Source organism: Pseudomonas sp. ACN5 (assembly GCF_002303975.1).
GTDB classification, from domain to species: domain Bacteria; phylum Pseudomonadota; class Gammaproteobacteria; order Pseudomonadales; family Pseudomonadaceae; genus Aquipseudomonas; species Aquipseudomonas laurylsulfatiphila.
On record NZ_MRCP01000004.1, the window covers coordinates 57,672 to 115,342 of the forward strand.

44 protein-coding genes (1 of these 44 only partly in view) are annotated in these 57,671 nt (G+C 59.5%); 23 read left to right on the forward strand and 21 right to left on the reverse strand.

Features of this window, described 5'->3' with window-relative positions; genetic code table 11:
• Positions 1–112 precede the first annotated feature (112 nt).
• The 5 genes from BSF40_RS08945 to BSF40_RS08965 all read right to left on the reverse strand — a co-directional run bounded on the left by BSF40_RS08945 (position 113) and on the right by BSF40_RS08965 (position 4,449).
• Entirely contained in the window at positions 113–1,135 is a 1,023-nt protein-coding gene (locus tag BSF40_RS08945; RefSeq protein WP_095964842.1) for an SIS domain-containing protein, read from the reverse strand.
• Positions 1,116–2,222, reverse strand: coding sequence for an N-acetylglucosamine-6-phosphate deacetylase (nagA, locus tag BSF40_RS08950; RefSeq protein ID WP_095964843.1), 1,107 nt, complete (start codon positions 2,220–2,222; stop codon positions 1,116–1,118). The genes BSF40_RS08945 and nagA overlap by 20 nt, the downstream gene beginning before the upstream one ends.
• Positions 2,223–2,256: 34 nt before the next feature.
• Positions 2,257–2,988 carry a GntR family transcriptional regulator gene (locus tag BSF40_RS08955; RefSeq protein WP_095964844.1) on the reverse strand — a complete coding sequence of 244 codons (732 nt, stop codon included), beginning with the start codon at positions 2,986–2,988 and terminating at the stop codon, positions 2,257–2,259.
• Between the two features lie 284 nt (positions 2,989–3,272).
• Complete coding sequence (locus BSF40_RS08960; RefSeq protein WP_095964845.1) at positions 3,273–3,776, reverse strand: murein L,D-transpeptidase family protein; 504 nt, start codon at positions 3,774–3,776, stop codon at positions 3,273–3,275.
• Positions 3,777–3,897: 121 nt separating this feature from the next.
• Positions 3,898–4,449, reverse strand: a complete 552-nt coding sequence (locus BSF40_RS08965) for an NUDIX hydrolase (RefSeq protein ID WP_007973944.1) — start codon at positions 4,447–4,449, stop codon at positions 3,898–3,900.
• A 147-nt stretch (positions 4,450–4,596) separates the two neighbouring features.
• Between BSF40_RS08965 and BSF40_RS08970 the strand changes: the two genes are divergently transcribed.
• From BSF40_RS08970 to guaA, 8 genes are all read left to right on the forward strand, one after another.
• On the forward strand, positions 4,597–5,196 hold the full coding sequence (locus BSF40_RS08970; protein WP_095964846.1) for a CoA pyrophosphatase: 600 nt from the start codon (positions 4,597–4,599) through the stop codon (positions 5,194–5,196).
• A 45-nt stretch (positions 5,197–5,241) separates the two neighbouring features.
• Positions 5,242–5,766: a gamma carbonic anhydrase family protein gene (locus tag BSF40_RS08975; protein WP_095964847.1), complete on the forward strand. Its 525-nt coding sequence runs from the start codon at positions 5,242–5,244 to the stop codon at positions 5,764–5,766.
• Entirely contained in the window at positions 5,763–5,978 is a 216-nt protein-coding gene (locus BSF40_RS08980) for a DUF1289 domain-containing protein (RefSeq protein WP_015093657.1), read from the forward strand. The genes BSF40_RS08975 and BSF40_RS08980 overlap by 4 nt, the downstream gene beginning before the upstream one ends.
• A 135-nt stretch (positions 5,979–6,113) precedes the next feature.
• Entirely contained in the window at positions 6,114–6,581 is a 468-nt protein-coding gene (locus BSF40_RS08985; RefSeq protein ID WP_095964848.1) for a VUT family protein, read from the forward strand.
• A 77-nt stretch (positions 6,582–6,658) separates the two neighbouring features.
• Positions 6,659–7,840, forward strand: coding sequence for a formate-dependent phosphoribosylglycinamide formyltransferase (purT, locus tag BSF40_RS08990; RefSeq protein WP_095964849.1), 1,182 nt, complete (start codon positions 6,659–6,661; stop codon positions 7,838–7,840).
• 171 nt (positions 7,841–8,011) lie between these two features.
• Positions 8,012–8,560, forward strand: coding sequence for a sugar ABC transporter ATPase (locus BSF40_RS08995; protein ID WP_095964850.1), 549 nt, complete (start codon positions 8,012–8,014; stop codon positions 8,558–8,560).
• Between the two features lie 218 nt (positions 8,561–8,778).
• Complete coding sequence (gene guaB, locus BSF40_RS09000; RefSeq protein WP_095964851.1) at positions 8,779–10,248, forward strand: IMP dehydrogenase; 1,470 nt, start codon at positions 8,779–8,781, stop codon at positions 10,246–10,248.
• A gap of 125 nt (positions 10,249–10,373) precedes the next feature.
• Positions 10,374–11,951 (forward strand): glutamine-hydrolyzing GMP synthase, encoded by a 1,578-nt coding sequence (guaA, locus tag BSF40_RS09005; RefSeq protein ID WP_008053207.1) that lies wholly within the window; start codon positions 10,374–10,376, stop codon positions 11,949–11,951.
• A gap of 108 nt (positions 11,952–12,059) precedes the next feature.
• Here guaA and BSF40_RS09010 read toward each other — a convergent pair whose 3' ends face one another.
• Positions 12,060–16,742, reverse strand: coding sequence for a membrane-targeted effector domain-containing toxin (locus BSF40_RS09010; protein WP_095964852.1), 4,683 nt, complete (start codon positions 16,740–16,742; stop codon positions 12,060–12,062).
• Positions 16,743–16,934: 192 nt separating this feature from the next.
• Here BSF40_RS09010 and BSF40_RS09015 point away from each other — a divergent pair, with 192 nt between their 5' ends.
• Positions 16,935–18,311, forward strand: coding sequence for a multicopper oxidase family protein (locus BSF40_RS09015; RefSeq protein ID WP_095964853.1), 1,377 nt, complete (start codon positions 16,935–16,937; stop codon positions 18,309–18,311).
• Positions 18,311–18,808, forward strand: a complete 498-nt coding sequence (tadA, locus tag BSF40_RS09020; RefSeq protein WP_007973921.1) for a tRNA adenosine(34) deaminase TadA — start codon at positions 18,311–18,313, stop codon at positions 18,806–18,808. Before BSF40_RS09015 ends, tadA begins: the two co-directional genes overlap by 1 nt.
• 132 nt (positions 18,809–18,940) lie before the next feature.
• Here tadA and cmoB read toward each other — a convergent pair whose 3' ends face one another.
• The 7 genes from cmoB to BSF40_RS09055 form a co-directional block, all read right to left on the reverse strand.
• Positions 18,941–19,897: a tRNA 5-methoxyuridine(34)/uridine 5-oxyacetic acid(34) synthase CmoB gene (cmoB, locus tag BSF40_RS09025; protein WP_095964854.1), complete on the reverse strand. Its 957-nt coding sequence runs from the start codon at positions 19,895–19,897 to the stop codon at positions 18,941–18,943.
• Positions 19,894–20,637 carry a carboxy-S-adenosyl-L-methionine synthase CmoA gene (gene cmoA / locus BSF40_RS09030; protein ID WP_015093665.1) on the reverse strand — a complete coding sequence of 248 codons (744 nt, stop codon included), beginning with the start codon at positions 20,635–20,637 and terminating at the stop codon, positions 19,894–19,896. The genes cmoB and cmoA overlap by 4 nt, the downstream gene beginning before the upstream one ends.
• Before the next feature lie 254 nt (positions 20,638–20,891).
• Positions 20,892–21,527: a lysoplasmalogenase gene (locus BSF40_RS09035; RefSeq protein ID WP_095964855.1), complete on the reverse strand. Its 636-nt coding sequence runs from the start codon at positions 21,525–21,527 to the stop codon at positions 20,892–20,894.
• 2 nt (positions 21,528–21,529) lie between these two features.
• Entirely contained in the window at positions 21,530–21,922 is a 393-nt protein-coding gene (locus BSF40_RS09040) for a protease inhibitor I42 family protein (protein ID WP_095964856.1), read from the reverse strand.
• A 217-nt stretch (positions 21,923–22,139) separates the two neighbouring features.
• Positions 22,140–24,557 (reverse strand): endopeptidase La, encoded by a 2,418-nt coding sequence (gene lon, locus BSF40_RS09045; protein ID WP_095964857.1) that lies wholly within the window; start codon positions 24,555–24,557, stop codon positions 22,140–22,142.
• A gap of 317 nt (positions 24,558–24,874) precedes the next feature.
• The gene (locus BSF40_RS09050) at positions 24,875–27,286 is read right to left on the reverse strand and encodes a glucose/quinate/shikimate family membrane-bound PQQ-dependent dehydrogenase (protein ID WP_095964858.1); all 2,412 of its coding nucleotides are present in this window, start codon (positions 27,284–27,286) and stop codon (positions 24,875–24,877) included.
• A gap of 212 nt (positions 27,287–27,498) precedes the next feature.
• Positions 27,499–28,881 carry a carbohydrate porin gene (locus tag BSF40_RS09055; RefSeq protein WP_095964859.1) on the reverse strand — a complete coding sequence of 461 codons (1,383 nt, stop codon included), beginning with the start codon at positions 28,879–28,881 and terminating at the stop codon, positions 27,499–27,501.
• Between the two features lie 349 nt (positions 28,882–29,230).
• Between BSF40_RS09055 and BSF40_RS09060 the strand changes: the two genes are divergently transcribed.
• On the forward strand, positions 29,231–29,461 hold the full coding sequence (locus BSF40_RS09060; protein ID WP_007975135.1) for a VF530 family DNA-binding protein: 231 nt from the start codon (positions 29,231–29,233) through the stop codon (positions 29,459–29,461).
• A 2-nt stretch (positions 29,462–29,463) separates the two neighbouring features.
• On the forward strand, positions 29,464–30,105 hold the full coding sequence (locus tag BSF40_RS09065; RefSeq protein WP_095964860.1) for a Pr6Pr family membrane protein: 642 nt from the start codon (positions 29,464–29,466) through the stop codon (positions 30,103–30,105).
• A gap of 150 nt (positions 30,106–30,255) precedes the next feature.
• Here BSF40_RS09065 and BSF40_RS09070 read toward each other — a convergent pair whose 3' ends face one another.
• The gene (locus tag BSF40_RS09070; protein ID WP_095964861.1) at positions 30,256–31,041 is read right to left on the reverse strand and encodes a siderophore-interacting protein; all 786 of its coding nucleotides are present in this window, start codon (positions 31,039–31,041) and stop codon (positions 30,256–30,258) included.
• Entirely contained in the window at positions 31,038–31,613 is a 576-nt protein-coding gene (locus BSF40_RS09075) for a PadR family transcriptional regulator (protein WP_015093673.1), read from the reverse strand. The genes BSF40_RS09070 and BSF40_RS09075 overlap by 4 nt, the downstream gene beginning before the upstream one ends.
• A gap of 519 nt (positions 31,614–32,132) precedes the next feature.
• On the opposite strand from BSF40_RS09075, the gene BSF40_RS09080 reads away from it, so the two are divergent.
• From BSF40_RS09080 to BSF40_RS33480, 6 genes are all read left to right on the forward strand, one after another.
• Positions 32,133–32,621, forward strand: a complete 489-nt coding sequence (locus tag BSF40_RS09080; RefSeq protein WP_095964862.1) for a CS1 type fimbrial major subunit — start codon at positions 32,133–32,135, stop codon at positions 32,619–32,621.
• Positions 32,622–32,730: 109 nt separating this feature from the next.
• Positions 32,731–35,253, forward strand: coding sequence for a TcfC E-set like domain-containing protein (locus tag BSF40_RS09085; protein ID WP_095964863.1), 2,523 nt, complete (start codon positions 32,731–32,733; stop codon positions 35,251–35,253).
• A gap of 28 nt (positions 35,254–35,281) precedes the next feature.
• Positions 35,282–36,550 carry a hypothetical protein gene (locus BSF40_RS09090; RefSeq protein WP_256589443.1) on the forward strand — a complete coding sequence of 423 codons (1,269 nt, stop codon included), beginning with the start codon at positions 35,282–35,284 and terminating at the stop codon, positions 36,548–36,550.
• A gap of 54 nt (positions 36,551–36,604) precedes the next feature.
• A complete protein-coding gene (locus tag BSF40_RS09095; RefSeq protein WP_095964864.1) occupies positions 36,605–37,345 on the forward strand; it encodes a pilus assembly protein in 741 nt (246 codons plus the stop codon).
• A 98-nt stretch (positions 37,346–37,443) separates the two neighbouring features.
• Entirely contained in the window at positions 37,444–37,932 is a 489-nt protein-coding gene (locus tag BSF40_RS09100; RefSeq protein WP_095964865.1) for a CS1 type fimbrial major subunit, read from the forward strand.
• Positions 37,933–38,719: 787 nt separating this feature from the next.
• A complete protein-coding gene (locus BSF40_RS33480) occupies positions 38,720–39,253 on the forward strand; it encodes a hypothetical protein (RefSeq protein WP_371918069.1) in 534 nt (177 codons plus the stop codon).
• Between the two features lie 60 nt (positions 39,254–39,313).
• Here BSF40_RS33480 and BSF40_RS09110 read toward each other — a convergent pair whose 3' ends face one another.
• The 3 genes from BSF40_RS09110 to BSF40_RS09120 all read right to left on the reverse strand — a co-directional run bounded on the left by BSF40_RS09110 (position 39,314) and on the right by BSF40_RS09120 (position 47,971).
• Entirely contained in the window at positions 39,314–43,948 is a 4,635-nt protein-coding gene (locus BSF40_RS09110; RefSeq protein WP_095964867.1) for a dermonecrotic toxin domain-containing protein, read from the reverse strand.
• A 171-nt stretch (positions 43,949–44,119) separates the two neighbouring features.
• Complete coding sequence (locus BSF40_RS09115; RefSeq protein ID WP_095964868.1) at positions 44,120–47,242, reverse strand: transglycosylase domain-containing protein; 3,123 nt, start codon at positions 47,240–47,242, stop codon at positions 44,120–44,122.
• A 270-nt stretch (positions 47,243–47,512) separates the two neighbouring features.
• Positions 47,513–47,971, reverse strand: a complete 459-nt coding sequence (locus BSF40_RS09120) for a transposase (protein WP_095964869.1) — start codon at positions 47,969–47,971, stop codon at positions 47,513–47,515.
• Between the two features lie 463 nt (positions 47,972–48,434).
• Here BSF40_RS09120 and BSF40_RS09130 point away from each other — a divergent pair, with 463 nt between their 5' ends.
• Positions 48,435–49,856: an amino acid permease gene (locus tag BSF40_RS09130; protein WP_095964871.1), complete on the forward strand. Its 1,422-nt coding sequence runs from the start codon at positions 48,435–48,437 to the stop codon at positions 49,854–49,856.
• A 165-nt stretch (positions 49,857–50,021) separates the two neighbouring features.
• On the opposite strand, the gene BSF40_RS09135 is transcribed toward BSF40_RS09130, so the two are convergent.
• Entirely contained in the window at positions 50,022–51,146 is a 1,125-nt protein-coding gene (locus BSF40_RS09135; RefSeq protein ID WP_095964872.1) for an OpgC family protein, read from the reverse strand.
• A 245-nt stretch (positions 51,147–51,391) separates the two neighbouring features.
• On the opposite strand from BSF40_RS09135, the gene BSF40_RS09140 reads away from it, so the two are divergent.
• Genes BSF40_RS09140 through BSF40_RS09150 form a run of 3 tightly spaced genes read left to right on the forward strand, consistent with a single transcriptional unit; the run spans position 51,392 to position 54,214 of the window.
• The gene (locus BSF40_RS09140; RefSeq protein WP_095964873.1) at positions 51,392–51,766 is read left to right on the forward strand and encodes a GtrA family protein; all 375 of its coding nucleotides are present in this window, start codon (positions 51,392–51,394) and stop codon (positions 51,764–51,766) included.
• Positions 51,763–52,704, forward strand: coding sequence for a glycosyltransferase family 2 protein (locus tag BSF40_RS09145; RefSeq protein WP_095964874.1), 942 nt, complete (start codon positions 51,763–51,765; stop codon positions 52,702–52,704). The genes BSF40_RS09140 and BSF40_RS09145 overlap by 4 nt, the downstream gene beginning before the upstream one ends.
• A gap of 1 nt (position 52,705) precedes the next feature.
• Positions 52,706–54,214 (forward strand): glucosyltransferase domain-containing protein, encoded by a 1,509-nt coding sequence (locus tag BSF40_RS09150; RefSeq protein WP_095964875.1) that lies wholly within the window; start codon positions 52,706–52,708, stop codon positions 54,212–54,214.
• A gap of 39 nt (positions 54,215–54,253) precedes the next feature.
• Here the strand turns inward: BSF40_RS09150 and BSF40_RS09155 are convergent, their stop codons facing one another.
• Together BSF40_RS09155 and BSF40_RS09160 are read right to left on the reverse strand one after the other, a co-directional pair.
• Complete coding sequence (locus BSF40_RS09155) at positions 54,254–55,873, reverse strand: FMN-binding glutamate synthase family protein (protein WP_095964876.1); 1,620 nt, start codon at positions 55,871–55,873, stop codon at positions 54,254–54,256.
• Positions 55,874–56,038: 165 nt separating this feature from the next.
• Positions 56,039–56,839 (reverse strand): LuxR C-terminal-related transcriptional regulator, encoded by an 801-nt coding sequence (locus tag BSF40_RS09160; RefSeq protein WP_095964877.1) that lies wholly within the window; start codon positions 56,837–56,839, stop codon positions 56,039–56,041.
• 124 nt (positions 56,840–56,963) lie between these two features.
• Between BSF40_RS09160 and BSF40_RS09165 the strand changes: the two genes are divergently transcribed.
• Positions 56,964–57,671: the 5' portion of a carbon-nitrogen hydrolase family protein gene (locus tag BSF40_RS09165; protein ID WP_095964878.1), read on the forward strand. The gene runs 114 nt beyond the window's last position; 708 of the gene's 822 nt are visible here — the first part of the coding sequence; its start codon is at positions 56,964–56,966; its stop codon lies beyond the right edge, outside the window.

Genomic DNA, 57,671 nt, shown 5'->3' on the forward strand with positions numbered 1-57,671 from the left:
TGTAGGAGCGAGCTTGCTCGCGAAGAACCTGAGAACAACGCGTTCATTCAGGAGACACGCGTCATCGTTGACGTCCATCGCGAGCAAGCTCGCTCCTACAGGGGACAATGATTCAATGGGTGCGGGTGACTTTGCTCAAGTGCCGCGGCTGGTCCGGGTCCATGCCGCGGGCCACGGCCAGGCCGGCGGCCATCACGTAGAAACTCTGGATCGCCAGAATCGGGTCGAGGGCCGGGTGTTCGGCGCGGGTCAGGGTCAGGTCGCGCTCGAGCACGTCATCCGGTGCGGCCAGCAGGACACGGGCGCCGCGCTGGCGCATGTCGGCGGCCAGGCTCAGCAGACCGGCCTGCTCGGCGCCCCGTGGGGCAAACACCAGCAGAGGGTAGTTGTCACCGATCAGGGCCATCGGGCCGTGACGGACTTCGGCGCTGCTGAAGGCTTCGGCCTGGATCGCCGAGGTCTCTTTGAATTTGAGCGCCGCTTCCTGGGCGATGGCGAAACCGGCGCCCCGGCCGATCACCATCAGCCGCTGGCAATCGCGCAAGGCCTCGATGGCCGGGCTCCAGTCCTGCTGCGCGGCGTTGCGCAGGCCGTCGGGCAAGGCCAAACCCGCTTCGAGCAGTTCGGCGTCTTCCTTCCAGTGCCCGATCAACCGTGCGCTGGCGCTCAGGGTGGCAATGAAACTCTTGGTCGCGGCGACGCTGCTTTCAGTACCGGCACACAGCGGCAGGCTGAACTCACAGGCGGCTTCCAGAGGTGAGTCTTCGGCATTGACCAGCGAAATGCTCAATGCGCCGCGCTTGCGCAACAGGCGCAGGCTGTTGACCAGGTCCGGGCTTTGCCCCGATTGCGAGAAGGCGAATGCCACCTGGCCGCTGACCTTCAGCGGCGCCTGCTGCATGGTCACCACCGACATCGGCAACGACGCCACCGGAATGCCTAGCAGCTGCATGGTCAGGTAGGCGAAGTAACTGGCGGCGTGGTCGGAGCTGCCGCGCGCCACGGTCATGGCCATTTGTGGCGGCTGACGACGCAGGCGTCCGGCGATCTCGATCATCTGCGGGTCGAGTTGCTGCAGTTGGGCTTGCACGGCCTCGAACGAGGACAGCGCCTCTTCAAGCATTTTTGAAGTCAATGTCTTCTCCTTCGACCATGACGGCGGTCAGTTTCAGTGAGCGGTCCAGCCGCACGCAGTCGGCCCAGGCCCCTGGTTGCAGGCGCCCGCGTTCGGTGAGGCCGAGGTAGTCGGCGGGGAATTGCGACAGGCGCTGCGAGGCTTCGGCGATGGGCAGGCCGATTTTCACCAGGTTGCGCAGGGCCTGATCCATGGTCAGGGTGCTGCCGGCCAGGGTGCCGTCGGGCAGGCGCACGCCGCCCAGGCACTTGGTCACGGTGTGGCTGCCGAGTTTGTACTCGCCGTCGGGCATGCCGGCGGCGGCGGTCGAGTCGGTGACGCAGTACAGGCACGGGATCGAGCGCAGGGCGACGCGGATGGCGCCGGGGTGCACGTGCAGCAAGTCCGGGATCAGTTCGGCGTACTTGGCGTGGGCCAGTGCAGCGCCGACGATCCCCGGCTCGCGGTGATGCAGCGGGCTCATGGCGTTGTAGAGGTGGGTGAAACTGCTGGCGCCAGCCTCCAGCGCCGCGACGCCTTCCTCGTAACTGCCCAGGGTGTGGCCGATCTGCATGCGGATACCGCGGCGGCTGAGGTCGCGGATCAAGGCATCGTGACCGGCGATTTCCGGGGCAATGGTGATCACCCGGATCGGCGCCAGTGCCAGATACGCTTCGACCTCGACCATCAACGCGGTGTGGGCGAAGTTGGGTTGCGCGCCGAGCTTGCCGGGGTTGATGTAGGGGCCTTCGAGGTGCACACCGAGCACCCGCGCGCAGCCTTGTGGCCGCTGCTCACAGAATTCGCCGACGGCTTCGAGCACGCTGGTGATCTCTTCGCTCGGCGCCGTCATGGTGGTCGCCAGCATCGACGTGGTGCCGAAGCGCACGTGGGTTCGGGTGATGGTTTCGAAGGCGGACGTGCCTTCCATGATGTCTTTGCCGCCACCGCCGTGAACGTGCAGGTCGATGAAACCCGGCAGCAGATAAGGCAGGTCGTTGTCCGCCGGATTGCAGGGGACGCCTTCGATGGACACGACCTTGCCGTGGGCGTGGACCAGTCGGCCGCGAACCCAGCCGTGGGCGGTGAGGATGTTGTCTTCGGACATGTCGGGATCTCGGTTTTTAGCGGCCGGCTGTTTGTCAGCGACGCAGCTCTGCCACAAAGTCGTAGTAGTCGTTGCGGCAATAGGTGTCGGTGACTTCGATGGGCGTGTTGTCTTCCAGGTAGCCGACCCGGGTCATCAGCAGCATGGCGGTGCCGGGGGCGATGCCGACCAGCGCGGCGAACTCGTCCGAGGCGTTGATTGCCTGGATATGCTGCAAGGCGCGCACCACCGGCTTGCCGATGCCGTCGAGGAATTCGTAGAGGGAATCACCCACCAATTGCGGCTTGGGAATGATCGAGGCGGGCAGGGTGCTCATCTCGATGGCCATCACGGTGTCGTCGGCCTTGCGCAGGCGTTTGAGCCGCGCGACCTTGTCGTTGGGCGACAGGCCGAGGCGGATCAGCTCTTCGTGGGTCGGCAGGGTGATTTCCCGCTCCAGCCAGTGTGAACTGGGCACAAACCCCTTGAGCCTTAGCATTTCACTGAAACCGGAAAGGCGCGACAACGGTTGTTCCAGGCGCGGCGTGATGAAGGTGCCGGAGCCTTGGTTACGGCGGATAAGGCCTTGTTCGAACAACACTTCCAGCGCTTTGCGTGCAGTGACGCGGGAGATGCCCAGGGTCTCGCTCAGATGGCGCTCCGACGGCATGGCCTGTTCGGCTTTCCACTGGCCGGCATGGATCGCCGCTTCCAGATTGCGTGCCAGTTGCAGGTACAACGGCGTGGGTTGGGTGTCGTCGGGGCGCAGGGCCTGTAGGTCGTTCATGTAGGCATTGTCCGATGCGGATATAGGATTGTTGTCGCCCGGTTGTGAGGCGAAACTAATACCACTTGCATACCATGTCAACGCGGGTGTTTTACAGGAATGTGCCAATTGTGGCTGGTTATAGACTGGGTGGTTTTAAGTGGTATTAGCGGTGGGCTTTAAAACGACAAAGATCGCAGCCTGCGGCAGCTCCTGCAGAGGGAAATGGTATTCACCCCGTAGGAGCTGCCGCAGGCTGCGATCTTCTGATTTTATTTTTTGATGCCGACCAATGGTCGAAGGAATTACGGACGAATCTCGATCATCGTGCCGTCCGGCACCAGGTTCCAGACTTCGCGCATGTCCATGTTGCGCATGGCGATGCAGCCGTCGGTCCAGTCCAGGGTGTGGAACAGGTCTTCCGGGGTGTCTTCGGTATCCGGGGTGCCGTGGATCATGATCATGCCGCCGGGCTCGACGCCTTCACGACGGGCGCGGGCCGAGTCGCTGATGTTCGGGTAGGAAATGTGCATCGCCAGGTTGAATTTATCACTGATCTTGCGCCAGTCGACCCAGTAGAGGCCTTCCGGGGTGCGCTTGTCGCCTTCCATCAGTTTCGGCCCCTTGGGACGCTTGCCCAGGGAAATGCGATAGGTTTTGAGCGGCTTGCCGTCATTGATCAATTGCAATTGATGGGAAGACTTGAGAACCAGGATTTTCTCGATGACCTTGCCGTCCAGGGGTTCCAGGGCAGAAGCCTGGGACACCGCGACGAAAGACAAACAGAACAGGGCAAGCAACCAGCGCATTGAAACGATTCCCCAGGAGGTGTCGCGACTATTTATTTATAGATGTTTTTGTGGGAGCCGCCGAAGGCTCGGGCCGCGTTCGGGCGATTTTTCAGCGGCTACGAATGATACCAATATGGCATCAGATAATGGCAGGCTGAGCAAGCGGCGGAATCGATTCAGACCGTACGGGATAGACCTCGGTCCGCCGGTCAGCGAAGAAGCATTCTAAGGTACGGCCCACCGTGCGGAAAGCCAGCTCATCCCAAGGAATGTCCGCTTCGTCGAATAGTTGCACTTCCAGGCTCTCGGGGCCGGCAGAAAAATCCAGGTCCGCAAGTGTGGCACGGAAGAACACATGCACCTGGCTGATGTGCGGCACGTCGATCAGGGTATAGATGCTCAGGTTGCGCACCCGGGCGCAGGCTTCCTCGGCGGTCTCGCGAATGGCGGCCTGTTCGATGGTCTCGCCGTTTTCCATGAAACCGGCGGGCAGGGTCCAGTAACCGCGGCGCGGCTCGATGGCCCGCCGGCAAAGCAACACCTTGCTGCCCCAGGTCGCCACGCAGCCGGCGACGATATTGGGGTTCTGGTAGTGGATGGCCTGACAGCTGTCGCAGACAAAACGCAGGCGCGAGTCGCCCTCGGGAATACGCTGGGTCACCGGGTTACCGCACTGGCTGCAAAATTTCATGCTGGGGTTCCTGAATGCTGCGCCTATCTTGGCGTGCGGCAGTGCCGGTCGGCAAGTTGTCGTTTCGCGACATGGGGCGGTTGCGGGGGTTGGGCGACCGCAGCGATTGGTGCATGATGCCGGGTAAGGCACAAATCGAGAACACTCATGCTGGACGAGCTACTGCATCGGGTTAGTCACCACACTCCACGCACACTGGAGACCGATCGTCGTTTTCCCGAGGCCGCGGTGCTGGTGCCCATCACCCGCAGTGACGAACCCGAGTTGGTGTTGACTCTGCGTGCCAGCGGCCTGTCGACCCATGGCGGCGAAGTCGCCTTCCCCGGTGGTCGCCGCGACCCCGAAGACTCCGACCTGATTTTCACCGCCCTGCGTGAAGCCGAGGAAGAAATCGGCCTGCCACCGGGGCTGGTCGAGGTGATCGGCCCGCTCAGTCCGCTGATCAGCCTGCATGGCATCATGGTCACGCCCTATGTCGGGGTGATCCCGGATTTTGTCGAATACCGCGCCAACGATGCCGAGATCGCCGCGGTGTTCAGCGTGCCCCTGGAATTCTTCCGCAAAGACCCCCGCGAACATACCCATCGCATCGACTATCAGGGCCGCAGCTGGTACGTGCCGAGCTATCGTTTTGGCGAATACAAGATCTGGGGACTGACGGCGATCATGATCGTCGAGTTGATCAACCTGCTGTATGACGCCAAAATCAGCCTGCATCAACCTCCCAAAAGCTTTATCAATACCTGAAGCCATCGTTCGACTGGCACTGCCCGAGCCCTGAGGAAAACAACAATGAAATACCGCCTGGGCGACGCCCGTGTCCAAACCCATCCACAGAGCTGGGTCGCCCCCAATGCCGTGCTGGTGGGCAAGGTCAAGCTGGAGGAGGGCGCCAACGTCTGGTTCAACGCCGTGTTGCGCGGCGACAACGAGTTGATCCTGATCGGCAAGAACAGCAACGTCCAGGACGGCACCGTGATGCACACCGACATGGGCTATCCGCTGACCATCGGCACCGGCGTGACCATCGGCCACAACGCCATGCTCCACGGCTGCACCGTCGGCGACTACAGCCTGATCGGCATCAACGCGGTGATTCTCAATGGCGCGAAGATCGGCAAGAACTGCATCATCGGCGCCAATTCGCTGATCGGCGAAGGCAAGGAGATTCCGGACGGATCGCTGGTCATGGGTTCGCCCGGCAAAGTGGTGCGCGAATTGACTGAACCGCAAATCAAGATGCTGGAAGCCAGCGCAGCCCACTATGTGCACAACTCGCAGCGTTATGCCCGCGATCTGGTCGAGCAGGAAGAATGACGGCCACCGAACGCCCGGTGGCATCGCCCTGCGTGAGTATTTGTGCGCTGGATGACGATGATATCTGCACCGGTTGCCAGCGCACGGTTGAGGAAATCACCCGCTGGAGCCGCATGACCAACGACGAACGGCGCAAGGTGCTGGGGTTGTGTCATGAGCGGGCCAAGGCCAGTGGGTTGGTGTGGATGATCGGGGCAAAACCGCGGTTGTAGGAGCGAGCCTGCTCGCGATGGACTCAAGAACACCGCGGGGAACCAGACTCCCCTGCGTTTTCGTTAACGACCATCGCGAGCAGGCTCGCTCCTACAGTATCCTGTGCGGCAAATTCACAGGTGCTTTCCAAGCCTATGCTCTTCCTGATCACCTACATCAGCAGCGTCGTGCTGATCAACTTCGCCTTTTCCACCGCGCCACACCTGGACATCCTCTGGTCGGCCTGGGGCGGGCTGGTGTTTGTGTTGCGCGACATGGTGCAAACCCGTTTCGGGCATGGCGCCCTCGTGGCGATGCTGGTGGCGCTGGTGTTGTCCTACGCCACCTCCGATCCGTCCATCGCCCTGGCCAGCGCCACGGCGTTCGCGGTTTCCGAGTGCATCGACTGGCTGGTGTTCAGCATCACCCGGCGCCCGCTGCATGATCGCCTGTGGATAAGTTCGGCCCTGAGCATTCCCCTCGATACCTTTATCTTCTTCGGCATGATCGACGCCCTGACGCCGGGGGTGATCCTCACCGCCCTGGGGTCGAAATTCGCCGGGGTCACCGCCGTGTGGCTGATCATGGCCTGGCGCCTGCGCAAACAGGCTGTCGTCGGCTGAAGTTCATGTAAAATGCCGCGCTTTCTCCCCATGGGAAGCGTGCTTCCCTCGATGATCCGCTTCTTGAGGACCTTCAGATGACCCGTATCGGAACTCCATTGTCGCCCACCGCGACCCGCGTATTGATGTGTGGCTGTGGCGAGTTGGGCAAGGAAGTGGTGATCGAGCTGCAACGCCTGGGCGTTGAAGTGATTGCCGTGGATCGTTACGCCAACGCACCGGCCATGCAGGTGGCGCACCGCAGCCACGTGATCAACATGCTCGATGGCGCTGCCCTGCGTGCCGTGATCGAGGCCGAGAAGCCGCATTTCATCGTCCCGGAAATCGAAGCCATCGCCACCGCGACCCTGGTGGAGCTGGAAGCTGAAGGTTTCACCGTGATCCCGACCGCCCGCGCCGCGCAACTGACCATGAACCGCGAAGGCATCCGTCGCCTGGCCGCTGAAGAGCTGGACCTGCCGACCTCGCCGTACCACTTCGCCGACACCTTCGAGGACTACAGCAAAGCCGTTGAAGACCTCGGTTTCCCGTGCGTGGTCAAGCCGGTCATGAGTTCCTCGGGCAAGGGCCAGAGCCTGCTGCGCAGCGTCGATGACGTGCAGAAAGCCTGGGACTACGCCCAGGAAGGTGGCCGCGCCGGTAAAGGTCGGGTGATCATCGAAGGCTTCATCGATTTTGACTACGAAATCACCCTGCTGACCGTGCGCCACGTCGGCGGCACCACCTTCTGCGCGCCGGTCGGCCACCGTCAGGAGAAGGGTGACTACCAGGAGTCCTGGCAGCCGCAGGCCATGAGCCCGATTGCCCTGGCTGAATCCGAGCGCGTCGCCAAAGCCGTGACCGAAGCCCTGGGTGGCCGTGGTCTGTTCGGCGTCGAGTTGTTCATCAAAGGGGATCAGGTGTGGTTCAGCGAAGTCTCGCCGCGCCCGCACGACACTGGCCTGGTCACGCTGATCTCCCAGGACCTGTCGCAGTTCGCCCTGCATGCACGGGCCATTCTCGGCCTGCCGATCCCGTTGATCCGTCAGTTCGGGCCATCGGCTTCGGCGGTGATTCTGGTGGAAGGGCAGTCGACCCAGACCGCTTTCGCCAACCTGGGCGCTGCCTTGAGCGAGCCGGATACCGCGATGCGCCTGTTCGGCAAGCCTGAAGTCAACGGCCAGCGCCGCATGGGCGTGGCCCTGGCGCGCGACGAATCGATCGAAGCCGCCCGCGCCAAGGCGACCCGGGCTTCGCAAGCGGTTGTCGTCGAGTTGTAAACCCCCGTAACTCTGTGGGAGCGGGCTTGCTCGCGAAAGCGGTGTGTCAGTCAACATTAATGTATCTGACACACCGCTTTCGCGAGCAAGCCCGCTCCCACAGGTTCGGTGTTCAGTCTCTATAATTTGGGGGTGCCCAAGACCCTTCATCCAAGCTCCAGGCCTGTACCCATGAATTCCCAAAGCATCATCGTCCCGAAAATCTCCACCCTGCCGGTGCACGAGCCCCGGGCCCGGGCCGTTGTGCGCTGGCTGGTGCGCAAGAACATCATCCAGGAAGAGCTGACCACCTGTGGCCGTACTGGCAATCGCATGGCCCATGCCATCGCCGACGGTGCCCGGGCAGTGGTCCTGCACCCCGAAGCCCTGCCGTTCGGCGAGCCGATCAATGGCCTGGAGATCATTACCAAGCGCTGCATCTATACGCCGGCCAAGGGTTTCCTTGAGGAAGCAGGCTGCGCCGAGTGCCGCAAGGAAGTCGGTGAGGCGCTGTTCGAAAGCCTGGAAGACTGGATGCCGGGGCGCACCGATAACTTCACCTGTCCGGAATGCGGGCATGAAGACGACATCAACGGCTTTCTGTTCCTGCAGGAATGCGGCTTCTCCAACCTCGGATTCATCTTCAACAACTGGGCCGAAGCCGGGTTCAAACAGAGCTTTCTCGACGAATTCGCCGATTGGCTCGATCAGCCAGTCAGCTGGGTCAAAGTCGAACTCTGAACTTCTGTAGGCGCGAGCTTCTCGCGATGAACTTTCAGGCCACGCGGGTTTCCAGGCAACCCGCATTATCGTTCACGACCATCGCGAGCAAGCTCGCTCCTACAAAAAAGCGCCCCGTATGTCAGTAATGCCAATAATAGTCAGAGTTTTACATTGAACCCGAGGGGGTGTCTGACTATAATGGCGCGCTTCCATTTTCCCGCTCGGGAGCCCCCGCGATGCTGCGTATCAGCCAAGAAGCTCTGACATTCGACGACATTCTCCTAGTGCCCGGTTATTCCGAGGTGCTTCCTAACGAAGTCAGTCTCAAGACCCGCCTTACCCGTGGCATCGAGCTGAATATTCCACTGGTCTCCGCTGCCATGGACACCGTCACTGAAGCCCGTCTGGCAATTGCCATGGCTCAGGAAGGTGGTATCGGCATCATCCACAAGAACATGACCATCGAGCAGCAAGCTGCCGAAGTGCGCAAGGTCAAGCGTTACGAAGCCGGTGTGGTCAAGGACCCGATCACCATCGTCGCCGACGCTACCGTGCGCGAACTGTTCGAACTGACCCGCATGCACAACATCTCTGGCGTTCCGGTACTGCACAATGGCGACCTGGTCGGCATTGTCACCTCCCGTGACGTGCGTTTCGAGAACCGTCTGGAAGCCACTGTCCGTGAAGTGATGACGCCTAAAGAGCGTCTGGTCACGGTCAAGGAAGGCGCCGACAAGAACGATGTGCGTGAACTGCTGCACAAGCACCGCATCGAACGCGTGCTGATCGTCGACGAAAAATTCGCCCTCAAGGGCATGATGACCGTCAACGACATCGAAAAAGCCAAGGCTTACCCGCTGGCCAGCAAGGACGATCAAGGTCGTCTGCGCGTGGGTGCTGCAGTCGGTACCGGTAAAGACACCGGTGACCGCGTTGCCGCCCTGGTCGCCGCCGGCGTTGACGTGGTGGTGGTCGACACCGCTCACGGTCACTCCAAAGGCGTGATCGACCGCGTTCGCTGGGTCAAGCAGAACTTCCCTGAAGTGCAGGTCATCGGCGGCAACATCGCCACCGGCGCTGCCGCCAAGGCCCTGGCCGAAGCCGGCGCTGACGCGGTCAAGGTCGGTATCGGCCCTGGCTCGATCTGCACCACCCGTATCGTCGCCGGTGTCGGCGTACCGCAAATCAGTGCCATCGCCAACGTCGCCGCTGCCCTCGAAGGCACTGGCGTGCCGTTGATCGCCGACGGCGGCATCCGTTTCTCCGGTGACCTGTCCAAGGCCATCGTAGCCGGTGCTTCCTGCGTGATGATGGGCTCGATGTTCGCCGGTACCGAAGAAGCGCCGGGCGAGATCGAACTGTTCCAGGGTCGTTCGTACAAGGCTTATCGCGGCATGGGTTCGCTGGGCGCCATGTCCCAGGCCCAGGGTTCCTCCGACCGTTACTTCCAGGACTCCTCGGCAGGCGCCGAGAAGCTGGTTCCGGAAGGTATCGAAGGGCGTGTTCCGTACAAGGGCACCCTGAGCGCGATCATCCACCAGTTGATGGGCGGCCTGCGTTCCTCGATGGGCTACACCGGTAGCGCCAACATCGAAGAGATGCGCACCAAGCCTGAGTTCGTGCGGATCACCGGCGCCGGCATGGCCGAGTCCCACGTTCACGACGTGCAGATCACCAAGGAAGCGCCAAACTATCGGGTCGGCTGACGCCGACAGCTATAAGCCACAAGTTACAAGCTGCAAGCGGTGCTGTGATAGTGCAGTGCCGCGCGGTTTCCGATTACTTGCAGCTTGCAGCTTGAAGCTTGCAACTGCTTTTAAGAGTTTCCCCCATGGCCCTCGACATTCACGCTCACCGCATCCTGATCCTCGACTTCGGTTCCCAGTACACCCAGCTGATCGCCCGCCGCGTGCGCGAGATCGGTGTGTACTGCGAACTGCATCCGTTCGACATGGACGAAGATGCGATCCGCGAATTCGCTCCTAAAGGCGTCATCCTCGCCGGTGGCCCGGAGTCGGTTCACGAAGCCAACAGCCCTCGCTGCCCGCAAGCCGTTTTCGATCTGGGCGTGCCGGTCTTCGGTATCTGCTACGGCATGCAGACCATGGCCGAGCAACTGGGCGGCAAGGTTGAAGGTTCCGAGCTGCGTGAGTTCGGTTACGCCCGCGTGGACGTGGTCGGCAAGAGCCGTCTGCTCGACGGCATTGAAGACCACATCGACGCCGACGGCCTGTTCGGCCTCGACGTCTGGATGAGCCACGGTGACAAGGTCACCCGGATGCCGGAAGACTTCCACATCCTGGCCAGCACCCCGAGCTGCCCGATCGCCGGCATGTTCAGCGACGAGCGTCGCTACTACGGCGTGCAGTTCCACCCGGAAGTGACCCACACCAAGCAGGGCGGTCGCATCCTGTCGCGCTTCATCCTCGACATCTGCGAGTGTGAAGCCCTGTGGACCCCGTCGAAGATCGCTGAAGACGCCATCGCCCAGGTTCGCGCCCAGGTCGGCACCGACAACGTTCTGCTGGGTCTGTCCGGCGGTGTTGACTCGTCCGTGGTTGCCGCACTGCTGCACAAGGCCATCGGCGACCAACTGACCTGCGTGTTCGTCGACAACGGCCTGCTGCGCCTGCACGAAGGCGAGCAAGTGATGGCCATGTTCGCCGAGAACATGGGCGTCAAGGTGATCCGCGCCAACGCCGAGGAGCAGTTCCTGGGCAACCTGGCCGGCGAAGCCGACCCGGAGAAGAAGCGCAAGATCATCGGCCGCACCTTCATCGACGTGTTCGATGCCGAATCCTGCAAGCTGGACAACATCAAGTACCTGGCCCAGGGCACCATCTACCCGGACGTGATCGAGTCGGCTGGCGCGAAAAGCGGCAAGGCCCACGTGATCAAGTCGCACCACAACGTGGGCGGCCTGCCGGAAGAAATGAACCTGAAACTGGTCGAGCCACTGCGCGAACTGTTCAAGGACGAAGTCCGCCGTCTGGGCCTGGAGCTGGGCCTGCCGTACGACATGGTCTACCGTCACCCGTTCCCGGGCCCGGGCCTGGGCGTGCGGATCCTCGGCGAAGTGAAGAAGGAATACGCCGACCTGCTGCGTCGCGCCGACCACATCTTCATCGAAGAACTGCGCAAGGCCGACTGGTACCACAAGGTCAGCCAGGCCTTCGTGGTGTTCCAACCGGTGAAATCGGTTGGCGTGGTCGGCGATGGCCGTCGTTACGCCTGGGTCGTGGCCCTGCGTGCCGTGGAAACCATCGACTTCATGACCGCGCGTTGGGCGCACCTGCCTTACGAACTGCTGGAAACCGTATCCGGCCGCATCATCAATGAAATCGAAGGCATCTCCCGCGTCACCTACGACGTGTCGAGCAAGCCGCCGGCGACCATTGAGTGGGAATGATCGTATTTGAGCCCGTGAACCCGGGCTCAAAACGATAGCGGTAAAAGAAGCCCCCGGTCGCGAGACCGGGGGCTTTTTGCATGCAGGCGTGGCAGAAACAGGCACGAATTACAGAGGCAGACGCCCTTCGAGGTCCATGCCCATGCGGCTCAGGGCCCAGGACAGTTCGACGATACTGGCGTATGGCACCTGATGCACATCAGTCCAGGTCGGACGATTGATCAGGTATTTGCCGTCAACCGTACGCTCGACCAGCGTTCGCGCAATCTGGCGGTCTCTGCCGCGATGAATCAACGTCCAGGTTCCATCGACCTTCTCGAAGGTGAACATGCCTTGCCGGAACAGCAGCCGATTGAGTTCCGCCGGTGTTCGCTCGAGCAGCGGTAGCGGCATCTGCAGGCTCAGGTCGGCGTACAACGTATCGTATTCGCCACTGACATGGTCCGGTTGCGTGGTGAAGCCCCGTCCCACTTCGATGCCCCGGTCTGTCTCGATCAGCAGGCGTTTTTCGGGCAACACTTCTTCGATGCGCAAGCCGATACCGCCCTGTATTTCACTGATGCCGGCCATACCGCGAAAGGTATTGATGTTTTCCTGATCGGTCAGTACCACCCATTTACCTGCGCCATTGAGGGATTCGTTGGCGTGCATGATCGTGTGGGTGAGGTAGTTCTTTATGGCTTGCTCATGCATGTCGGGAAGTGGCGAGGCGGGATAGCGATAGCTCGCCAGACAGTCCGTCGCCTGAACCCGAATGCCGTTGAGTCGCGCAGCCCTGACCACTTCAAGCGGTGTATACCGCCCTGACGGGTCGCTTTGCAGTTGTTGCAGCGTTTCCTCCAGGTCATCGGACATTTCCCCGGTGCTGAAGAATGTGTTCAAGTCCAGCTGACTGAAATCGTTGAGCAGGCGATGGAAATACAGTGTTTTGACCCCCTGTCTGGCGAGTGTCGGCATGTTCTCGATGAGAAAACGCATACTGGCAATGCGATCCTGACTCTCACCGATGACCAGGCCATTTGCTGCATCCAGCGCCTGCTCGACCAGTTCTGTGGCGGTGGTCGAGGGCGTGACGGTGGGGATGGTCGGGCGGGTAGGCAGGGAAGTGGAGAAACCGCTGCGGGCAAAGAAGCTTCGAGCGTCCCGTGACAACTCGGCACGAGGGGCGGCGACGTATTCGTCGTAGGTGGTAATCCCTTTCATTGTGCCGTCGGGCAAACGGCTGACTTTGACATGGGTCTCCGGTTTGCCCATCGCCAGCTTCCTGAGGCTGTATCTGGCAGGTGCGTCGTATTTTGTGGCGGGTTTGCGCAGCGCGATTTGCGGCTGGGGTTGAGCGACCCCTGGCGACATTCCTTTCAGATTGTTGCCGCCACCCTTCAGGCCGGCGCGTGGTGCCAGCTCCCACTCACCTTGAGCGTTCAGGCGTACCGGCAATGAGCCTGAAAACGCGTTCGGGTTTTCAGGATCGATAATGGCCCACGTGCCGACACCGTTGGTGTCGGTTTCATAGCGCACGTACCAGGCCGTATCGTTGAGCATGATGGCTGTCGATGGATTGCCGTCGAGTCGATAGATGCCCTGGAATTTCCCGGGCATTGTTTCGGGTGTTATCCCTTCCAGCAATTCGTTGGCTTGCCAGTGCTGGGGTATGCTCGGCCGCTGGACTTCAGGTCGTACCCGGGCAAGCTCCTCGAGCTCCGATGCCGCACTCTCGGCCTCTCCAGCCACTGGCGGCCAACCCATCGGTTGCATGCCATTTTCAATCAGTGCCTGTTTCAGTTCTCCCAGGTTATCCACTGTCATGGAGTCATAGGCCGGCCCAAGCGGAGTATCCAGGTTGATCCTGCCACCGGGTGTCATTCTGATCACAGTGTCGGCCATTCGGTTCTCGGCATTGCGATAGACCACCAACAGGCTGCTTCTGTAGCGCTGAAAGGTGAACATCCCCGGTTCCGGTAACAGCGCTCGCAGCTCTTGTGGCGTCCGGTAGGCCCACGGGGTTTGCATTTGTACACGCCAGTCGCCTTTGATGCTGTCTCGGATGTGGTCGAAACCAGTGATGCCGGACCCTTCCTCCTCGACAGGCGAGCCCGGATAGTCCGCATATTCCACCGCTAATCCCGGATCGGAACCAATGGGCAGTGCCTGACCCGGTGTCACGTCTTCGATTCGTACACTCAAGGCGTCAGTCTGTTCACTGATGCCTTGATAGCCTCTGAAACTCGTCATGTGTTCCTGATCGACCAAGGCAATCCATTTGGCGGGTCCCTTCAATTCTTCATTGAGCTGAATGACCTCGCCAGCAAAGTAACTTCTTGCCATTTGGCTGTCCGGATGCCGGGAAAACGAGTCTTCGTTGATGTTGTAGGTCGTTGTCATATCGATGGCCTGCACCCGCACACGCTGGGTGTTGGCAGACCTCACCAGCGCCAGCAGGTTGAATCTGCCCTCGGGATCGTTGCCGGCCCTGATGTCGAGTTTTCTCAGGTAGGTCTCCAGCTCTTCCGGCATTTCGCCGGTTCTGGCAAAAGCGTCCAGATCAAGCTGATTGACGTTGGCCAGCAGTTCCTGCAAGTACAACGTCTTCACGCCGCGGCGGGCCAGGGCGGGCATGTTTTCGATCAGGAACTGCTTACTGCCGATACTGCCGCGGCTCTCGCCAACGATCAGTCCCGGTTTTTCCGCGAATGCGACGTCGAGCAGTTCGGTCGATGCGTTTAACACTCGTGCAGGGACTTGAAGGCGAGGGGTTGGGGGATTGAGCTCGTAGTAGGCGTTTGCATCGCTGATCAGTTCATTGCGTGGCTCTTCCTGATCCAGCTGGAACTCGCTCAGGGACTCGGTGAATTCGTCGATAGGGGACATCAACTCACTGTGTACATCTATGCTGCCCAAGGTCCGTAAACGTCTGTACAAATTACGTACATCGGGTCCACCGAGTGCCCAGGCCCTCATTTGCGGGTCTTCGAGGCCGGGCACATGAATGCCCGGTGTACGCGCCCATTCTTCGATGACGGGCTCGCTTGTCGCACCGGCGCTGGAAACCGGCGATACGATCATGCCGCCCCTCAGTCCCAGGCGCGGGGTGATCTCCCAGGTGCCAGCAGCATTTAAACGCACGGGGATCGAACCAGAGAATGCATGGGGGTTGGCCGGGTCGATGATGGCCCAGGTGCCACGGCCATTGATATCGGATTCATAGCGCACGAAGTACGCGCTGTCGTTGAGCTTTATCGCGGACGAAGGGTTGGAAGCAAGCTGATAGGTGCCTTGAAACTTGCCCGGTTCGTGAACCAGTGTGTCGTCACTGAGCGATACCTTGATCTTGAAAGATTCCGGCACCTTCACCCTAGGTCCGGCATTGTCCGGTGTTTCAACGGCCACCTCGGTCGGTGCAGGTTTGGGGGCTTTGGCCGGTGGTGTTGTCTCCTTCAGCTCAGCCATTTCCTTCGCCTCGGCGGCGTCGATTTCGGGGCCGGCTTCTTCCAGCGAACCGGGACCTTTGAGGACGAGCAGGTTGAACAAGATGTCGATACCGCTGAGCACTGCGCCAAGCACACCGGCCTTGCGTTCCTCGGCGGTTTTGCCGTTGACCGCCTGATCGATGTTCAACCCCATGTTGGCGATGCTGGCGCCGATCACCGGCAGTGCGACCGGCCAGCCGACGACCGCCATCGGACCGAACACTTTCACGCCGGCGCTGAGGTAACCGATCCACAGTTTTTCCCGCAGATCGCCATTGGAGGTCAGTGACAGCGCGGCCTCGGCGGACATCGCGGCCTTGGTCGAGTCTCGCAACCAGCTGAAAACGTCACCGTCAACGCCGCGGTTTTCCTGATTGATCAACTGATGGTCGTACACACTCCAACTGCCCACCAGGCGGTTCATCAGGTCCGTGAGGTTGTCAGCGATGTCCTGGCGATCGGCCATGGAGAAGTGCGCCATGAATGCCTGGCGTCGCGCCTCGTCATTCATTTGCAGCAACACCCAGAAGTGCATGTCCGTTTCGGTTTCCAGCACCTTGAAGGCTTCGGCCTCTCCGGGAAGGTAGAGAATCTGCCGGCCTTTGGGCGCCTTGATGCGCACAATGTTGTTCGACAGGTAGCCGGCCACATCCAGCATTCGTACCTGGGCATGCGTATCGGCGTATTGCGTTTGCAACATCTGCAGGCTGACCGGCCAGGTGATGGGGCCCATGACGGCCGTGACGGCGACATTGAAGTCCGCGTCACTGAGCTTCTTACGGTCGCGGGCCCGCAAGGCGTTGATGAGAAAATTGCACTTGGCCAGGGTACGGAAGTCGGCGTCTGATTCGCTCCAGAAGCTCGTCAGCCGTTCGTTGTAGACCGCGCTGAAGTCGATGCTCCAGAAGTCTGTCAGCACGTCGTTGCCGTGCAGGCGCACTTCGTTGGTTTCATTGAAAGTCCCGGTGCGCGGTCCAGCGGTATAGAAACCCGCATACACATCCAGCAGATCGGCATTGTCCTGATCGGCGGCGCGGAAGCGGTGGATCACCAGTTGGGTCAGGGTCATGGACGACGTCGGGGTGGCGTTGACATGCTCCCATCCGGAGAAGGCCTTCGAGCTGCTTTGCGACGCGTCGAAGCGGTGGAAATACACCCGGTCCGGATCGAGGCCGGTGATGCCGTACTTCTTCAGCAGGTTAAGGGCGACGTCATGAGCGGTGTCTTGCAGGCTGGGGCAGGTCTTGATGATGCGGGTGGCGATGGCCTTGAGGGCGGCCTTGTCGTCTGCATTGGGCAGGGGCCGGTTTTGATTCGGATTCATGCAGTCTCACTCCTTGAGAAACGAGTATTGAGCATGACCCGTTCGTTCAGAGGAGGTGTACTACATAGTTATATGCATGGGCGATCCGGCATGCGTCACTGTATCGCCCTTACTGTTTCGCAGTTGCAGGTGTATCGTATTCGCCTTTTCCGGGTCGCTGGCCTGTCGTTGATTTGTGAGGTAGTTGAGTTCATGTCCTTTACCCGTCGCCAAATACTCGGTGGCCTGGCCGGTCTTGTTGTCGTAGGCGTGGGAGCCGGTGGTGCGTCGCGCTACTGGCTGGGCAGGATGGCCGATGCGGATGCCGGTCACGACTATGAGCTGATTGCGGCGCCGTTGGACGTGGAATTGGTGGCCGGGCACAAGACCCAGGCCTGGGCCTTTGGTCCGTCGGCGCCGGGCACCGAGTTGCGGGTGCGCCAGGGTGAATGGCTGCGGGTGCGCTTCATCAATCACTTGCCGGTGGCGACCACCATTCACTGGCACGGCATCCGCCTGCCGCTGGAAATGGACGGCGTACCCTACGTCTCGCAATTGCCGGTGCTGCCGGGCGAGTACTTCGACTACAAATTCCGCGTACCGGATGCCGGCAGCTATTGGTATCACCCGCATGTGAACAGCAGCGAAGAACTCGGCCGTGGCCTGGTGGGACCGTTGATCATCGAAGAGCGCGAGCCCACCGGTTTCAAGTACGAAAAGACCTTGAGCCTCAAGAGCTGGCATGTCGACGAGGTCGGCAATTTCGTCGAGTTCAGCATTCCCCGTGAAGCGGCCCGTGGCGGTACGGCGGGGCGCCTGGCGACCATCAACGGTGTGTCGCAGGCGGTGATCGACTTGCCGGCCGGGCAGATCACCCGGGTGCGTATTCTCAATCTTGATAACACCCTGACCTATCGCCTGAACATTCCCGGCGTCGAAGCGCAGATCTATGCGCTCGACGGCAACCCCATCGAACCGCGCCCGCTGGGCAAGGAATACTGGCTCGGCCCCGGCATGCGCATTTGCCTGGCGATCAAGGCGCCGCCGGCCGGTGAAGAGTTGTCCTTGCGCAACGGCCCGGTGCGCCTGGGTACCTTGCGTTCAGTGGCCAATACCGACGCACCAAGCCAATGGCCGCCGGCACTGCCGGCCAACCCGATTGCCGAGCCGGACCTGGCCAATGCCGTGAAACTCAACTTCAATTTCGAGTGGGTCGGCTCGGTGTCGGTCAACGTCGACAATGGCAAGCCGCCGAGCCTGTGGCAGATCAACGGCAAGGCTTGGGACATCACCGACAAGACCTGCGCCGACCGCCCGATTGCCAAGCTGGAAAAGGGCAAGAGCTACATTTTCGAATTGAAGAACATGACCCAGTATCAGCACCCGATTCACCTGCACGGCATGAGCTTCAAGGTCATCGCCTCGAACCGGCACAAGGTGATTCCGTACTTCACCGACACTTATCTGCTGGGCAAGAACGAGCGCGCGCAAGTGGCGCTGGTGGCGGATAACCCCGGGGTCTGGATGTTCCACTGCCATGTGATCGATCACATGGAAACCGGCCTGATGGCCGCCATCGAGGTGGCGTGATGCGTCAGATTCGTCCCGCCGCCATCATCGACCGCAGCCGTGATCGCGAATTCATGCGTGAAGCCCTGGCCCTGGCCGCCCAAGGCGCGGCCCTGGGCGAAGTGCCGGTGGGCGCGGTGCTGGTGCAGGACGGTGAAATCATCGGGCGTGGCTTCAATTGCCCGATCAGCACCAGCGATCCCAGTGCCCACGCCGAGATGGTCGCGATTCGCGCCGCCGCCGAGGCCGTCAGCAACTATCGCCTGCCCGGCAGTACGCTGTATGTGACGCTGGAGCCGTGCAGTATGTGCGCCGGGCTGATCGTGCATTCGCGGATCACGCGGGTGGTGTATGGCGCGCTGGAGCCCAAGGCGGGGATTGTGCAGAGCCAGGGGCAGTTCTTTACCCAGGGCTTTTTGAATCACCGGGTGTTGCATGAGGGTGGGGTGTTGGCGGAGGAGTGCGGGGCTGTTTTAAGTGAATTCTTCAAGGCCCGAAGAGCAAAACCTTCCGACTAAACACTGACCCCCCCTGTAGGAGCGAGCCTGCTCGCGATGGTCGTGAACGATTACGCGGGCAATCTGGTTCCCCGCGGTGTTCTTGAGTCCATCGCGAGCAGGCTCGCTCCTACAGGGGATCTTCAGTGGCTGTTATTTACGAGCCACAATCACCGCCCGCATCGGCGCCGGCAGCCCTTCAATCGTCTTGCTGTGATCTTCCGGATCGAGGAAGTCGCTCAGCGACTGATACTTCATCCACTCCGTCCCGCGCTGTTCTTCGACTGTGGTGGTGCTCACATCCACGCACTTCACATCAGTGAACCCGGCACGTCGCAACCACAACTCCAGCGCCGGCACCGACGGCAGGAACCACACGTTGCGCATCTGCGCGTAGCGGTCTTCCGGCACCAGCACCTGGTGCTTGTCGCCTTCGACCACCAGCGTTTCCAGCACCAGCTCACCGCCCTTGACCAGGCAGTCCTTCAGCGCCAGCAAATGCTCGATGGGCGAGCGGCGGTGGTAGAACACGCCCATGGAAAACACCGTGTCGAAGCCTTCGAGGTTCGGCGGCAGGTCTTCGAACGGGAAGGGCAGGTGCCAGGCGTTCGGTTCGGACAGGTAGCGCTGCACCGCCTGGAACTGGCAGAAGAACAGCCAGTTCGGGTCGACACCGATCACGCTGTCGGCACCGGCGCCGAGCATGCGCCACATGTAATAGCCGTTGCCGCAGCCGACATCGAGGATGCGCTTGCCCGCAAGGTCCAGATGCGGCGCGACCCGAGACCACTTCCAGTCCGAGCGCCATTCGGTGTCGACGTGCACACCGAACAGGTCGAACGGGCCCTTGCGCCACGGCGACAGGCCCATCAACGCGGAACGCATTTGCGCGCGGGTCTCGTCGCTGCAATCGGTGTCCAGCTTCAGGCCGTTGAGCAAATCGACTTCGCTCGGCTGGATCCCTGGCAGGGCGTCCAGCGCGCTTTGCCAGCGCTCCAGGTCGCCATGGCCCTTTTCCATTTTCTTGTCGAGTTGCGCCTGCAGGGTGTTGGCCCATTCGGCCAGCGGCGTGCCGGCCAGACGGCGGGCGAGGGGAGACAGATCAATCATGGCAGGGCAATCAACGAGGCAAAGTTAAGACACTGGAACCACGGCACGACTTTCGAGAACCCGGCGGCCAGCAGGCGTTCGCGGTGTTCTTCGAGGCTGTCGGGCTTCATGACGTTTTCGATGGCGCTGCGCTTCTGGGCGATTTCCAGCTCGCTGTAGCCGTTGGCGCGTTTGAAGGCGATGTGCAGGTCGGTGAGCAACGCGTGTTCCTGCTCGTCTTCGAAACGCAGTTTTTCCGAGAGGATCAGGGCGCCGCCGGGCAGCAGCGACTGACGGATGCGCGTCAACAGCGCGGTGCGTTGGTCCGGGGCGATGAATTGCAGGGTGAAGTTCAACGCCACCACCGAAGCCGGCTGGAACTCCAGCGCCAGGATGTCGCCCTCGATCACCTCGACTGGCAGCAACTCCTGGAACATCGAGTCCTGGCCATTGAGGTATTCGCGGCAGCGCTCGACCATGGCTGCCGAGTTATCCACAGCGATCACCCGGCAACCGTCGGTGCGCACATGCCGGCGCAGGGCCTGGGTCACGGCACCCAGCGACGAGCCCAGGTCGTAGAGCACGCTGCCCGGTTGGGCGAACTGCGCGGCGAGCACGCCGAGGTTTTCGACAATGGTCGGATAGCCCGGCACCGAGCGCTTGATCATGTCCGGGAACACCCGCACCACGTCCTCGTTGAAGGCGAAGTCAGGCACCTGGGCCAAAGGCTGGGCGAAAAGGCGATCGGGTTCTTTGCTCACGGCGGTTCCAGCGGTATCGGTGAAAAGGCCGGCATTTTAGCCAAGTTGGCGCGGGGATGCGCGGGTTGTCTGATAAAGCGGGTGGGTTGATGCAGTTCGAAAGCCGAGAGTGCTCTTGTGGCGAGGGGGCTTGCCCCCGTTGGACTGCGAAGCAGTCCCAAAACCATGCAACCGGGTAATCACAGATACACCCGACTAACAGGGTTTACGACGGCTGCGCCGCCCAACGGGAGCAAGCTCCCTCGCCACAGGGTTCAGCGTGATCTTTGGGTGAACGCCGATGCCGTGATACCCCACTGCCCCAGCCAATAACTGAGGATGATCACATAGGGCGCCGCATCGAACGGCACCACAAAACGGCTGATGCCAATCACACTGTCCGAAAACACAAAGGCCACCGCACCACCGGCAGCCAGCAAGGCCGAACGCTTGGGCACATCACTGCCAAGCCGCGCCAGCGCGCGCCAGAGCATGGTGCTGATCGCCAGGCCGTAGACGATCACCGGAATCAGTAGTGGCCCCAGTCCATGAGACATCAGAATCCCCAACAGCACCGCACCCACGCCGAGGGCGATGATCAGGGGTAAAAGAGCCAGGCGCCGGCAATCGCTCAAGTAGGCTTTCAGATACGCCAGGTGGGCGACCAGAAATGCGCCGAGGCCGAACACGAACAAATCCCCCGGCCACGCCAGCAACACGTCGCCGAGCAAGGAGAAAATCAGGCCCAGGCTGATCCAGCGCCGGTACTCGCCGGGTGGTGCGTCGTGCAGCCAGCCGAGCAGGGCCAGTACCGGCAGCGGCTTGACCAGCAGGCACAGCAGCGAGGCATGCACGCTCAGGCCATAAAGGAAGGTCACTGCGCCCATCAGCGCCAGAATCAGCCAGCCCACGGTCAGTTAACCGAAATCGCGCAATCGAACGAGTCCACCGGTAGCACTTCCGGCGCCCACGGCTGTTGCGAGGTCAGGCGCAAACGTCCCGTGCCGGTCGCAAAAGCCTGGAAGCGCCAGGTCGAAACCCCGGCCGAACCGACGATGCCGGCATCTTCCGGATTTCGATACACCTCTGGCCCCAAGGCGTGCAGTACGCCGCCGGCCGAATCCTGGATCGCCCAGCGATAACCCGTGGTCGGATTGCTCGGCAGGGTCAGGATCAGGTTTTGTCCGTTGCTGAGCTGCACCGGGCATTCGCTCTGTTTTTCCACAGTCACGTTTTGCGCAGGTTGCGTGGCGCACGCGGCCAGCAAGGCGAGGGCGAGGGGGACAAACAGGCGAGTGGGGGACATGAGATCAGTGGCTCCGGCGTTGGCGACGAACGGCGAGCATAACTGAAGATGAGACAAAGTGTGACAGTCAGCCTGGACGGTGGTGTCAGGACTGACGCTTTCGCGGGCAAGCCCGCTCCCACAGGGATTGAGGGTGCACACAAGTTTTGTGACCGACTCAAATTCCTGTGGGAGCGGGCTTGCCCGCGAAGACGGCAGTACAGGCGCTACAAGAGCATCAGAACAACACCTTGGCCACATCCGCAAAGCGCTTGGCAAAGTGCACGGTAATGCCCTCCTTCAGGTACTCCGGCAGTTCTTCGAAATTACCCCGGTTGGCCTCCGGCAGGATCAGCTCGAAAATTTTCTGCCGCCGCGCTGCAATCACCTTCTCGCGCACCCCGCCAATCGGCAGTACATGCCCGGTCAACGTCAGTTCGCCAGTCATGGCCACGCCTTTTTTCGGTGGCTGGTTGCGTGCCAGCGACAGCAGGGCGCTGGCCATGGTCACGCCGGCGCTCGGGCCGTCCTTCGGCGTGGCGCCTTCCGGTACGTGCAGGTGGACGAAGGCTTCGTCGAAGAACTTCGGATCGCCGCCATAGGACTTCAGGTGCGAGCTGACGTAGCTGTAGGCGATCTCCGCCGACTCTTTCATCACGTCACCCAGTTGTCCGGTGAGCTTGAACCCGCGGTTGAGGGTGTGGATGCGCGTGGCTTCGATCGGCAGTGTCGCGCCGCCCATGCTGGTCCAGGCCAGGCCAGTGATCACGCCGACCCCCGCCAGCACCTGCTCGTTGCGGAACACCGGTTTGCCGAGCGACGCTTCGAGATCTTTCGGGCCGAGCTTGATCACCGCTTTCGGTTCGTCGAGCAGTTTCATCACCGCTTTGCGCACCAGTTTGCCGAGGTTTTTTTCCAGCTGGCGCACGCCGGCTTCACGGGCATAGCCGTCGACCAGCGCCTTGAGCGCGCTGTCGCTGATGCTCAGGCTGCCCTTGGACACGCCGGCTTTCTCAAGCTGCTTGGGCCACAGGTGACGCTTGGCGATGGCGACTTTTTCTTCGGTGATGTAGCCCGACAGGCGAATCACTTCCATGCGGTCGAGCAACGGGCCGGGGATCGAGTCCAGGGTGTTGGCGGTGCACACGAACAATACCTTCGACAGGTCCATCCGCAGGTCCAGATAGTGGTCGAGGAATTCGACGTTCTGCTCCGGATCGAGGGTTTCCAGCAAGGCCGAAGCCGGGTCGCCCTGGTAGCTCTGGCCCATCTTGTCGATCTCGTCGAGCATGATAACCGGGTTCATCACTTCGACGTCTTTGAGCGCCTGCACCAGTTTGCCCGGCTGCGCGCCGATGTAGGTGCGACGGTGGCCCTTGATCTCGGCTTCGTCGCGCATGCCGCCAAGGCTGAAGCGGTAGAACGGCCGGCCCAGGGATTCGGCGATGGACTTGCCGACGCTGGTCTTGCCCACGCCCGGCGGGCCGACCAGCAGCACGATGGAGCCGCTGATCTCGCCTTTGTAGGCGCCGACTGCTAGGAATTCGAGGATGCGGTCCTTGATGTCGTCGAGGCCGGCGTGGTGTTTGTCCAGCACCTTGCGCGCATGCTTGAGGTCGAGTTTGTCCTCGCCGTACACGCCCCACGGCACCGAGGTCGCCCAGTCGATGTAATTGCGGGTGACCGCATACTCCGGCGAGCCGGTCTCGAGGATCGACAGCTTGTTCATTTCCTCTTCGAGGCGTTTCTGCACCTGCGCCGGCAGGACTTTGCCCACCAGCCGCTGCTCGAACTGTTCGAGGTCGGCGCTACGGTCGTCCTTGGTCAAGCCCAGCTCCTGCTGGATGACCTTGAGTTGCTCCTTGAGGAAGAACTCGCGCTGATGTTCACCGATCTTGCGGTTAACTTCGGCGGAAATCTCTTTTTGCAGGCGCGCGACCTCGACTTCCTTGCGCAGCATCGGCAGGACTTTTTCCATGCGCTTGAGCATCGGCACGCAGTCGAGCACTTCCTGCAGCTCACTGCCGGTGGCCGAGGTGAGCGCGGCGGCGAAGTCGGTCAGCGGTGACGGGTCGTTGGGGCTGAAGCGGTTGAGGTAGTTCTTCAACTCTTCGCTGTACAGCGGGTTGAGCGGCAGCAGTTCCTTGATCGCATTGATCAGCGCCATGCCGTAGGCCTTGACCTCGTCGGTCGGCTCGGTGGGCTGGTGCGGGTATTCGACTTCCACCAGATACGGAGGGCGATGGTGCTTGAGCCAGGTTTTCAGACGCACACGGGTCAGGCCCTGGGCGACGAATTGCAGTTTGCCGTTTTCGCGGCTGGCGTGGTGCACCTTGACCAGGGTGCCGTAGAGCGGCAGGGCCGAGGTGTCGAAGTGGCGCGGATCTTCCTGGGGGCTGTCCATGTAGAACAGGGCCAGGGAGTGGTGTTCAGACTTGGCCACCAGGTCGAGGGTCTCGGCCCACGGCTCTTCGTTGACGATGACCGGCAGGACCTGGGCCGGGAAGAATGGCCGGTTGTGGATCGGGATGATGTAGACCTTGTCCGGCAGGTTCTGGCCGGGCAGGGCCAGGCCTTTGCCGGGTTTGTGCTGTGGAGCGCTTTGTGGATCGGCGTATTCGCTCGGGTCTTCGGGGAATTCTTGCTGGTCGCTCATGGGGGCACCTGCACAATGGGGATGGGTCTTAGATGGGGCAGGTTGGCGGTGGTTTCAACGGTCATTTTCTGCAACGCCGTGTTTCGAAGGCGTGTTCAGCGCAGAGACAGGTTAGTTGAACCATGGCAGTGCGAGGTCAATTGTGGGAGCGGGCTTGCTCGCGAAGAGGGCGTATCAGTCGATGTAAATGTTGCCTGACACACCGTATTCGCGAGCAAGCCCGCTCCCACAGGGGGCCTGTGGTGTTTTGAGATCTGCGGCCACAAAAAAGGCGACGTCCTCACGGGCGTCGCCTTTCGTTTTACTGCCGCTAAAACTTACTCGGACAGTTTGTACGCAATCACATAGTCACCCATTTTGGTGCCCAGTGAGCCGTGGCCACCGACGACCAACAGCACGTACTGCTTGCCGTCCTTGCCGGTGTAGGTCATCGGCGTAGCCTGACCGCCAGCCGGCAGGCGCGATTTCCAAAGCTCCTTGCCGGTATTGACGTCATAGGCGCGCAGGTACTGATCCAGCGTGCCGCTGAGGAAGCCGACGCCGCCGGCGGTGACTATCGAGCCGCCCATGCTTGGCACGCCGAGTGGCAGGCCGATAGGCAATGGCGAGCTGTCGCGGCTGGTGCCGTTCTTGCGTTTCCACACGACTTTGCCTGTGGTCAGGTCGATGCCGGCCACGTAGCCCCAGGCCGGCGCCTGGCACGGTACGCCGAGCGGCGACATGAACGGGTGCATGATCACCGCATAAGGTGCGCCGGTGTTCGGTTGCACGCCCGCTGTTTCGCTTTCGCGCTTGCTGTCGGCCGCGACTTCGGCGCGAGGCACCATTTTCGAGACGAAGGCCATGTAGTTCGGGCTGGTGAACAGCATCTGGCGAACCGGGTCGACCGAAACGCCGCCCCAGTTGAAGACGCCGACGTTACCCGGATAGATCAGGCTGCCCTGTTCCGACGGCGGGGTGTACTGGCCTTCGTAGCGCAATTCCTTGAACTGGATGCGGCACAGCATCTGGTCGAACGGGCTGGCACCCCACATGGCTTTTTCGGTGAGTTCCGGGGCCAGCAGGTTCAGGTCCGAACGGGCCTGGGTCGGTGCGGTGTGGTCGCCTTTCACGGCGCCTTGCGGAGCCGGGATTTCCTTGATCGGGATGATCGGCGTGCCGTCACGACGGTCGAGGACGTACAGGCTGCCTTGCTTGGTCGGTTGGATCACCGCAGGCTTGATGCCGTCGGCGGTTTTCATGTCCAGCAAGGTTGGCTGGCTGCCGACGTCCATGTCCCACAGGTCATGGTGAGTGAACTGGTAGTTCCAGCGCACCTTGCCGGTGGCCAGGTCCAGCGCGACCAGGCCGGCACTGAACTTCTCGGCGCCCGGGGTGCGGTCTGCGCCCCACTGGTCAGGGGTCTGGTTGCCCAGTGGCAGGTAGACCATGCCGAGCTTTTCGTCGACGCTGGCCAGCGACCACATGTTCGCCGAGTTGCGGCTGTAGTGTTCGCCTTCTGGCAGCGGTTCGGTCGCGTCTGGATTGTTGCTGTCCCAGTTCCACACCAGATGGCCGTCGTGTACGTCAAAGGCACGGATCACGCCGGATGGCTCGTTGGTCGACTCGTTGTCGGTGACGTGGCCGCCCATGATCACCAGGTCACGGGTGATCGCAGCCGGCGAGGTGGCGTAGTAGCCACCGGGGGTGAACGGCCCGATGCCTTGGGTCAGGTCAACCACACCGTTTTTACCGAAACCTTCGCAGACCTTGCCGGTGTCGGCGTTGAGTGCGATCAGGCGTGCATCGGCGGTTGGCAGGTACAGGCGACGCGGGCAGGCCTGGGCGACGGCTTTTCCGGCTTCAGAGATGACGGCGGAGGCAGCGTTTTCAGACTGGGCGTAGGCCGCTTCGTCGTAGTACGACACGCCGCGGCAGGTCATGTGGGCGAAGCCCTTGAAGCCCACCGGGCTCTTGATCTGCGGGTCGAAACGCCACAGTTCCTTGCCGGTGTCCGGGTCCAGCGCCAGCACCTTGCTATGGGCGGTGCAGGCATAGAGCATGCCGTTGGCCTTGAGCGGGGTGTTTTCGTTGGTCAGTTCCACCGGGTCATCGGCGGTTGGCAGATCGCCGGTCTGGATACGCCAGGCTTCTTGCAGCTTGCCGACGTTGGCCGGGGTGATCTGCTTGAGTGGCGAGTAGCGGTCACCGAACTCGCTGCGGCCATAGGCCTGCCAGTCGCCTTCGGGCATCTGCGGCGCGGTGCTGGTCATGTCCGCGGTGTCGCGGCCCAGTTCACCCAAGGTCTCGCCCGGGTGGGTGAACTGGCTGGCCACGGCGGTCACACCAGCCAGGACCACGGCTACGCTCAAGGCGCCAGTGCCCACGGGGGCAGGGCCGTTGATCAGCAATGGACGACGGAACCACGGCAGCAGCATCACCACGCCCAGGGCGAACCACAGCGCCAGGCGCGGCACCAGTTGCCACCAGTCGAGGCCGACTTCCCACAGCGCCCAAACAGTACTGGCGAACAGCACCAGTGCGTACAGGCCCAGCACCGCGCGGCGGGCGGCGATCAGCAACACGCCGCTCAGCACAATGCCAATGCCGGCCAGCAGGTAGTACAGCGAGCCGCCGAGCATGCTCAGCTTGATCCCCCCGGCCAGCATGGCCAGGCCCATTAGCAGAAGCAGTATGCCGAGCAGGGTCGGCAACAGACGGCTTCGACCCAAGGCACCATCAGTGCTCATAGTGTGATTCTCCGTGATGTTTCAAGTAGTCCCGCGCCAGTTCACTGTAGATGACGATCCGGCGCGGGCAGGGTTCATAAAACCGGTGTGGTTGACGCAATCCCTTGTGGGAGCGGGCTTGCTCGCGAAAGCGGTGGCTCAGGCAGCACAAATGTTGGCTGTGATGACGCCTTCGCGAGCAAGCCCGCTCCCACAGGTTTTTGTGTGGTTGCTCAGAACGACGACTGGACCTTGATCCCGCCGATCAGCGCGTCGTCGACCTCGTTCACGCCGCCGGGATGGCGGATGTATTGCAGGTTCGGGCGCACGGTCAGCCAGTTGGTCACGTGCACGCCGTAATAGAGTTCGGCGCTGTATTCGGTGTCCTGGGGTGGCAGGTAGGACGGATTGTCGTAGTCGAAAACGACATTGGCCTGGTTGGTCGCCTCGGCGTTCTTGCGATAGGCCGGGTTGACGTGGACGCGGGCCATGGCAAAACCGATGTCGTCCCTGGACCGGGCATCGAACAGACCTTTGTAGACGAGACCGGCCTGGACGTAGTTGTCGATGGCATTGGTCTTCTTGTCGTGCATCGTGCCGTTGGCAAACAGGCTCAGGCCGCGGGAATGATCGCTGGCCAGGCGGGTGACTTGCTGCTGGAGGCCCAGCCACATGCCGTGCTTGCTCGAGGCGCTGCGGTAGGCTTCGCCACTCAGGGCGGCAGGCTGGCCATTGCTGTCCTTGTAGACGTCGGTGGCGTTGGCGCTGCTGTAGTAGTAACCGGCGCGGTATTCACCCGGCAGGCCGTTGAGTTTAGGCGTCCACACCAGCTCCACCGGCAGGACTGCGCCCTGGGTGCCGCTGCCGCTGAGCTTGAAGCCATTGTTGCGATCCAGGTTCGACGGGTTCTGCTCGTACGCGCCGACCTGTGCATAAAGCTCTGGCGTCAGGTGATATTTGACCCGCAGTGCCCACTGGCTGACCGGCCAGTTGTACCAGATGTCGCCCGCCCAGTTGCCGACCTGGGAGCCGCAGAACGCCAGGTTCTGGAAGTCGCAAGGGAAGCTGTTGAAGTCTTCGCCTTCGCCGAAACGGCCGACCTTGATGTCGAGTTTTTCGTCGAAGAGCTTCTGCTGATACCACATCTGCGTCAGGCGCCAGGTCTGGCCGCGGCCCCAGACTTCCTGGGCCGAGGTGAAGCCGCCGACACGCGGATCGTTGATGCGGTCGTTGCTGATGTTGTTGCCGCTGCGTTCGGTGATGGTCAGCTGGAACTCGGCGTCGTCCCAGCCGAGGATTTTCTGCAAGTCCAGATGGGTGCCCAGGCCGAACTGGTCGCTGTAGCGGGCGGTGCGGTCATGGTCGTAGCCGCCGTGCAGATTGCTGCCCATTTCACCGGTGTAATCGACTTTGAAGTCGTAGCCTTTTTCCGCAAGTTCGCTGCGAGTACCGTTCCAGTCGCCGAGCATCCACGGCGAATCGCTATCGAAGGCCGGAGCCGAGTGAGCGCAAGTGGCAAGGCCCAAAGCGGTGAGTCCGCCTATCAGGTTCAAGGTGTTTCGGCAGGCAACAGGTTTTAAGACAGCGCTGTCTTTCGAAAGCTGGAAATCAGGCATAGAGAAGAAATTCTTGATCTTTTTCTGGGGATTAAACGGAAGAAATGGCTAGAAGAAGCGTTTCAGCTAAAGCGGGCGCAAGGATAATCATCTGTTACAAATAGAGAAAGGGCTTTTACTGACATGCAGCCTTTCGGATTTGGTAACAGTTGTAGGAGCGAGCTTGCTCGCGATGGTCGATAACGATAACGCGTTCATTCTGGGTTGACGCGTTTTCGTTCGAGTCCATCGCGAGCAAGCTCGCTCCTACATCAACAGATTCACCTACATTTGATAGATCGCTTCCACCCGACGAAACCCTCGGCTAAGGTGCGCGACTTCCAATTCCCACTCTGCTTGAAGGCCCGGCATGACCGAACACAACATCGACCCGCTGCACGGCGTGACGCTGGAGCAAATCCTCAACGCCCTGGTTGAACACTACGAATGGTCGGGGCTGGCCGAACGCATCGATATCCGCTGCTTCAAGAGCGACCCGAGCATCAAGTCGAGCCTGACGTTCCTGCGTAAAACCCCGTGGGCGCGGGAGAAGGTCGAACGTCTGTATGTGAAGTTGATGCGCACCAAACGACCGCTCTGAACATGGTCGATCCTTGCGCGATGCGCCGCCGTTTTGTAGTCGTGGCCGCCATGCTCGGCTGGGCGGGATTGAGCATCCAGATGTACCTGATTTTCTATTCGCGCTGGACGCTGGGGGCCAGCCTGATCGGTGGGCTGGTGAGTTTTTTCAGCTATTTCACCGTGCTGAGCAACACCCTGGTGGCGACGGTGCTGACCTGTGAACTGACGTCCCGCGAGTCCGCCGCGCGACGCTGGTTTTTACAGCCCTGGGTCATGAGTGGCGTTGCTGTGAGCATCACTGTCGTTGGCCTGGCGTACAGCGTATTGCTTCGTCATCTATGGCATCCCGAAGGCTGGCAATGGCTGGCCGATGAGCTGATGCATGACGTCATGCCGCTGCTGTTCCTGGGGTATTGGTGGTTCTGTGTACCGAAAGGCTCGTTGCGCTGGGGGCATATCGCGTTGTGGGTGATTTATCCGTTGGTGTACTTCGCTTACTCGTTGCTGCGCGGGCATGTGCTGGCGACTTATCCATACCCGTTCATTGACGTGGACAAACTGGGTTATCCACAGGTGTTCATCAACGCCGGGGGATTGTTGGCGGGGTTTGTGGTGATTGCATTGTGGGTGGTGGCGCTGGACCGGTGGCGCGCTCGGATGTAGGCACTTTTGTGGCGAGGGAGCTTGCTCCCGCTGCACTGCGCAGCAGTGCTGAAACCTGCAACCGGGTTGTGTCTGGATAACTTCGGTTGCTGATTTTGCGACTGCTTCGCAGCCGAGCGGGAGCAAGCTCCCTCGCCACAGGTACGGTGGTCACTCCTCGTCGCTGTCATCCAACCGCCAATAGCCCACCGCCTTGACGAACTGCTCGTTCAGCCCATGCTCATCGAGCAACACCCGACGAATCCGCCGCGACACCTTGCTCTCGGTCGCGACCCACGCGTACAGGCTGCCGCCGGGCACCTGGATCTGGCGCACGGTGGTCAGCAGATTGTCCTTGCCACCTTCGCGCAGCACCCAGATCACATTGACCTCGGCAGCGCTTTCCAGCACTTGCTGCTCCTTGCCGTTTTCCACTTCCACGATCACCAGCGCACGGCGGTTGGCCGCCAGGCTTTCGAGGCGCCGGGCGATGGCGGGCAGGGCGGTTTCATCGCCGATCAGCAAGTAGCTGTCGAACATGTCCGGCACGATCATCGAACCCCGCGGCCCGCCGATGTGCAGGAACTGCCCCGGTTTGGCCTGTTCGGCCCAGGTCGAGGCCGGGCCGTCGCCGTGCAGCACGAAGTCGATGTCCAGTTCCAGGGTGTTCAGGTCATAGCGGCGCGGCGTGTAGTCGCGCATCTCGGGCAGCGGGCCGTTGTCCTTGCCGGCGCCCAGCACCAGGGTTTCCAGTGCCGCAGCCTGCTCGGCGTTCTGCGGGAACAACAGTTTGACGTGATCGTCGGTACCCAGGCTGACGAAGCCTGCCAGCTCCGGTCCACCCAGGGTAATGCGGCGCATGCGCGGGGTCAGGTCGACCACACGCAACACCTCCAGGCGACGGCGTTTGATCTCATGCATGACGCGGTGAATGGATTGCGCGATCACTTCAGTCATTCGGCTTTCTCCTGAACGGGTTGAACGGCAGGGCCGTCGACGATGGCTTTGGCGGTGTCGTTGAGCAGGGCCGCAACGCGCTGGATTTCTTCCGGGCTCCAGCGGCCGTGATGCAGTTGCAGGGCATGGCGCAGGTTGTGCACTGCCTCGTGGATTTCGGCCGGGCGATCATGGCCGCGCAACGAACGCTTGCTGACATCGATGCGCACCCGCACACCTTCAAGGGCGACGGCTTGCTCGGTCAGGGACTGGCGTCCGGCGTCGGTCACGCTGTAGCGTTTTTTCCCGCCTTCGGCGTCGCCGGTAATCAATTCGCTTTCTTCAAGAAACGTCAGGGTCGGGTAGATCACGCCGGGGCTGGGACTGTAGGCGCCGTCGAACATGCCTTCGATCTGGCGGATCAGGTCGTAGCCGTGGCACGGCTGTTCGGCGATCAACGCCAGCAGCAGCAGTTTCAGGTCGCCGGGGGCAAATACTCGCGGGCCACGCCCACCGCGTTCGCGGCCAGGGCGTTTCTCGAAGCCATCGCGACCGTCGCCGTGTTCGCGGTGGGGGGAATGATGGTCTCTCATTTTTTGCGTTCTCTTTCGTCGTGTTTAGATACAACTTAAGATATATCTTAAGCAAGCCGCAAGCCCCCCCGACCAACGGCTGATCACCACGCCAGGCGAAACCGCCACTGAAAATGGCGCTTTCGCGGCGCCGAAAAAGGCTTTTAGAACAGGCGAACAAGTTGGAATTAGTGTTAACTCTCTAAACTGACGATTCACGCCTTAATACATTGGATTTGTAATATCCCTCCTACAGAAGTTACTGTGTCGTTGTCGACCTTAATTGCCTGTAATTTGGCTTTATGTAGTCTTGATCTGACAGTCGAACAGTGACTTTATCAATATTTCAGTATTTTTCATGCCACGGTCGTGGCCCTTTGGCTACGCGCTTTGAGGAACTTGCCTGCTTACTTTCCGGATTGTTTGAACGATCATCTTTCGGCGTTGAGAGTTGCGCTGGAACATCACTGCTCGTGACTGTTTTGCTTCAGCGAAACTTTCAATACTTAGATCCTTTTTTTAAACGACAGGTACTGAAAGATGTTCAAGAAAATCGCGTTCGCTGCTCCTCTGGCTGTTCTGGCATTGAGTTCCTCGATGGCGTTTGCCGCGGAAGAAGCGCGCAGCACCATCAATATCAGCGCCACCATCCCAACTAGTGTATTTCACGCCAAGTCGGTGAACCCTGACTTCGGTAAAGATGAAAAAATGAACTACAACTTGGTAGATGGTACCCTGAGCTCACTGCGTGCTGCTTACGACGTCCGGCATACCAATGGCTCGGTCGGCGCTTATGTGGAAGGGGGACCACAGCCCCTGTTCAACGGTGCCAACAGCATTGCATTGACCTACACCTTCAACGGTGTGCCTTTGACCGGTGTTTCTCAAGAAGTGGTAGGCGATACCGAATCCAACGGCGGTATGCGCGCTGATCTGGTTATTGCCGCGGCCAAGCCATTGGACACTCAAACGGGGCTTTACACGGCCAATCCGGTTGTGATCTTCGATGCTATCCCGCGCATCCCTTAAAAGGGTTATGACTTAAGGCTTGCCCTTATTCGTTAACGCTTACCGGTCGATAGGAAATCACTACCTGTCGATCGGGTTTTAACGCACTTATCTTCAGAGTATTTCGTTCATGTTCCCGATGACTCCCATCGCGACGGCGCTTGCCCTTTTTTTCTGCGCAACGGCTCTGGCTACAGCGGCGGAAAACGCCCATACACCTCGAAGTTTGTTGGCGCAGGCCAAAGGTTTGCCTAGCGAGTTTGAAGAGCATTTTTTTGATGTGCCATTAGCGGTGCGCGTGGAACTTGATAGACAATTTCTGGGGGAGGCGATGGTGGTGTTAACCCGCGACGATCGAATCACCCTTGTTGACTTCGCGGATGTCGGCGACAGCACGATCAAGGCCAGTGAACGCGACACTTGGTCGAACTATCTGAAACAGGGTGTCGTACTGGGTGGCTGCCAGGCCAAGTGCCCAGAGCAACTGTTGGCAGTGCACTACAGCCTTGAAAACTCGCTGGTGTCCATCCTCACGGAAAATGCCGAACGTGACGATCAGGCACAGCGTTACTACACACTGCCTGAAGGCGGTAGCACCGGGTTGATCGTACGTAATCAACTGAACCTCAACGGTGGCCAAAATCAGGATTTGGGTGGACGCTATGGTCTTGAGGCCAGCAGTAGCCTGGGCAGCTGGACTCAGGCGATCAATATGCAATTGTCCCGATTGGGCGGTATGGACAACACGCTCTATCACTCGGTGAATGAGCTTTTCACCCAGCGTGAACTGGAGGGTAGCTTCCTGCGCCTGGGCCTTTTCACACCTTCGTCCGAAGGGTTGACCCGACAGCCGCGCACCTTTGGCACCAGTCCAGACACAGCGCTGGGCGTCATGTACGGCAGCTCCGACAGCCTGGCCATCAATAATCCGAAACCGGCGGTCTATCCGATCTACGTCACCGCCAATCGGCAAGGCTCGGTGGAAATCTACCGTGATGGCTTATTGATCAATACCCAGGCAATGCCCGCCGGGTTGCAGACCCTCGATACCCGGCCGTTGCCGGGAGGGATCTATGAAGTGGAAGTACGCCTGATCGAAGACGGTCAGATCACCTCCAGCACTCAGGAGCTGGTCTACAAGCCCAGCAATTGGCGCAATCACGACGAGCGCTGGCGCTACAACCTGTTCGCCGGACGTGAATCCAAAGTGCTAAGCAATTGGGACGAACAGGACGACGGCGACATGATCGCCGGTGCGGCGTTCAACTACCTGTTGCATCCACGGGTCATTCTTGGCCTGAGCGGGCGGCAGGTGGGTGACGCCTTGCAATACGGCACGTCGGTCGACTGGGCGGTCGTCAACAATGCCAGCCTCTATGCCAATGTCTATCAGACCGAGAACTACGGCACCGGCCTCGACGTGCAGGGGCTCTACTCCTACGGTAGCGGCAGCATCGTCGCCAGCCACAACCGCAGCTGGCTCGACACGACTCGGCTCTACGACACCTTGCCCGACGGTACACGAGTGCGGCAGCGCAATGTGTTTGTCGGTCAGACCAGTAACTCTTCGCTGTCAGTCAATCATCGGTTGACCAGTAAAAACTCGGTCAATGCCCGGATGTCCCACAGCGAAGGCAACACCGAAGGTACGGGCATTGACCTTGGCTGGACCCAGCGCACCCAACTGTTTGGCAGTGATGCCAACTGGAGGTTGTCTATGTTCGACCGCCCCGGCAGTTTCAGTTCAGGTGACGACAGAAATCGAGGAATCGACCTGAGCGTCAACATCGCCCTTGGTGGCCCGGGTGAGCAGATCTCCGGCAGTATCGGTACCCGTACGGCTCGGGAGGGTGGCCGGGATAACAACGCGTCAATCACCTATCGCAAAGACCTTCAGGACCACCTGCTGCAAAGTGTTTCGGCCACGGCCATTACCGATACCTACGGTGTCGGCTTGAATGCCATGGCAAATATGCAATCAGACTTGGTCAACGGCGACGGTTTTATCCAGCGCTCGTCTTTCAACAACGACCTTACCGGCGGATTGAATCTGGACAGCACCATTGCCGTCGGCGCGCGCAAGATGGTCATGACTAGCCAGTACCACCGCGATGGTGCCGGCATGATCATCGATGTTGAGTCGGATATCGATGGCATCGTCCTACGCGCCGACGACTTGAGTGGCGGCAGTGCGGTACTGCGCCCGGGTCGTAATTTCGTGCCGCTCACGGCGTACAAAAGCAGTTCCGTCAGCTTCGATTTCGAGGGCAATCATGTGCCAGCGGCGAGTATCCAGCCGGCCCGCTCCAGCTATCACCTGAACAAGGGCGGCGTGGAGTACCGCAAGATCACCGTCAGCAAAAGCGTCACCGTGCTCGGCCGCCTCGTCGACCCTCAGGGTAAGCCGCTTAAGGGCCACCACATCATCAACCACGCCAGTCGTGGCGTGAGTGAGATCGACGGCTTCTTTTCGATGGAAATGAATGCCAGTTCGCCAACGCTGGAAGTGCGTTTCGGTAATCAGCTGCTCTGTCAATTCCGCCTTGACCCGAACAACGCACGTAGTGAAAACGATGTGCTGATGATTGGGGATTTGCGCTGCACCGCGGATACGTTGGCGGATGTGGCTGAAATCGTGCAGAGCGCCGGTTGAAAATTGCAACTTACGGTTTGGAGTCTTTATGTTGAACCCTTGGACTGTCTCGCAAATGCCCACGGCAAGGGCGATTGTGATCGGTTGCTGCCTAGCTGTATTGGCCATGGAAGCTGGTGCGATTGTGTTGCCTGTTACAGCAACCTTTGATCCTGAGCCGGGTAACCCCTTGAAAAACGAATTCAAGAACACAACACCCAATGTCGGGTTCTGCAAAAACAATCCTGCTATTTGCCAGGCTCACAACATATTCAGCCTGCGTTCCCACGTTGGTGGCATCCCTCTCAATGGCCCCATCGAGCCCGATCACGCAGATGTGCGAAAGGGCGCGATGATCAAAACCCCTGCAGCTTGGCGCTCATTGCAAGTCAGGCACCGCGAAACCGGCGAAACAGCTACCGTGGAAGTGCGCATTGCAGGGATGGGGGGGGTTTACACACTGAGTCATTCTGCTCAGGAACTCACCGGCGTTTCGAATTTATTTCAGGCGCATTTACGATTGTGGGGAAGCCGATGGACAACTGCGCCGAATTCCTGCGTCAGCATCGGTAAAGAAAGTTACTACGGTTTTACGGGCTACGAGTTCTTTTGGCTTACTCCAAAAGAGGAAGTCTGTGCCAAACAGGCTAAATTTCAAATTCCAGGATTCGGCTTCCAGTATCTGGACTTTACCTATGAGCTGCGTACCCCGGATCCTCTGAAAATGTCCACGGGGATCTATGACGGCACACAGGTCTACACCATTAAGCCAAACGGCGATTTTGACTTGGGTGATGTCGTTGCTCCCCCGGATGATGTAATCCAGCTCGACTTTACCCTGACCGTTCAACATGCCCTTAGAGTCGATATCCCACCCGGGGGCAATCAAATCGAATTGGTACCCCAAGGCGGCTGGCAAGCCTGGCTGAATCAGGGACGTAAACCCACGCGCCTGTTCCGCGACCAAACCTTCAATATCTCTTCTTCGAGCCGCTTCAAGATGCAACTCGAATGTCAGTACGTCGTTGGCAACACCTGCGCATTACGCGACGCCGACTCTGCTGATCTGGTGCGCTTGAATACCAGCGTAAGCCTGCCCAGTGGCCTGGCTGATGCTGGGGGCCGAACCGTCCAGCGACGGCCCTTGTTTCTCGATGGCAGCGGCACCGAGTTGTTCCAACCCAGTATTTATGTCGATCGCAAACCGGGAGCCCTGCACTTTGAAATAACCAAGGAATACGTCGATCTGATGTTGCGCGAAGGCGTGGGTAAAACCTACACGGGCAATGTCACGGTGATTTGGGATTCGGAAGTTTAGGCCGTATTAGGGTCGGCCCGATTGGGCTGTGTTCAAAAATTGAGGTATTACGTCATGAAGCGCCTGTTGGCACTGTTTGGTTTTTCGCTGTTTTCTCACGTGGCCTTGGCCGCGCCGCAGATCAATGTTGGGGTGGTCTACGAGTATCTGGATGGCGATAAAAGTTCATATTTGAAGCGTGTATTCAATGGTGGCGACAGCACTGCGTTCGTCAAAATCAATATTCTCGAAATTATCTACGATGCCGATGGCAAAGCACGGGAAGTTCCTCTGGTTAACCAGGCGGACGGTACGTCACGTGACGGGCTGATGGCCAGTCCGGCGCGACTGATCGTGCCGGCCAATGGCATGCAGGGTTCGCGTTTGTTGTACATGGGCGAGCGTGACAAAGAACGTTATTTCCGCGTGCGTTATGTGCCGGTAGTGCCAGAAAAGGAAGATGAGTTCGTCATCTCCGAGCAGGAACGCGACGACTACAAGAAAAACCTGTCGGCCGGGGTTAACGTACTGGCGGGTTATGGCACGGTTTTTTTTGTTCGACCGAGAGAGACACGCTTTGACAGCGTGATCGAGAACGAGGCGGGACAGTACCGGATCCGCAACAACGGCAATAGTGTGGTGGTGATCGACGAATTCAAGGATTGTTCGATCAAGAACGAGCAGGAATGCCAGCCAACCACCAAGCATCACATTCTGGCCGGCCGAACATTCCAGTTCGAAAAGCAGGCTGGTCGGCAGTACCGTTTTACGATGGTTGAAGGAAGCAAAAGCCAGAACCTGGATATCAAGGGTTGAAGCCGTAGTGGGGTGAGCGTCTATTTGCTTCCAGGCTTTTTAGTTTTATATCGATTTCTTTGTTTGCAACATTGAAGTGCAAGCAACAGGTGAAGATCATGTTGAAAAAATGGATAACTGTCACCTCGATGGTGTGTCTGACGCTGGTGAGTGTTTACGCCTTTGCAATAGTGGAACGCGAAACCTTTGAAGTGTCAGTGACTATCCCTGTTGTGGAGTTTTATGTGTTGCCGGTGGATCCGGGGTGGATAGGGCGTGAACAAAAACTGCCCTGGGATCTGACGACGGAGGAGCTTGGATCGCTGCGTAAACATTTCGATGTCAAAAACGCCAATGGAGCGATTGCTGCGCGTTTGAGTGAGGAACCTTACTTAAGTAACGGCAGAGACGTCGACAACATTGTGCTGGATGTCACGTTCAATCGGATAAAACTCACGGTGGACAATGCCGAAGTAATTTCGGAACTGGACGGTAAAGCTGGCAAACGCGTGGAGTTGGTGATTGCAGCAGTCAAACCGGATGTTGGTTACAAATCCGGTGAGTACTACGGCAGTGTGCATATGATTTTTGAGGCTATCGCTCCTTGATCACCCTTGGCGCAATAAATGGCGTGTATTCCGTCATGTTGGAATTTCAGGTTAACTCATAATGAAGCTATTTTTTTCGCTAAGAACAATGGCAACGTTCTTGTTAATGGGAAGCTTGTTGGCTGGGTTGCATGCCACGCCCGCCAGCGGGGTGGAGCAGGAAATAAGCGCCAGGTTCGTGCCTGATCCGGCGAATCCCCTGATCAACCGGTTCGTTAACACGACCCCACAGAGCGGAGTGTGCCCAAACCATATAGCTGGCCGCTGTGCGCAATTAGGTATCTTCAGCCTGAGGGTACCCGGTTTGAGATTTGATTCTTCGCAGCCTATTCCAGCCGGGCATGCCGATCCCCGGCAAGGGGCGACCTTCAGTGTGCCGTCGAGCTGGCGCGCACTGGACGTTGTCCACAGTCGTACAGGTGAGCGAGAGACCGTTGAAGTACGAGTTGCAGGCATCGGTGGTACCTGGAATATCGCCCGCCCACCAGGAGTCAGTGCATGGACGCCGCCGGAGGGAGGCTATTGGCGCGGTCCATGGGTAAGACCGCCATCCCCCTGTACCGGTCTTAACATTAATGTTGCAGGAGTTAACTTCGCGTTTTTCTTTTGGCTGATTCCTGAAGGAGCAGGTGCCTGCGGCTTAGTACCGACTATGGATATTCCCTGGTTCAGGTTCAGCTCAGTCGAATACGTTTATGAGCTCAGGACCCCCAACCCCCTGGGCATGTCGTCAGGGGAATATCGTGGCTCATTGACCTACACCACCGGTCCAGGCAAGGACTTCGACATGGGTGATGTATTGCTCCCCAACGACAGTGCCATCACCCTCAACTTCACCTTGAGCGTCGAGCATTCGCTCAAGGTCGAAATCCCCCCAGGCGGCCATCGTATCGAATTGGTACCCCAAGGCGGTTGGCAGGCCTGGTTGAATCAGGGACGCAAGCCAGTGCGCCTGTTTCGCGACCAGACCTTCAACGTCTCGGCCTCCTCACGGTTCAAGATGCAGCTTGAATGTCAGCATTCCGTTGGCAACACCTGCGCATTGCGCGATGCCGACTCTTCTGATCTTGTGCCCTTGAGCACCAGCGTGACACTGCCACACGGCTTTACCGATGGAGCGGGACAACTCGTTGATCGTCGCCCCCTCCGACTTGATGGGAGTGGTACTGAGTTGTTTCAGCCTGGTTTATACGTCGATCGAAAGCCGGGAACTCTGCACTTTGAAGTGGCTAAGGAGCACGTCGAACAGATGTTGCGCGAAGGGGTTACCAAAACCTATATGGGGAATGTCACAGTGATCTGGGACTCGGAAGTGATCTGATAGCACGCCCCTGAAGACTCATTTACGAGTTCTTCAGGGGCGGTATAAGTTATTGATCGTTTAAATGTTGGCTCTTGTCATTGCTTCTCGAGTCAGACGCCGTGATAGTTCCTTTTCTTCGTCTCCCAAGTCGATGAGCAGCCGATTGTAAATATCTTCACTTATTGGAGTGCCGGAAAATACGATGTCTTGCTGAATCGAAAAACCGTTCATGAGTCCTATTAGTCTATTTCGCAATTCCGTGCGTTGAGTTGTTGTCAATTGTGTCGAATTGACCCATTCAAGCTGGGTGCTCCGTAGAGTATCGAGTCGTTCTGACTTGCCCAGATAGACCTGTTTGTTTTCTTCGAACTGCGAAGGGTATGTTTCACAAAGAAAACGTTCCCAGAAATCAAGCTCAAGCATTTTATTGACCAGTCCATCATCTTTCTCCAAGGACAGAACTGTGTCGTAGGCGCCGTCAATCATGGTATCTGTTACGCCAGCAACCAGTCTGTGAAGCATGCCTTCGGATTGCCAAGGGAGACCCAGTCGTTTTGCCAATCCGGTCTGATAGGCCAAGTAAACTTCAACTTCGTCTGGATCGCCTTCTCGGCTACTCATATCGGCTCTGGCAATATCGTTAACCAGCTCAAGGCGTGCCGAGCCTTTGGCGAGTGTCACTAGCTTATTTTCAAGCTGCGCAGTATCGGTGGAGCCGGAATACGCTTCGAAGGCAAGTACTTCGATACCCATGTTGTTGAACAATTGTGCACCGGCATCGGAACATCTAACGGGGTCGCTGGCCATAGCGAACAGTTTTTCCCTAAGCGGAGTATCAATATAGGTGGCGTCAAGCATGCGCCAGATGCGTACTAGTAGTTGTGTCCGTGCTTCACCGCCGGTCTTATAATCGGCAAAGTACTGTGCCGCGTTAATGAAGGACATAAAAGGTTCGGCATTGGGTTCGTTTTTCAGTTCTTCCCAATGTTTAACACGTTCAGCAGCCAACTCAGGAACACCGATCCATATTGAAATTGGGTGTGAAACACCGGTTGGAGGCAGCGCCCTTATCTCGTTTGGAAGAGCTAATTGTCGACGTATCTCATTAATGACCAGTTGGTGATAAGTCGATAGGTTTTCAGTGTCGAGGCGTGTTTGAGCTATTATCCATGCAGGGTTAGATCTTGGGCGCACATCTGGTATCAAGTTGATTGTGTTGCCCCGCATATCCAAGACAAAGGTTCGAAGTGCTGCTCTCGAGAAAATACCTACGGGCCAGGTAGTTATTCTAGTGTTTCTCAATCCGAGGCGTATCAGTTTTCTCATGAATGAAATATCGGGCGGTATGGTTAATGGATTATCGTCTAGTTCAAGTACCTTCAAACTCACCAACCTAGATAGTCTTTGAACCGCTTCATGGGTAAAAGTAATCGTGTTAGCACTCAAGCGCAGATATTCCAGTCGATGCATCGCGCCGATGTCAAATGGAAGCCATCTCAGTTCGCAACGGTTGGCGTTGAGTTCCCTGAGATTAGGGAAGTCCTTCAACACGCCGTATCGCTCGCTTGAAAATTTTGTGTCGTCGAGATTGAGGGCCGTGATTTTGTGGAGATATTTTCTTAGCGCCGGAAGCTTTGACCACCAAATTTCCAAATCTAACGGCAACATCAGCCCGGAGAGATCTAGCGAGTAGGAGGATGGATCAGTGCGGCTGCCAAGTTCTGTGTTTTTTCGCTCGAAACAGTTGGTAAGGCGTTCGACGATGTGACTTACCCCATCGTTGAAAACTCTATAATCTTCCGAGTCCGGGCTATAGAGTTGCAACGGCTCCCAGCGATTGAGTATCCCCCTTAACTCAGCGAGATCCTTTTCCTGCTCTTCTATAGCCTTAAGTGGTTCACCTCGGGAGGTCAAAGCACTAGCAAATACATCAATCTCAGCCTCGCTGAAGTGCGGATGAAGATCCTGAATACGTTCGTGCAGTGTTTTTCCTTCTTTGCTGAGACCGCCTCCACGAACCAACAGCATCGTTTCATGCTCGACAATCGGGCGGATGGGGGGCGTGGCGAGGACAGTCCTGCGCTCGCTTGACGGTGCTGACTTTACAATGACCCACTGCCTGAAATGCTCTGTATCGCCGGGTTTGTACCCCAACGCTTTTTGACCTTCGTTGCCCATGGCATGCAGCAAGGCCTCAAAGAAGGCATCAGCATCGTGGATGGACTGATTCGAAGCATCGCGTACCTGATATTTTCCCGAGTTGTCTCGAATCAATACCCGAACCTGTGTTGCGTCCTCGGGCCCGGCACTGCAACGAAGTTCGCCATCGAGTGCTCCCTGACGGATTTCTATACGCAGGTCGCCAAACATATCTGTATTAAGTCGCAACGCTCCCAATGCCAAGCGTTCGGTGTCGATGTTGCTCAATGTGTCGAGGTACAGACCCTGGGCTGCACGGACCGATTGCACTTCGAACTGGAGCTCTCGTGCCTGGGTTTTGAGTCGCAAGGGGAGCCGAAGTTTTCGCTCAATATATTGATGCTCCGAGGGTGTTGCGCCCGCCATGATGTTTTCTACAACTTGGGCAGGCAGCTCGGGGAAGTCGCTGAACAGCAAGGTGATCTTGGGAGATAACACAACTGGTGGGTTCACCGGTGCGCCCAGGCGCTGCAAAGTATCGGTAAGCAATGGAGGCGGTGGAGCGTTCTCCACATGCATCCGGCGCAGGGAGGCTTCTTCGGTACTGCTGATCTGACGGATCTGGTCAAGTTGCGCGTCGCTGAAGGTATCGGTTGTATGACCAAGTCGCCGCATCAATGTCGAGCCTTCCCACTCGCGCGGGTTTTCCGTTTCGCAGACCCAGGCCCCGTGACCATTGTGGCGCAGGGTCGGTGCGTAGGCATCGAAACGCTGCGGATGGCGGATGCGCTGTTGTCCGGTGACCGGATCGTCCAGCACTTCGAAGTGTTGATCGTTCAGGCGCAGGATGCGCCGGCCCTGATGCTGGTGAAGACCCTGACCATCGGGCCGGGCGTCCGTGGGTAAATCCACGTCGGTTCGTTGATAGGGGCTGAGGTCAGGGTTCCAAAGACGGGTCTCACCGTTCGCCAACTGCACCGGTTTCAAGCTTTCGAAAAACGGTGAGAGTTTCGTCCTTGCGACGTTGCCGATCGCGCCTCCCGCGGCGAACGCTCCCAGTTGCACAACGCTTTGCAGCACGCCGATGGCTTGCTCGCCAGCCTCGGCGACGCGGCCTTCGGCCAGATCGACGAGGCCCTCGACCACCTCATCGGTCAGTTGATACGCGGTGTAGGCCAGCATCAATTCGCCCATGCCGGGCACCAGTGGCGTCACCACCAGCAACGCGGCATTGAGAATGCCCGAGAGCATTTTCTCCAGGTTGTCCCACCAGGCCCAGCGGGCCATGCGGTCGGCGTACTCGGTGGAAATCGCGATGTCCCATGCGTCGTTGAGTACCTTGTTGATTTTTTGTCGGTGGAAGTAGCCCCACAGGTCGCCGTTGAAAACAGTGTCCCGATCGTTCCTGACGCTCGACAGCTGAAATTGCAGGTTGGGGTTATCCACCGGCGTATCCCGCCAGCTCGGCAAGTTGGAACCGGCCGGGGCCGGTTGCCATTTGACCTTGCTCAATCGGGCGTTCAACCCGGCAAAAAAATGCCCGCGCTGCTGATGGGGCACGAACTGGCTGAAGAATTGTTGGTAGCTGCGAGGGGCGCTGGTATCGCGCAGTTGGCGTGTCAGTTCGGCCATGAACTCGAGCAACGACGGGTATTGCTTGAGCGGGTGCTGCGGGTCATGGGGAACATAGGCGATCACGGGCACGGTATCGGTCGCGGTGTTGGCATCAGGGGTGATCAGCACGATGCCGGTCAGGTGAATGTCCATCATCGACAGGTTGTAGCAGTCGACGGAGCGGCCCCTCCAGCGCAGGTTCTTGCGGTCATCGAGCAGTCCCTGCACCAGGTCAAAGGCATCCTGCCCGATGTCGTTTTTCATCAGCGCCATGTTCGCCGCGATGTTGAGCGCGGTCTTGTGGCTGAGGCTGACTTTGTGGCGCAGGACGTTGCTGGCCACCCGGTTATGCGGCAGCAGGAAATCTTTCAGGTGTTGTTGGTAACGGCTGCCGATATCCAGTTCGCGGCACAGCGACTTGAACTGCTCGATACTCAGCTTTTGCTTGAGCTGTACCACGCTGAAATGCCCGCGTACGTCGGGGCGGGTGATGAATTCGGAGTCCTGGGTGAACACCTCCTTACTGGAAAAATTGTGCAGGGCGGCATCCAGCAGCGAGACGGTACGGCTGGTGGTTGCGCCGGTAAAGTTATGACCCCATGACGTTTGTGCTGGTGCATACAGCCGCAACCAGGTCTCTTCGACGTCATCTTCAACACCGAAACGTTCGTTCAGTGCCTGTTGCAACAAGGGTTTGGCGAAGGCGTAGACATCCTGCAGTTTGCTGAGCGCTCTATCGACATCGTTTTGCGCGTTCCAGCCGAGCTTGATCCCCTGTTTCAAACGCTCCTGTAACGCTTTTGCGGCGTCAGCCTGCCAGTCGGGAATGCTTACCCGGTCAGTTTTCAGTGCGTTGATACGGGGGAGTGAAGCCTCTGATAGCCAGGAGGGGATGGCCTTCCTGACCAGGTCGAAGTGGATGCTTTGATCCGGGTCTGAAATTCGATGTGGGTGGGGCATTGCCTGATCGTCCTTTGATCATGGATGGAGCGATCAGACTAGGCAGGCGGTAGCCCCAAAAAAAGCGCAAAAACCGGTTCGTAACGACGTCGATTGCGCCCCGAACCCGGTAAAAATCAGGAGTGAAAAATACATAGTTACAGCCACGCGGGCGTATCTGCCGATCCATGCCTAGCGGCGGGCGGTTGCCTCGGTTGCCGCCTTTGGCTGGCACATCGTGTGGGTGCCCGGTTGCAGGTATGGCGTCAGGATCGGCGCCATGCCCTTGAGCACCTGCACCGGCAACGCCGAGGTGAAGGTGAAGCTCTCCGCCGAGCGGCCCGGCACGAACGCCGTCAGTGTGCCGAAATGGTTATCGCCGATGTAGAACACGAACGTCGCCGTGCGGTTGAGCGATTTGGAGCTCAGGATCCGCCCACCCGAACCGATGGCCTCGATGCGGTTGTCACCGGTGCCGGTCTTGCCGCCCATCGCCAGCGGGCTGCCGTCGGCCAGTTTGAAACTGCCGGACACGCGTTTGGCCGTACCGGCATCCACCACTTGCGAAAGGGCTTCGCGCATGGCCGTGGCGACTTCGGATGGCATCACCCGTTTGCCGACGTCGGGGTCATTGATCAGTTGGGTTTCATAGGGTGTGTGCGCGGCGAAATGCAGGCTGTCGATACGCAGGGTTGGCATGCGCACGCCATCGTTGAGGATGGTGCCGATCAATTCGGCCAAGGCTGCGGGACGGTCACCGGAGCTGCCGATGGCGGTGGCCAGCGACGGCACCAGGTGGTCGAACGGATAACCGACTTTCTGCCAGCGCTGGTGAATGTCGAGGAATGCCTCGATCTCCAGCATGGTGCGGATGCGACTGTCACGGGCGCCCTTGTGCCGGCTTTTGAACAGCCAGCTGTAGACCTCCTGGCGCTCGAACTGGCTGGCTTTGACGACGTCGGCCCACTTGGCGTCGGGGTGGTTGAGCAAGTAGCCCATCATCCACAGGTCCAATGGGTGAACCTTGGCGATGAAGCCCTGGTCCGGCAAGTCGTAGGCGCCGGGACCGTAGGCTTCGTAGAGCCGCACGAGACGTTCGTCAGTGAGTTTTTCCGTGAGCTTGGCACCCGTCAGGTGCGAGCGTACGAAGGCGTTGAAGCTTTCCTGGCTGGCCTGTGGCAACAGGTAGCGATGGACGGCGGCCATGCGGATCGGCGTAGGGCGCATACCGTCCAGGAAGGTTTCGAGCCGTTCCTGGGTGTCCTTGTTCCTGTACTTCTTCCAGAACTTGAGCAGGAAAGAAGTGCCCTCGCGGTCGGCGAATTCGGCCAGGTATTCCTGGCGCCGCGGGTCGCGGTCGTCCTTGAGCAGTTCGGCACTGCTGTTGGGGCCGGAGTAGGTGGTGTAGCGCACCAGGTCCCGCATCAGGCGAATGAACGGCAGGTTGATCGACTCGCGCAGGGCGTCGCGCAGGGTCGGTATCCGGCCGTTGTCTTCCTTGCGGAAGTTGTTGAACACATGCAGGCCGCCCCCGGTGAAAAACGCCTCGCCGGGGCTGGCGGAATATTTGCGGTCCAGGGCTGCGCCGAGCATTTTTTTCAGGTCGCGGTCCTTGTTTTCGACCAGGTAATCAACCGCCCAACGGCTCAGGCGGTCCTGATCCGGCACCTCGACTTTCTTCAGTTCCGCAACGGCCATGCCGGCGTATTTGTCGTGCAACTCGGCGATGATTTGCAGGTAGGTGGTCAGCACACGCATTTTCGCGGTGGAACCCAGTTCCAGTTTGCTGCCTTCATTGATGTCGAAGGGCTGGTCGGTGCTGTCGGTCTGGACCCGAACCCGCGAGCCGTCCGGTGTCAGTTCGAACAAGGTGAAGCTGTAGCGCACCTGGGTGGTGCTGGTGGTGGTCAGCAGGCGTTCGCCGATCAGGCCGATTTGCGTGGCAAACTCAGGGTCGGCGAGCTTTTTCAGGTACTCGGTGGCTTCGGATTGCAACTCGCCTTGCAGGGTGCTGGTGGCGGAGAGGTCAAGGCGGTCGAGGTCATACAACGGACGATTGAGCATGCCGGCCAGGCGGCTGCGCGCCACGCTGATGCCCTTGTTGGTTTCGATCGGTTGCAGGGTCGGCTGGGTGGCCCAGTCGCGGTAGGTCACTTTGCTGGCCAGGGCGGCGGCGGCGAAATCGGCGTCGATCACATGGTTTTGCGCCAGCAGGCGAATATGGCTGTCGGTGAGGTCGGCCAGTTCATCATGGCCCTTGGTCAGGTAATGCGACGGGCGGCGCTGCGCAATCATCAACGACAGCACTTCACGCAAGGCCAGGCCTTTTTCCGCCATGGTCTTTGGATCCGTCGCGGTGCTGTTCAGTACCTTGTTGGCGCTATCGAAATCGGACCCGTACCACACACGCAAACCCTCAGCCATGCCATGCACTTCACCGTGGCCCGGTACGGCTGATAACGGCACGCTGTTTAGATAGTCGCGAACCACGTTCTGCCGCGCTTGCAGGGTTTGTGGCCCGGCCTGATAGGCGCGTACGGTGGCAGAAATCATCTGGCGAATTTTTTCCGCGCCATTGACCGTCAAACCATCGGGGGAGTGCCGGTACTTCTCCAGTTGCGTGGCCAGGGTACTGCCACCGGCGGACTGGCCGGGCATGTGCAACATCTTGGCCAGCTGGGACCACGCCGCCATGCCGAACCGCGGCCAGTCCACCGCCGGGTTGGCCAGCGGCTGCCTGGGATCGAGCAGGAAGCGGTTCTCGATGAACAGCAGGCTGTTGACCACCACCGGCGGGATCGAGGCAAAGGTTGAGTAAAGCTGTTGCGGGTAGTTGTACTGGTACAGCGGCGCTGCACGGCAATCGGTGATGGACAGCCCGGCCTGGATTTTCTCGGCATAAGGCACGAACAGACCCTTGTCGGTGTACTTCAACAGTTCCGGAGAAAAGCGGGTTTGTGCTTCAACGACGAAATTGCGCTTGATCAGGCGCGGCAGGAACTCATCCATAGAGCTGTAGCCCAGGCGCCGATCGAACGGGCCATCGCCTGGATAGCGAATCGCATCGCTGGGGCCGGGTTTGAGCTCATAGTTCAGTGACGCGGCATATTTGCTGACTTCCCGGGCCTGGAACTTGGAGGTGCGCATCTCCCTCATGGCGGCCAGCCCCACGGCAATCGCGATAATCAATAACAATAGCCAGAACGCTCCCCATCCGTGTCTGGAACGACGGGGTTTTTCAGGTATAGGCGCTTCATCAACACTATCAGTCGGAACCACGGTTTTACTCGAATCGGTTTGCCACAAAGCGCCCATAGTCGATTGATCCATTCACGCAGATTGATCGGACTTGACTCAAGCTTAGACGGTGGTTGGCCAGGGTGAAAAAAATGTGAAGGGCAAAATGTCGGGTTATTGCCGTTTCCTGTGGCGAGGGAGCTTGCTCCCGCTGGGCTGCGAAGCGGCCCCCAGCCTGATAAATGCGATTCGTCCGGTTGATCTGGTTCTCTGGTTTTACGACTGCTGCGCAGTCGAGCGGGAGCAAGCTCCCTCGCCACAAAGAGGAGCAAACATCGGGAGCTTTATTCAGAGCCAGCACGCATCCCAGAGCGGGTAGTCGCCAATTTTGTCCACAAGCCCAGCCCTGAGTGGATTGGCAACAATGTAGCGGGCGAACGGCAGAAGATCTTCTCCATCGCGAATGGCCCGGTCGTGGTAGCCGGTTTGCCAGAAGGCTCCGCTTTCGTTCAATGCCCGGTTGATGGTGAGGGTGCTCCGGGATTTGATGGCTTGCATGAGTTGCGCCAGCGTTTGCTCCTCAAGTTGGATTAACCAGTGGAAGTGGTCCGGCATGATGACCCAAGCCATTGAATTGACCCATTTTTGATCATGGGCTTGCCTGAGTTCTTCAACCAAAAGGCGTCCAACCCGCCAGTTTGCGAATATTCGGCGGCGCTGATGTACGACTGCGGTTATCAGATAGCCCCGTCCTGGTTCTGAGTACCGTCCGAAACGCAGTCGATGAGAGTTTGGATGTGGGTGCATTCCGTTGCGTCCTTTAACTGTTGTCTAAGTACGCTAGCTCCTCGTTTTCCTGCTTGAACCTGTATTGGCTGAGTGAAATTTCCCAACTCATTGTGGAATTCGGATCCAGGTAGCGCTGTTGTGGCGAGGGAGCTTGCTCCCGCTGGGCTGCGAAGCGGCCCCACACCCTGCAACTGCAGTTACAGGTTTTGCGCCTGCTGCGCAGCCGAGCGGGAGCAAGCTCCCTCGCCACAGTAGGTGGCTGTCTGAAACACCTGAGTTAGAGCTTTCCAGGCTTTTGCAGGGGCATGACGATGCACCATTGTTGTGCAATACTCGGCGCCGCTTTTCCCACTGATCTTGCGGGTTTTTCCTACAGGACGGCGTTGCCCACGAGGCAGGGCCGGTTCGGGAAGCGATGGCTTATCGGCCTGCGCTTCGCCACTCGGTGGTCCTATCCAATAACAAGACGAGGTTGTTCCCCATGCCCGTAGGCAATCACCAGCCCCAAGGCGAGACCGCTCAGGGCGGTCCGCTCAAACGTGAACTCGGCGAGCGGCATATTCGCCTGATGGCACTCGGTGCCTGTATCGGCGTCGGCCTGTTCCTGGGCTCGGCCAAGGCCATCGAAATGGCCGGCCCGGCCATCATGCTGTCCTACATCATCGGCGGTCTGGCGATCCTGGTGATCATGCGCGCCCTCGGCGAGATGGCCGTGCACAACCCGGTTGCCGGCTCGTTCAGCCGTTACGCCCAAGACTACCTGGGCCCGCTGGCGGGCTTCCTGACCGGCTGGAACTACTGGTTCCTGTGGCTGGTGACCTGCGTCGCGGAAATCACGGCCGTGGCGGTGTACATGGGTATCTGGTTTCCCGATGTACCGCGCTGGATCTGGGCGCTCGCTGCGCTGATCAGCATGGGCTCGATCAACCTGATCGCGGTCAAGGCTTTCGGTGAGTTCGAGTTCTGGTTTGCCTTGATCAAGATCGTCACCATCATTGCGATGGTGTTCGGCGGCATCGGCATCATTGCTTTCGGTTTCGGCAACGACGGTGTGGCCCTGGGGATTTCCAACCTGTGGACTCATGGCGGCTTCATGCCCAACGGCGTGCAAGGCGTGTTGATGTCCCTGCAGATGGTGATGTTCGCCTACCTGGGTGTGGAGATGATCGGCCTGACCGCCGGTGAGGCGAAGAACCCGCAAAAGACCATTCCGAACGCCATCGGCTCGGTGTTCTGGCGGATTCTGCTGTTCTACGTCGGCGCGTTGTTCGTGATCCTGTCGATCTACCCGTGGAATGAAATCGGCACCCAGGGCAGTCCGTTCGTGATGACCTTCGAGCGCCTGGGTATCAAGACCGCCGCCGGCATCATCAACTTCGTGGTGATCACGGCGGCGCTGTCGTCCTGCAACGGTGGCATCTTCAGCACCGGGCGCATGCTCTACAGCCTGGCGCAGAATGGCCAGGCCCCGGCCGGCTTTGCCAAGACCTCGAACAACGGTGTGCCGCGTCGTGCATTGCTGCTGTCGATTGGCGCGTTGCTGTTGGGCGTGTTGCTGAACTATCTGGTGCCGGAAAAGGTGTTTGTCTGGGTGACGGCCATTGCCACCTTCGGCGCGATCTGGACCTGGGTGATGATCCTGCTGGCCCAGCTCAAGTTCCGCAAAGGCCTGAGCGCCAGCGAAGCGGCCGGCCTGAAATATCGCCTGTGGCTCTACCCGGTCAGTTCGTACCTGGCGCTGGCATTCCTGGTGCTGGTGGTCGGGCTGATGGCGTACTTCCCGGACACCCGCGTGGCGTTGTATGTGGGGCCAGCGTTCCTGGTGCTGCTGACGGTGCTGTTCTACGTGTTCAAGCTGCAACCGACCCATGTGTCGCAGGGGGCGGTGCGTTCGGTTTCCTGAGTCGTAACGCTGAAACTGTAGGAGCGAGCTTGCTCCGGGCGGCGTTCCGACGATGGTCGTTAACGATTACGCGTCTTTTCTGGCTAAACGCGGCGCTCTTGAGTCCATCGCGAGCAAGCTCGCTCCTACATAAGATAAGGCAGTCCAGTGACCGGGGCTTTTTCATCAGGCGGGCACAGTTTTCAGTGATTGATTCAAACGCTTGTTGAACTCAAGCCACATCGCCAGCAACGCCATCAACCCGGCACCCACCAGCGCCGTGAAGATCTGCATGGCAAACGCATCGTCGGTCAGGGCATTGACCATGTCCGCCAAGGGCGCCAGCAGAACGCCCAGGCAGAAAATCTCCAGCGAGAAACGGCCCATGCGGCAGCTTTGCTGCGCCAGCCAGTTTTGCGTCCATCCGCTGTCGGGAACCAGTTTCGCCGTGACGTAGGCCAGTGCGAGGAAGTGCAGCAGGCGCACGGGGGACAGGTTGGTCTTGCTGATGGGGTAGAGGAAGTTTTGCAGGCTCGCCGGCACCACGGCATCGTGCAGGTCCGGCCAACGCCACAGGACGGTCAACACCCCCGCGACCACGACATACAGCGCCGCACTCACAAACAAGGGCTGGCGTACCAATGGGCGGGTTTCGGGCAGGCGTGGGCGCTGGCTGTGAATCGCAGCGGCGCCGCCGAGCACGAACAGCAGCTGCCAGGCGACCGGGTTGAAATACCACACGCCGTCCTTGATGGCCGCCAGGTTCCAGCCCGCCAGTGGCACCATCAGGTACAGCGCCACCGACATCGCGACCACCACCCAGGCCTTGCGCACCAGTATCGGCAGCACCAGGGGCAGTCCGGCCAGCAGCACGATGTACAGCGGCAACGGGTCCATCAGGTTCGGCTTGAAGCGCAACAGCAGTTCATCGATCAGGGCCTGCTGTGGGTTGCTGATGAAATGATGCATGCCCATTTCCTCCACCAGATCCCGTGTTTCCACGTGACTGTTGGCGAAAAACACAATGCCCATCAGCATCGCCAGCAGGAAGATATGCACCACGTAGAGCACCCACGCCCGGCGCAGGATCTTCACGCAGGCGATCAGAAAGCCTTCGCGCGCCAGGACTTTGCCGTACGCCAGCACCGCCGCAAAACCTGCCAGAAACACGAAAACCTCGGCCGCATCGCTGAAACCGAAGTTACGCAGGGTGATTTGCCCCAAAGGGTTGTGGGGCACGTGATCCCAAAAGATGAAGATCAGTGCCAGGCCACGAAAAAAGTCGATCCGGTGATCGCGCGCTAACGTCATGACAGCAGGCTCGTATCAGCGAGTGAAAATGGGATTGGCTGCGGGCGCAAACGGCCGCGCGCCAAGTCGGCGGCGCGCAGGGTGGCGTGATTCGCAGTGAATTGCAAAACCGGGATATTACCGGATGTCTCGGGCGTTGCTCCAAGGCTCAACCGCTGGTCTGAAAGGTCTGTCAATCTGCGATTTCTGACAGCAGACAGGCTCAAATACTAATAAGTGCAACGTTCTTGAAACGGGAGCCTCACATGAGACTGTTGTGGAAAGGGCTGTCCAGCTACACGGTGATCGGGGTCGCCAACACCCTGATTCACTGGCAGGTCTTTTTTCTACTGAGCGTGGCGGCCGGCCTCAGTCAGGCACTCAGCAACCTGGCAGCCTTCTGCGTGGCTGCGTCATTTTCCTTCTACATGAACGCGCAATTTACCTTCGCCGCCAGTGCCACGATCGGCGGTTATCTGCTGTTTCTTCTGGGCATGGGGACACTGAGCCTGGGCATCGGTCACCTGGGTGATGTGTGGCGCCTGCATGGCCTGCTCACCGTCGTGCTGTTTTCGGCGTTGAGCCTGGTGTTTGGTTTCCTGTATTCCAAATACGTGGTGTTTCGCGAGCGTGATCAATGAAAATCTCGCTCATCGTCCCGGTATTCAACGAGGAGCAGTCGATCAACCTGTTTTACCAGGCGGTGCGTCGCGAGTTGAAACTGGGCGATGCCGAGGTTGAAATCGTCTTCATCAACGACGGCAGCTCCGACCGCACAGCCGAGCAGGTGACGGCGCTGGCCGAAGCCGATGAGCAGGTGCTGCTGATCAATTTCTCGCGCAACTTCGGCAAGGAACCGGCCCTGTTTGCCGGCCTGGAGCATGCCAGCGGCGATGCCGTGATTCCCATGGATGTCGACCTGCAGGACCCGATCAGCGTCATCCCGCTGTTGGTCGAGCAATGGCAGAAGGGGGCCGATGTGGTGCTCGCCAAGCGCCGCAATCGTGACGTCGACGGCTACCTCAGGCGGCACAGCGCGTCGATTTTCTACCACGTGCTCAATCGCATCGCCTACACCCGGATCGAGGAAAACGTCGGGGATTTCCGGTTGATGGATCGCAAGGTGGTCGACGTGATCCGTTCCCTGCCCGAGCATCAGTTGTTCATGAAAGGTGTGTTGTCGTGGGCTGGCTTCAACACTGTGGTGGTGGAGTACGAGCGGGCCGGGCGGGTGGCGGGGAGCAGCAAGTTCAATGGCTGGAAGCTGTGGAACCTGGCACTGGAAGGCGTGACCTCGTTCAGCACGGTGCCGCTGCGCTTGTGGACCTATGTGGGTGGCGGCATCTCGATGTTCGCGGTGTTTTACGCGGTGTACATGGTGCTGGACAAGATTTTCTTCGGCAACAGCGTCCCCGGGTATCCGTCGTTGATGACCGCGATCCTGTTTCTCGGCGGTGTGCAACTGATCGGCATCGGCATCCTCGGCGAGTACATCGGTCGCATCTACATCGAGGCCAAGCACCGTCCGCGTTATGTGATCAAGGACATCGTCGGCGGCAAAGACCGGGGCGGGCACTAGCATGGGCCGGTTCAGCGACTTTTTTGTTCGCGAGCTCAGCCGGCATCAGGTCTGGCGGTTTTTTCTGCTTGCCACCCTGGTGTACGTCCTGCCGTTGATCCTCGCGGATTATCCCTACATCGATGACAACTGGCGCTCGCTGGCGGCGGGCATGGCCTGGTCCGAACAGGGCCGACTCTTCGCCCAGCTGTTCTACAACGCGCTGACCTTCAGCCATGCCGCGCCGAACATCTTTCCCTTGCCCTTGCTGATCGCCACGCTGGCCATGACGGCCGCGCTGACGAGTCTGACCTTCCATTATTTTCGCCAGCCGACCATTGCTTGCTGCCTGGTGCTGTTGCCGCTCTGGTACAACCCGTTCTTCCTGCAGAACCTGTCCTATCAATACGACGGTCCCACCACGACCCTGAGCCTGGTGGCGGTGATCTACGCGATCACCTTTCGTCACCCGTGGCGCAGCGTGCAATGGCTGGTGCCCTCGTTTCTGATTGCACTGGCGCTGGGGTTGTATCAGATCAGTCTGAATGTGTTCCTGGGCCTGTGTTGCCTGGAGTTGCTCAGGGCCGCCAACGATAAAACCGTCCCGGTGCCATGGCGCGACCTGCTGGGCTGGAAAGCCGCCCAGGTCATCCTCGGCGGGTTGATCTACAGCGCCAGCGCTTATCCGTTCATGGACTCCAATCGCACATTGCTGCTGGACTGGACGGCGCATCCTTTATTGCAGATCCAGATCAATATGGCCCGGGTCCTGGAAAAAGTCGTGCTGCTGTTCCATGGCGGATGGCTCTGGGTGTTCGGCGGGTTGCTGTTGCTCGCGATAGCCGGGGCGGTGCGGTTGGGACTGAACGTAGCGGCGCGTCAGGACGACGGGCCGAAGAAACTGTTGATCGGTTTGATGTGCTTGCTGACAGTGCCGGTGGTGACACTGTTGGTGTCCGGTGTCGCGCTGTTTTTCCGCGACTTCAACGAGGGCGCCCGCACCTTGATGGGCTTCGCCGTGCTGCTGGTGTTGCTGTGCTATTTGAGCCATCTGGCGCTGGCGTCGATTCATGAGCGACTGCCACTGTTGTTGATCATTGCGCTGCTGGCGATGCTGTCGTTGTCGTTCGCCTATGGCCGGGTGCTGACGGTGCAGAAAGCCTTTGCGTCCACGGCACTGGCCAGCCTTGCGTACGACATCGCCAGCCATCAGTCGCTGCGCGAGGCCAGGCGGATATACCTCTCGGTGACTTACTCCGACTATTGGTTGGTGGCGGCGGCAGGCACGTTCAAGCAGATGCCGGTGCTGCACTACCTGCTCAATACCGATTTTTACATGCTGGCCGAGAATCTGCCGAAAGCGGGCATCACCAATGTGGTGGCGGAGCGCGAGCGCCGCAACGCGACGCGGGTTGGCTATCAGGGCTATCCGCCGTTGGTGGACAGGCAGTTCTACCGGATTTACCTGATTGGCGATTACGGTTTTATCGTGATGAAGGAGCCGGCCCCGAGCAAATCGCTGCGTTGGTGACGGGCGAAGATCAAAAGATCGCAGCTCCTACAGGGTGGCTCAGGCGGCGGCTACCTCGTTGGGCTCGAAACTGTCGGCCCGGGCCATCTGCCACATCCGCGAGTAGAACTCGCCGTTCACTTCGCCGGTCAGCAATTCCCCCGGCTTGAGGAACACGTGCAGCTGCGAGAACAGCTTGATCTCGGTCGCCGACATGCGTCGCACCAGATGCTTGGCCGACAACTGCGACGGATGTTCGAGGCCGGCGGCGGCGAGCATTTCCGCCAGGGCCTTGAGGGTGTTGCGGTGGAAGTTGAATACGCGCTGGGCCTTGTCCGGCACCACCAGCGCGCGTTGGCGCAGGGTGTCCTGGGTGGCGACGCCGGTCGGGCATTTGTTGGTGTGGCAGCTCTGCGACTGGATGCAACCGATGGCGAACATGAAGCCGCGCGCCGAGTTGGCCCAGTCGGCACCGATGGCCAGCACGCTGGCGATGTCGAAGGCGCTGACGATCTTGCCGCTGGCGCCGAGCTTGATCTTGTCCCGCAGGTTCAGGCCCACCAGGGTGTTGTGCACGAACAGCAAGCCCTCGCGCATCGGCACGCCGATGTGGTCGGTGAACTCCACGGGCGCGGCGCCGGTGCCGCCTTCCTTGCCATCGACCACGATGAAGTCCGGGAGGATGCCCGTCTCCAGCATGGCCTTGGCAATGCCCATGAACTCCCACGGATGGCCAAGGCAGAACTTGAAGCCCACCGGTTTACCGCCGGACAACTCACGCAGTTGTGCGATGAAATGCATCATTTCGATCGGCGTCGAAAACGCCGTGTGGCGCGAGGGTGACACGCAATCTTCGCCCATGAGGATGCCGCGGGTTTCGGCGATTTCTTTGGTGACCTTGTGCTTGGGCAGGATGCCGCCGTGGCCGGGCTTGGCGCCCTGGCTCATCTTGATTTCGATCATCCGCACCTGTGGCGTGCGGGCTTGCGCGGCGAAGCGTTCCGGGTCGAAGCGACCGTCGCTGGTGCGGCAGCCGAAGTAACCGCTGCCCAGCTCCCAGGTCAGGTCACCGCCGTGTTCCCGGTGATAGGGGCTGATGCTGCCCTCGCCGGTGTCATGGGCGAAATTGCCCAGCCTGGCGCCCTGGTTCAACGCGCGGATGGCGTTGGCGCTGAGAGAGCCGAAACTCATGGCTGAAATGTTGAACACCGACGCCGAATACGGCTGGGTGCACTGCGGGCCGCCGACGGTGACACGAAAACTGCTCGGGTCGCTCAACGGCGCCGGGCGCATGGAATGGCCGATGAACTCGAAACCCGACTGATACACATCGATCAGGGTGCCGAAGGGTTTGTCGGCGGTTTCGTTCTTGGCCCGGGAATAAACCAGCGAGCGCTGGGCTCGGGAGAAGGGCAGGGCTTCACTGTCGGATTCGAGCAGGTACTGGCGGATTTCCGGGCGGATGCCTTCGACCAGGTAACGGATATTGCCCAGGATCGGGTAGTTGCGGCGCACCGCGTGAGGGCTTTGCAGCAGATCGAACAGGCCGATCAGGCTGAGGACGCCGGTGACGGCGGTGATCGGCCAGAGCCAGTCATAGTCAAGAAAGGGCAGGCTGGCGAGGGTGAATATCACGCAGACGGCAAAGAAGGCGTAGCGGCTCAGGAGTGACAGGCTCATACGGTTTCCTTGGGTTCGGACTCAATGAATTTGGCTAAACACAAAACACTGTGGGAGTGGGCTTGCCCGCGAAGACGGTGTGTCAGCCACTATCAATGTTGAATGTAATGGCCTCTTCGCGGGCAAGCCCGCTCCCACAGAAAGGCAAAGCGTTCCACAGGCCATTCAGGCATTTTGTGCCTGGAGAAAAATCGAAAACAGCTCGGACTGGGATTTGATCCCCAGTTTGCTGTACATGTGTTTCTTGTGGACTTTCACGGTTTCGACAGAAATTTCCAGCTTACGGGCGATTTCTTTGCTGGAGCAACCGCTGAGCATCAGGCGCCCGACATCCAGCTCCCGGGCGGTCAACTGCGCGCCTTTGAGCTGCAGTACCGACGCCTCCAGTTGCACCCGCCAGTCGGCTTGCGGCGGTGCGGGAGCGAGGGCCACCACTTCGTTGATTTCATAGGGTAGACGCTGGCGCAACAGGCCGAGCACCCACGGCTGGATCAACGACAACAAGGCGATCTGCTGGCCGCTGAAACGCTGCGTGCTGCCCAGGGACAGGCACAGCGTGCGGTCGCCTTCGAGCTGACAATTGAACTGGATTTCGTCGGCCACCACATTCAGACGAAAGTAGCGCTGGTAATACTCTGTCAGCTCGAAGTGCTCCGGGGCCACTTCCGACAGACGATACAGCCCGGTGCGCGACTGCTCGCGGCAGGCGATGTAGAAGGGGTCGAGCAGGTACAGGCCGCGCAGGTAGTCCTGGAATAACTGGTCAGGGCTGCCGTCCTCGCCTGGGCATTCGGCGAACACCTGCGGGCGCTGATCGGCGCTGAAAAGCAGGGCCACCCAACTGTCGAAGGGCACGTACTGATCCAGCAAACGCACCAGTTGGGTCCAGAAATTGGGCTTGTCCAGGGCGTCGATCAGTTGCCCCACCGAGCGGTGCCAGGCGATGTCGTCCAACGAGAGTGTCATGCATCTACCCCTATCGTGTTACCCCAGCGGCGTAATTCCCCGCCCGGTTGCTTGCTGCGCATACTGGCGCACAGACACCGACCGGGCAATCTTTCTGCCGCCCGGGCCACAACAAGGAATACCCATGAAGGTCGAACTCGCCCAATTGGCAGGCCGTGACAACGACACGGCCTGCAACCTCGAACGCACCCTGGCGGCCATCGCCGCGTGTGCAGCCGACACGCAGCTGATCATGTTCCCTGAAGGTCATTTGATGGGCTTCCCTTCGGCGGAGTCCGTGGCTGATGTCGCCGAACCAGTGGACGGTCCGTCCGTCAGTGCGGTGCTCGACGCCGCCCGCCAGCGCAAAATCGCCGTAGCCATCGGCATGGCCGAAATCGACAACGGCCGCTTCTACAACACCACGCTGCTGATCACCCCTGAAGGCATCGCGCTGAAATACCGCAAGACGCACTTGTGGGCCTCGGATCGCGGTGTGTACGAGGCGGGTGATCGCTACGCCACTTGCCTGTGGAACGGCGTGCGCGTGGGCCTGCTGATTTGCTACGACATCGAATTCCCTGAGAGCGCCCGCGCCTTGGCGCAACTGGGCGCCGAGCTGTTGATCGTCACCAACGGCAACATGGACCCCTATGGCCCGACCCACCGCACCGCCATCATGGCCCGCGCCCAGGAAAACCAGGCGTTTGCGCTGATGGTCAACCGGGTGGAAGAGGGGGATGGCGGTTTGTTGTTTGCCGGTGGCAGTGCGCTGGTCGATCCGCTGGGCACGCTGCTGTTCGAGGCCGGACGCGAGGAAGGGCAGTTTGCCGTTGAACTGGACCTGAGCCAG

Bases quoted from the DNA above. Each gene is read 5' to 3' on its own strand.
- BSF40_RS09135 (WP_095964872.1), bottom strand. From the start codon at position 51,146: ATGACGTTAGCGCGCGATCACCGGATCGACTTTTTTCGTGGCCTGGCA.
- BSF40_RS08975 (WP_095964847.1), top strand. From the start codon at position 5,242: ATGAAATACCGCCTGGGCGACGCCCGTGTCCAAACCCATCCACAGAGC.
- nagA (WP_095964843.1), bottom strand. From the start codon at position 2,222: ATGTCCGAAGACAACATCCTCACCGCCCACGGCTGGGTTCGCGGCCGA.
- BSF40_RS09015 (WP_095964853.1), top strand. From the start codon at position 16,935: ATGTCCTTTACCCGTCGCCAAATACTCGGTGGCCTGGCCGGTCTTGTT.
- BSF40_RS09130 (WP_095964871.1), top strand. From the start codon at position 48,435: ATGCCCGTAGGCAATCACCAGCCCCAAGGCGAGACCGCTCAGGGCGGT.
- BSF40_RS08970 (WP_095964846.1), top strand. From the start codon at position 4,597: ATGCTGGACGAGCTACTGCATCGGGTTAGTCACCACACTCCACGCACA.
- BSF40_RS09150 (WP_095964875.1), top strand. From the start codon at position 52,706: ATGGGCCGGTTCAGCGACTTTTTTGTTCGCGAGCTCAGCCGGCATCAG.
- BSF40_RS09120 (WP_095964869.1), bottom strand. From the start codon at position 47,971: ATGCACCCACATCCAAACTCTCATCGACTGCGTTTCGGACGGTACTCA.
- lon (WP_095964857.1), bottom strand. From the start codon at position 24,557: ATGAGCGACCAGCAAGAATTCCCCGAAGACCCGAGCGAATACGCCGAT.
- BSF40_RS09090 (WP_256589443.1), top strand. From the start codon at position 35,282: ATGTTGAACCCTTGGACTGTCTCGCAAATGCCCACGGCAAGGGCGATT.
- guaB (WP_095964851.1), top strand. From the start codon at position 8,779: ATGCTGCGTATCAGCCAAGAAGCTCTGACATTCGACGACATTCTCCTA.
- BSF40_RS09160 (WP_095964877.1), bottom strand. From the start codon at position 56,839: ATGACACTCTCGTTGGACGACATCGCCTGGCACCGCTCGGTGGGGCAA.
- BSF40_RS09070 (WP_095964861.1), bottom strand. From the start codon at position 31,041: ATGACTGAAGTGATCGCGCAATCCATTCACCGCGTCATGCATGAGATC.
- BSF40_RS09075 (WP_015093673.1), bottom strand. From the start codon at position 31,613: ATGAGAGACCATCATTCCCCCCACCGCGAACACGGCGACGGTCGCGAT.
- BSF40_RS09050 (WP_095964858.1), bottom strand. From the start codon at position 27,286: ATGAGCACTGATGGTGCCTTGGGTCGAAGCCGTCTGTTGCCGACCCTG.
- BSF40_RS09040 (WP_095964856.1), bottom strand. From the start codon at position 21,922: ATGTCCCCCACTCGCCTGTTTGTCCCCCTCGCCCTCGCCTTGCTGGCC.
- BSF40_RS09095 (WP_095964864.1), top strand. From the start codon at position 36,605: ATGAAGCGCCTGTTGGCACTGTTTGGTTTTTCGCTGTTTTCTCACGTG.
- BSF40_RS09100 (WP_095964865.1), top strand. From the start codon at position 37,444: ATGTTGAAAAAATGGATAACTGTCACCTCGATGGTGTGTCTGACGCTG.
- BSF40_RS08985 (WP_095964848.1), top strand. From the start codon at position 6,114: ATGCTCTTCCTGATCACCTACATCAGCAGCGTCGTGCTGATCAACTTC.
- BSF40_RS08960 (WP_095964845.1), bottom strand. From the start codon at position 3,776: ATGCGCTGGTTGCTTGCCCTGTTCTGTTTGTCTTTCGTCGCGGTGTCC.
- BSF40_RS08965 (WP_007973944.1), bottom strand. From the start codon at position 4,449: ATGAAATTTTGCAGCCAGTGCGGTAACCCGGTGACCCAGCGTATTCCC.
- BSF40_RS09080 (WP_095964862.1), top strand. From the start codon at position 32,133: ATGTTCAAGAAAATCGCGTTCGCTGCTCCTCTGGCTGTTCTGGCATTG.
- BSF40_RS09140 (WP_095964873.1), top strand. From the start codon at position 51,392: ATGAGACTGTTGTGGAAAGGGCTGTCCAGCTACACGGTGATCGGGGTC.
- BSF40_RS09115 (WP_095964868.1), bottom strand. From the start codon at position 47,242: ATGGGCGCTTTGTGGCAAACCGATTCGAGTAAAACCGTGGTTCCGACT.
- BSF40_RS09065 (WP_095964860.1), top strand. From the start codon at position 29,464: ATGGTCGATCCTTGCGCGATGCGCCGCCGTTTTGTAGTCGTGGCCGCC.
- BSF40_RS08955 (WP_095964844.1), bottom strand. From the start codon at position 2,988: ATGAACGACCTACAGGCCCTGCGCCCCGACGACACCCAACCCACGCCG.
- BSF40_RS09155 (WP_095964876.1), bottom strand. From the start codon at position 55,873: ATGAGCCTGTCACTCCTGAGCCGCTACGCCTTCTTTGCCGTCTGCGTG.
- BSF40_RS09060 (WP_007975135.1), top strand. From the start codon at position 29,231: ATGACCGAACACAACATCGACCCGCTGCACGGCGTGACGCTGGAGCAA.
- BSF40_RS33480 (WP_371918069.1), top strand. From the start codon at position 38,720: ATGGGTGATGTATTGCTCCCCAACGACAGTGCCATCACCCTCAACTTC.
- BSF40_RS09010 (WP_095964852.1), bottom strand. From the start codon at position 16,742: ATGAATCCGAATCAAAACCGGCCCCTGCCCAATGCAGACGACAAGGCC.
- purT (WP_095964849.1), top strand. From the start codon at position 6,659: ATGACCCGTATCGGAACTCCATTGTCGCCCACCGCGACCCGCGTATTG.
- BSF40_RS09055 (WP_095964859.1), bottom strand. From the start codon at position 28,881: ATGCCTGATTTCCAGCTTTCGAAAGACAGCGCTGTCTTAAAACCTGTT.
- BSF40_RS09145 (WP_095964874.1), top strand. From the start codon at position 51,763: ATGAAAATCTCGCTCATCGTCCCGGTATTCAACGAGGAGCAGTCGATC.
- BSF40_RS09085 (WP_095964863.1), top strand. From the start codon at position 32,731: ATGTTCCCGATGACTCCCATCGCGACGGCGCTTGCCCTTTTTTTCTGC.
- BSF40_RS09110 (WP_095964867.1), bottom strand. From the start codon at position 43,948: ATGCCCCACCCACATCGAATTTCAGACCCGGATCAAAGCATCCACTTC.
- BSF40_RS08980 (WP_015093657.1), top strand. From the start codon at position 5,763: ATGACGGCCACCGAACGCCCGGTGGCATCGCCCTGCGTGAGTATTTGT.
- cmoB (WP_095964854.1), bottom strand. From the start codon at position 19,897: ATGATTGATCTGTCTCCCCTCGCCCGCCGTCTGGCCGGCACGCCGCTG.
- BSF40_RS08995 (WP_095964850.1), top strand. From the start codon at position 8,012: ATGAATTCCCAAAGCATCATCGTCCCGAAAATCTCCACCCTGCCGGTG.
- tadA (WP_007973921.1), top strand. From the start codon at position 18,311: ATGCGTCAGATTCGTCCCGCCGCCATCATCGACCGCAGCCGTGATCGC.
- guaA (WP_008053207.1), top strand. From the start codon at position 10,374: ATGGCCCTCGACATTCACGCTCACCGCATCCTGATCCTCGACTTCGGT.